The following is a 56,275-nucleotide window of genomic DNA, read 5'->3' on the forward strand; positions in this document are numbered from 1 at the left end:
GGCTGAACCCAGAGCAAAGGTGAAACTGATGGTGCTGTTGACGTTAATCCCCATCAACTGAGCAGCATCGCTGTCAACGGATACCGCACGCATGGCTTTCCCCATTTTTGTTTTTTGAACGATAAACTGAAGAGCCAGCATTAAAGCAAGCGCCACTCCCAAAATCGTCAGCTGAACGTTGGTGACACTGACAGGACCCAAATCATACTTAACAGTTTTCAGAGCCTGCGGAAAAGCTCTAGTATTAGCACCTACCAGCCAGACCATCCCGTATTCTAAGAAGAAGGACACCCCAATCGCCGTGATTAGCACAGCAATCCGAGTCGCGTGCCGTAACGGACGGTAGGCCAGAAATTCGATGACCACCCCAAGAGCTGCTGTCAGAACCATTGACAAAATGAGGGCCACAAAAAAGTTTAATTTGAAATGATTGATTAAATAATAACCAATAAACGCACCCATCATATAGATATCTCCATGGGCAAAGTTAATCAATTTGATAATCCCATATACCATGGTATATCCCAAGGCCAGCAATGCATAAACACTACCTAGAATTAAACCATTGACGAGTTGTTGGAGCATAAATTCACCAAACTTTCTACAAAATAATAATAACTGGGGAGACAAAACTCCCCAGGTTTTCATGTTTAAAAATAATCTTGGATAAATCTACTCAGCTTCTACTGCTGTCGCAGAATCTTCCTTACCGTCTTTAAGACCGATCATAACAGCACTCTTGACAGGATTATGTTTCTTGTCAATCGTCATCTTACCAGTAACACCTTCAAAATCCTTCAATTTTCCAAGGTTGGTCGCAATGTCTTTTGATGTTTTCGCATCTTTCGCAGCATCTGCAATCATGTAGACAGAATCATAGGCAAGGGCTGCAAACATATTTGGTTCTTCACCATATTTTGCCTTGTAAGCTTCCACAAATTTAGAAGCCTTGTCTGTCAAATCAACCTTAGTTGAGTAACCAGAGACATAGTAGACATCATTCGTATTTTCAGCACCAGCACCTTCGATATACTTAACGTCATTGAAGCCGTCAGGTCCTAAGATTGGCTGTGTCAATCCTAGATCGCGAGCCTGTTTTGTAATCAAACCTGTTTCAGTATAGTAACCTGGCATTACAATAGCATCAAAATCTTTGTTTTTGAAAGTTGTCAAAGCGGCTTGGAAATCTTTGTCTTTAGCCTGGAAAGTTTCTTCGGCAACAATATCACCCTTGTAGGCTTTCTTGAAGGCTTCAGCAATCCCCTTAGCATAGTCGCTGGAATTGTCGTAGTAAAGAACAACTTTCTCAGCTTTTAAGGTATCCGTAGCATATTTTGAAATAACTTTTCCTTGGAAGCTGTCTTGGAAAGTAGCCCGATAAACATACTCTTGAACCTTGCCGTTATCATAAGTCAGGCTGTCCTGTGTCCCCGAAGGGGTTACCAGAGGAACACCTGCTGAAGTGGCATTAGGACTTGCTGAACTTACTGCACCTGAGGTCGCAGGACCTAAGATAGCGTTGACCTTGCTTTGGGTAGCCAAGTTGGTAGATACCGTAGCTGCCTCACCGTTGTCAGATTTATTATCTTTTGAAACAACTTCAATCTTCTTGCCGTCAACACCACCTGCCTTATTGATTTCGGCAACAGCCAAATCCGCACCGCGTTTTTCAGCGTTACCATAGGCTGCCACATCACCTGTCAATTCAAGGTTGTAGCCGATTTTAATCTTATCGCCGATGTCATTGCCTGATGTATTTGATGAACCGCCTGGGGCTGCACCACAGGCCGCAAGTACGGCTGTACTAAGAAGAGTCATTGCGGCTAATGCCAATTTTTTCTTCATCATTGTGTCTCCTTAAACATTTCTTAAAATTTGATACGTTAATAAGAATACTGAATTATCTGAAAATTGTCAAGTTTATTTCCTCGCTTTCAGCAAGAAAATTTAAGGGTTCAAACTACCGACAAATTGCTGAGGCATTTCGGATAGGTGAGAAGGACGAACTTGCTTAACAAACTTGAGCTGTTCCAGCTCCTCTATGGTCGGCGAAAGCAGGTCTTCTTCCATATAAATCAACGCGTAGCGCATCCGTCTTGAGTGGTAGATAAGGTCACCATACTTATGTAGTTTTCGGATATCACGATTATAATAGAGGTAAACAATAAGTCCTCGTCTTTTTGTTTGAGTTAGCATGCATTTTCCTTTTCCTTAATATTATTTCCGCGCCCTTTCTGATGAGGCGGTTTATGAGGGGCCAAAGGCAAACCCGTATCTACAAAAATAGCGGCCGATACTGTCTCCGCCAGACGGCTGGAGATCTGAGCCAAGATTTCTTGGACAGCCACCTCTGCCTGACGCAGGGCAAGCACCTTATCATTGAGATCCAAGTGACGCTTTTGGGTCAAGAGCTGACGCCTCTGCGCTTTTATCTCTGGACGAAAGGCTAGGTAGTCTTTTTGACTGTCAAATTCAACCTGTAAAGCCTGAAAAGCAGCAATGTCAGCTTGAAGGGCTTGATCGGTCTCAAAACGCTTTTTGGCCTGACGATAAGCTTCGACTTCTGGCTGTTTCAGAAGTTCCTTAAGAAGACGTTCGGTTGCCGCTTCAATGGCAAAGAATTGGTCATTGATTTCTAACATAGTCTTATTATAACAAAAAATAAAGCACGGTAAACCGTGCTTATAACTTATTTTAAGTCGTTGTTTTCCATAATTTCATCGATGAAGCCATATTTAAGCGTTTCTTTGGCATCCATCCAGTAATCCCGTTCAGCATCTTTATGGATCTGTTTAACCGTTTTACCTGAATTATTGGCAAGAATTTTTTCAAGACGGTTTCGGGTATGCAAGAGCCTTTCGGCAGCAATAGCCATGTCGGTTTGCTGAGTGCCTGCACCAGTTCCTCCCATAGGCTGATGAATAAGGTACTCTGCATTTGGCAGCATAAAGCGTTTGCCTTTGGTACCGCTGGACGCAATAATCGTTCCCATGGACGCAGCAACCCCCATAACGATCGTCTGCACGTCTGATTTGATGAAGTTCATGGTATCAACAATGGCAAGGCCTGCTGAAACCGAACCACCCGGAGTATTGACATAAAGGTAAATGTCTTTAGTGGAATCTTGTGCATCCAAAAAGAGCAATTGGGCAATGATAGAGTTGGCCATATTGTCTTCTACTGGACCTGTCAGCATAATAATCCGGTCTTTTAAGAGGCGGGAGTAAATGTCATAGGAGCGTTCGCCGCGGCTCGTTTGTTCAATAACTACTGGAATCATTCTGTATTCTCCTTTGTATTCAATCTTGAGACTATTATATCCTTTTGGTCAAAAAAGGTCAAAGAAAAAACTCCCTTTTCCTGGGCGTTTTTTCTGTCAGACAGCTTGATTAGAACAGGCTATTTCGTTCCAAAGAGGCGGTCACCAGCATCACCAAGACCTGGGACGATATAGCCATGCTCGTTTAATTTGTCATCAAGGGCAGCGGTATAGATGTCAATATCGGGATGGGCCTCTTGCAGTTTCTTCACTCCTTCTGGAGCCGCAACGAGACAGACAAATTTGATATTGGCAGCTCCACGTTTTTTCAAAGAATCAATGGCTAAGACAGCAGAGCCCCCTGTCGCCAGCATCGGATCTACCACAAAAATCTGCCTTTGATCGATATCCTCTGGCAGTTTAACCAGGTACTCAACCGGCTCTAGGGTTTCTTCATCACGATACATACCAATATGCCCAACCTTGGCAGCCGGAACCAAGCTCAGCAGGCCATCCACCATGCCAATCCCAGCACGAAGGATGGGAACAATCGCCAATTTCTTCCCTGATAGCTGTTTTTGGACGGTTTTTGTAATCGGCGTTTGAATCTCAACATCCTCAAGCGGCAAATCCCGTGAGACTTCATACCCCATCAGCATCGCAATTTCATCGACTAGTTCCCGAAAATGCTTGGTTGAGGTCTCTTCACGACGTAAAATAGACAATTTATGCTGGATAAGAGGGTGCGAAATAACTTGAAATTTTCCCATGAGAATACCGCTTTCTGATTTTTCTTACATTATAGCAAAAATTACCGCTCCTTAAAAGTCAAAAAGCACCAAAATCAGTCTTTTGATGCTTGCAATGACTATTGAAAAGCTTTAACAATTCGCTCGCAGCCTTCTTGAATCACATGGACAGGCGCTGCGACATTAAGCCGGTAATGGTATTTACCTTCTTTACCAAAAGTAAGACCGTCATTTAAGATAACCTTGGCCTGCTCACGGAGTTTGCGGCCGATTTCAAGGTGGTCAAGACCAGTCCCGGAAAAATCCAGCCAAATTAAGTAGGTGCCTTCGGGCTTCATGACCTCTACCTGCGGCAGGTGCTCTTCAAAATAGGACACCACAAAATTAATATTGTCTTCAAGGACAGCTTTCAATTCCTCTAACCAAGCTTGGCCTTCTGTTAAGGCCGCCTCTGTTGCCAGAAGACCCAAGGTGGAAATTTCATGCTGGTTATTTGCCAGCTGTCGGTCTTTAAAGCGTTTACGGAGCTTGGGATTTTCAATCAGAACAAAAGAATTCTTTGTCCCAGCGATATTGAAAGTTTTCGTCGCGCTAGAGAGGATCAGGCTACGCTCTTTAAAGCTGTCAGATACCGTATTGATCGTATGATGCTTATGACCAAAGAGGGCCATGTCTTGGTGAATTTCATCCGAAACAAGAATCACATCATATTTCTGACAGAGCTGCCCCAATTTTAAAAGTTCTTCTTTGGTCCACACACGTCCTCCAGGATTATGGGGGCTGCAGAAAAGATAAAGTTTCACATCATTTTCCACAATATCTTTCTCCAGCTGATCAAAATCGATTTCAAAATGACCGTTTGCCTTGATCAGTGAATTGGTGACCAGCTGCCGATTATTGAGACGAACGGTTCTGGCAAAGGGCGGATAAACCGGTGTGTTAATCAACACGGCATCATTTTCTTGGGTAAAGGCCTGAATCGCAACAGAGATTGCCGGGACAACCCCTTCAATCAAAACAATACTGTCCTTTTCGATAGCATAGCCGTGTTCCCTTTTTTCCCAGTCTTGAATGGCTTGAAAAAGACTAGGACTGACGGATGGGTAACCGTAAACCTGATAAGCACTGAAAGCTTCTAAAGTCTGGTGAATCGCCGGAAAACCAAGAAAGTCCATATCAGCCACCCATAGGGGTAAAAGGTCCTGATCTTCCTGAACTTCTTTCCATTTCATGGAGTTGGTAGCGATTCTATCTGGTAAAGTGGTAAAGTCAAATTGTCCCATAGTTAGGCCTCCAATGCTCTTTGTAAATCCTCTATTAAATCTTGGGCATCTTCAATACCAATTGACAGACGCAGAAGGTCATCGGTCAATCCATAAGAAGTTCTGACATCTGCTGGAATATCCGCGTGGGTTTGAGTACTCGGGTAAGTAATCAGACTTTCCACACCTCCAAGACTTTCAGCGAAGGTAAAGACATCGAGACGGTTAATGATGTCAGGAATTTTATGCTGATCCCTAACCTTAAAGGAAACCATCCCCCCTTTGCCAGTGTAAAAAACATCTGTGACGGCAGGATTGGTATTTAGAAAAGCAACAATTTCCTGAGCATTCTGACTTGATTTCTCCATACGAAGCTTGAGAGTTTTCAGTCCTCTCATCAGCAGGTAAGAATCAAAAGGTGACAGAACAGGGCCTGTGGTATTCAGGTTATAAAAAAATTGTTCATAGAGTTCTTGGTCACTGGTAATGACAGCACCTGCCAAGACATCATTATGGCCAGATAGGTATTTGGTCGCCGAATGGACCACAATATCCGCTCCCAGCTCAATAGGATTTTGGTAAATCGGACTGTAAAAGGTATTGTCAACTATAACTTTCGCACCTTTAGCATGGGCGGCATCGGCGATGGTTTTAATATCAAATTCTACCATTAAAGGATTTGTCGGTGTTTCAATGAAGACGACCGCTGTTGATGCATCAATAGCCGCCAGCATTTCTTGTTCAGTACTTGTATAAGTGAAGACAAAACGCCCTTCTTTTTCTTTTTCATTGAACCAACGGAATGAACCGCCGTATAAATCACGCGCAGCGACAACTTTACTACCAACAGGAAACACTTCTAAGGCTAAAACAATGGCACTCATACCTGAACTTGTTGCCAAAGCGTAGTCTGCCTTCTCAATAGCCGCTAAGGTTTTCTCTAATGTGGCCCGAGTCGGGTTTTTCGTTCTGGTATAGTCATATCCTGTCGATTGACCGAACTCAGGATGCTGATAAGTCGTTGAAAAATGGAGAGGCGCAGCTAAGGCACCAGTTTCTTTATCGGAGTTGATCCCGGCATGGGCCAAGACAGTATCTAACCTGTAATCTCTCGTCATTGTTTTTACCTTTTTCAATAGAATGACACTATTTTACCACTTCTTTCTTGTAAATGCTGGGCCTGCTGCATACTTATTATTGATAGTTAGTTATAAGAAAAAACTATAACAAAAAAACTGCCAATAACTGACAGTTTTTTCTAAGATATACGGAATGTTTTTCTCAAGGCTGCTGCTCTGCTTCCGAGCATCTTGTCTAAAAGACGGGTTTTCAGGGTTAAGTAACCATAAAAGGCAACACCTACCGTTCCGACAAGGAGAATATAAATCATGCTGTTGATTCGACCATCTGGACTTAGGACCAAACCTAATCCCAAAGTCACCAAGGCAACGACCAAGCCCATCAAGAGAGTCAGGATAGCTATTAAAAGATTGCTCCGAAAGACAATGGTTTGACTAAAGGAGGTGACCTTGTGAATTTGCTTATAGCTCAGGACAATCGGGACGAGCAAGCCAACAGCTGTCGCCAAAAGCGGCCCGTAAGCTTGCAGCAGATAGATGCAGGGAATCTGCAGGACGAGTTTGACAATGAGGCCGTAGGCGAAATAAATGAGGGCTTTGCGATTCTCAAATAAAGCTTGCAGCATTGGTGAAAAGAGAGTATAAAAGGCCAAAAAGAGAGTTTGAATCAAAGCGGCAATAAACAAATTGAGGGCAAGCTGATCTGACTGACCATAAAAAATAGTATAAAGTGGTTTCGCTAAAATGACAGAACCCAGAATTGCCGGCAGTAGAAACATCGTCAGCATCTGGATATTATTGATGACCAGATGAGCCGCAGCTTTTTTATCCTTCTTGACAAAGTTTTCCGTCAAAAGAGGAATCCCTGTCCCTGATACCGCTGTCGCTACTGCAATAAGAATCATCGTCAGCTTATTAGGATTGGCGGCAAAATAGGCAAACATAATGTCGAGGCTCGCTTTACTGTAATTGGTAAAGAGGCTCATGGTATTGCTGAACGTCCATTGGTCTATAATTTGAAAAATTTGAACAGCTGATCCTGTTACGACGAAAGGAATGGCCTCTTTAGTCGTCTCGATCACCAAAGACTTGGTATCAACGGTAACATGGTCTGGCTTCTTTGAAAAGACCCTAGACAGCATTTTTTCTTTCCAAAGAAAATAAATCAAAACAGCAATGCTGGCCAGCATCCCGATAAAGGCGGCAAATGTTGACTGCGTCACGGCCTCAACATAGTTCCCTGAACCCAATTTCATGATGTAAAAGGCTGTTAAGAGCATCCAAATCACACGAATCAACTGTTCGGCAATCTGGCTGACCGCATAGGGCTTAAGGTTGTTGAAACCTTGAAAAAAGCCCCGCAAGACACTCATGGCTGGAAAAACGAGAACCGCCAAGGTCAGACTCCGCATGACTCTGACGAGGTCTTCGCCGCCCCCGCTCCAAGCCGCCATTAAGGGTGAAAAGACATACATGGCCAGAGCGAAAATAGCTCCCAAAAGTAACATGAGCTTTAAAAATTCTCGTATGAGGTAAAAGCTGGTATCCTTTTGATTTTTGGTATTGTATTTAGCGACTTGTTTGGCTACCGCAACGGGAATACCAACGGTTGAGACTAATAAAAAGAGGGCATAAATGTTGTATCCCATCCCAAAAAGGGCATTGGCCTGAGCACCAAATCTCCCCATCCAGGCATACCAAGGAATAATATAAATAGCACCTAACAAACGGCTGAGGAAGTTTCCGATCGTCAGCCAGGCCGCACCTCTCACCATCTGTTCCTGTTGGCTTAATTGATTTTGTTTTTCAGTCATGACCATTCTTTCTTCGTTTGATAAATTTATTATAAACTTTTGCCTAGCACTTGTAAAACACCAGCTTTCAGTCTAAAATAAAAGGTATGATTACGATTGAAAAAACGTTAACGATTCTCAAAGAAGATCATAATTTTAGAGAAATTATCTCCGACGGGCACTACCACTACTCTTGGCAGGGCAAAACCTTTAAAGCTATTTCTTATGACAGCCGTCAAGTAACCCCTGATACTCTTTTCTTTGTTAAAGGCGCTGCTTTTAAAAAAGACTATCTGGAAAAGGCCGTCTCTGCTGGACTTTCTTTTTATGTCGCTGAGCAGGATTATGAGGTGGGCATCCCTGTCATCCTAGTCAACGATATTAAGCAAGCCATGAGCCTGCTTGCCATGGCCTTCTATGGTAATCCCCAAGAGAAATTAAAGCTACTGGCTTTCACGGGAACCAAAGGCAAAACAACTGCTGCTTACTTTGCCTACACCATCCTAAAGCAACATCATAGACCTGCCATGCTGTCAACTATGAATACCACACTTGACGGCAAAACTTTCTTTAAATCAACCTTGACCACACCTGAGAGTTTGGACCTCTTCCAAATGATGGCGGAAGCTCTTGCCAATGGTATGACCCACCTAATCATGGAGGTATCCAGTCAGGCTTACCTAACCAAGCGGGTTTATGGACTGCAGTTTGATGTCGGTGTCTTTCTCAATATCAGTCCGGATCACATCGGACCTATTGAACACCCTACTTATGAGGATTATTTTTACCATAAACGGCTCTTGCTGGCTAACAGCCGCTACGCCATTGTCAACAGCCAGATGGACCATTTTGACTTCATCAAGGAAGAGCTTGCTGAAAAAGCCCATAATTTTTACGGGCGCTATTCGGACAATCCTATTTTGGAGAGTAAGGCCTTCTCTTTCCAAGCGGCAGGGCAATTAGCTGGCCATTATGATATTCAGTTAATCGGTGACTTTAATCAAGAAAATGCTCTAGCCGCCGGTCTGGCCTGTCTGAAACTCGGTGCCACCCCTGAAGATATTCGCAAGGGAATTGCCGAAACCTCTGTTCCCGGCCGTATGGAAGTCTTAACCCAGAAAAATGGTGCCAAGGTCTTTGTGGATTATGCTCATAATGGTGACAGTCTCAAAAAATTGCTCCAAGTCGTGAAACAACACCAGTCTGGTCAGCTGATTCTGATTTTAGGAGCGCCAGGCAACAAAGGGGAAAGCCGCAGAAAAGATTTTGGCCAGGTTATCAATAACTATCCCGATTTACAGGTCATTCTGTCAGCAGATGATCCTAATCATGAAGACCCCTTACAGATTTCTCAGGAAATTGCTAGCCATATTAACCGCCCAGTCGAGATTATTGTGGATCGTGAAGAAGCCATCGCTTATGCTATGCAGCTCACAAGCAAGCCAAGTGATGCCATTATCATTGCTGGCAAAGGAGCCGATGCTTTTCAGATTGTGGCAGGAAAACGGGCGGCCTATGCCGGTGATCTCCAAATCGCCAAAAACCATTTATAACAATCATCTCATCATAAGAGCAGCTCTAGGAGCTGTTCTTTTTTAGCTAGAGTAGGGCATCCTCTTTGACAGCACTCTTGCGCCTTCAAGACCTTATTGATAACCATTGTTATTATTCTTTTTAATCATTCTAAATAAATGTCTTTATTTTCCAAAAATTCCAATATTTTTGACAGATTCCTTTGTTTCAGGCTTTTTTTGTGCTATAATTTAAAAACATCTTTAAAGAAAGGAGGCTACTATGTCAGATATTCGTGCTGAATCCATCCAGGTGGCTTATGACCAAAAACGTGTGTTGGACAATTTATCTGTTGCCATTCCGGACCAGAAAATAACGACCATTATCGGGGCAAATGGCTGCGGCAAATCTACTCTGCTCAAAGCTTTGACCCGTATTCAGCCTATTCAAAAAGGGGCTATTTTGCTTGATGGTCAGTCAATCGCCAAGCTTCCAACCAAGGAAGTGGCCAAAAAAATGGCACTTTTGCCCCAAGTTTTAGAAGCCAATCAAGGGATTTCAGTATATGAATTAGTTTCATACGGCCGCTTCCCTCATCAAAAATATTTGGGGAGTCTGTCGCAACAGGATCGCAATGCCATTCATTGGGCTATGGAAGTTACCAAGGTAACCGCATTTGCCGATATGGATGTTGATAGTCTGTCTGGCGGTCAGCGCCAGCGTGTCTGGATTGCTATGGCTTTAGCTCAGGACACCGATACTATCTTTCTGGATGAACCAACAACCTATCTAGACATGAACCATCAGTTAGAAGTTTTGGAACTTTTGCAAAGGCTCAACAAAGAGAGCCATAAAACCATCGTGATGGTGCTGCACGACCTCAACCTCTCAGCTCGCTTTTCAGATTACCTGATTGCCATGAAAGCCGGACAGATCAAATATCAAGGCAAGGCAGAAACACTCATGACAGCGGATATTCTCAGAGATGTCTTTCAGATTGAGGCCCAATTAACAGAAGATCCTATTCACAAAAGACCCATTCTACTGACTTATCAGTTATTATAGATTACTTAGGAGTATTGAAAATGAAAAAATATATAACCGTTATAACGCTTTTTTTGGCCGTTTTAGCGCTGGCAGCTTGCAGCAATACCTCATCTTCTAAGAAGGAGACAAGTTCTGACAGCTCCCAATTATCCTCAAAGCCTAAAATTAAAGGCTTCTCATACTACGGTGATGTTCCCCAAAACCCTAAAAAGGTTGTCAACTTTGCCTACTCTTATACAGGCTACCTCTTAAAATTAGGTATCAAGGTTTCGAGCTACTCACTTGATTTGGAAAAAGACAGTCCTGCTTTTGGTGATCAGCTCAAAAAAGCCAAGCAGCTTACTTCTGATGATACTGAAGCCATCGCAGCACAGGAACCTGACTTAATTATCGCCTTTTCAACAGATAAAAATCTTGATAAATTGAAAAAAATAGCTCCTGTCCTTGTCATCGAATATGCTTCCAGCGATTATCTGGATATGATGACCCACCTAGGGAAAGTCTTTGGCAAAGAAGACCAAGCTCAAAAATGGCTCTCCAGCTGGAAAGCGAAGGTTGCCAAGGCTAAAAAAGACCTCAGCAGCCAGCTATCAGCTCAGACAACATTTACGGTCATGGATTTTTACGACAAAAACATTTTCCTCTACGGGAACAACTGGGGACGCGGTGGTGAACTGATTTATGATTCACTAGGCTACAAGGCTCCTGAAAAAGTCCAAACAGATGTTATTAACAAAGACGGTTGGTTCGGTGTCTCTCAGGAAGTCATCGGAGATTATATCGGAGATTATGCCGTTGTCAATGTGAATCAGTCAACCAAAGAAGCTGCAGCGTCGCTGAAGGAAAGTGATGTTTGGAAAAACATTCCGGCTGTTCAAAAAGGACAGGTACTGGAAGTTGATTATAACCTTTTCTATTTCTCTGACCCCATGTCCCTAGACAAGCAGCTGCCTGCTTTTGTTAAGGCTGTCAAGAAAGCCAATCAATAACAGAAAGAGCATTGTTATGAACACGAAAGCTCGCGTTTTCAGCCAGAAAAATAAGTCAAATCGCCTTTGGCTTGTTTTTTTCATCATGCTGGTCTTATTACTCATTGGCTGGTATCTGAGCCTAAGACTGGGTGCTGTCAATTACAGTCATGATCAGCTTTTAGCTACTCTTAAACACCCTTTTCAGGATTCTAATACTCAAGATGTTATCATTGACCTGCGTCTGCCTCGTATTCTAGCTGCCAGCCTAGTTGGTGCCGCTATGGCCCAGGCTGGTGCTATCATGCAGGGTATTACGCGTAATCCTATCGCAGATCCTGGGCTTCTGGGAATCAATGCCGGGGCTGGTCTGGCACTTATCTTAGCCTATGCCTTTTTTGGCAGTTTGCACTACAGTCTCATTTTGCTCGTTTGTTTAATTGGCTCAACCCTGGCCGCCGTATTGATTTTTGGACTCTCTTATCAGCCGCGTAAGGGCTATCACCAGCTGCGCTTAATTTTAGCAGGTGCCATGATAGCAACCTTATTCTCAGCTCTTGGACAGGCTGTAACACTCTATTTTGATCTTTCCACAACGGTTATCGGCTGGCAAGCCGGCGGACTGGCTCAGCTCAATTGGAACATGCTGGCTGTTATTGCGCCTATTATCCTTATTGGTTTGGCTCTGTCGCAGCTTTTCGCCCACCAGCTAACGATTCTGAGCCTCGATGAAACTGTCGCCAAGGCGTTGGGACAGGCCACTTTGACCATAACGATGCTTTTGTTGGGAATCGTTCTTTTACTCTCCGCCGCATCCGTGGCCCTCATCGGAAGCATTGCTTTTGTGGGACTCATTATTCCCCATTTTATCGGTTTATTTGTTGCCAAAGATTACCGTCTGCTGCTGCCTCTGACAGCTTTTGCTGGGGCGACCTTCATGATCTGGGTTGATTTAATCAGCCGAACCATCAATCCTCCTGCAGAAACACCGATCAATGCTATCATCAGCATTATTGGCCTACCATGCTTCCTCTGGCTAATCAGAAAGGGGAAGAACCTATGAAACATTCTAAAACAGTCAGCAGTTTTGCTCTTTTGCTGTCACTTCTTGCCCTTCTCTTTCTGTTATCCCTATCCGTAGGCTATGCCCAGTCCTCGCTGATCGATATCCTTAACATCCCTTTCGGAAAGGCTAGCTCCGCCATGGTCTTTATCGTCACGCAAATCCGCTTGCCTCGAATTCTGGCCTGTATGCTGGGGGGCGCCGCCCTAGCTGTGTCAGGGATGCTATTACAGACCCTAACCAAGAATCCCCTTGCAGATTCTGGGATCCTTGGTGTCAATACGGGTTCCGGTCTAGTCATTACCATTGCTATTGGCCTCATCGATGTCTCTCAGCCAGCGGGCATTCGGCTTTTGCCACTCTTGGCTATGTTCGGCGGGATAAGCACCATTTTTTTGGTCTACCTTATTTCCCGTAAAACAAATCACAGCATCAGTCCGACGCGCCTGATTATTACAGGGGTAGGTCTGTCATCCATGCTCTCTGGTGTGATGGTTTCAATTATCAGTAAGTTGGATAACAATAAAATGGACTATGTCATCTCTTGGCTGAGCGGTACGGTCAGCGGAGACAATTGGGAAACCTTAGTCCTTTTTACCCCTATACTGCTGGTACTTTTGCTACTAGCTTACAGCCGCAGCCACTCTCTAAACATCATGAACCTTAACGAACATACTGCGCTAGCGTTAGGGCTTCATCTCAAAAAAGAAAGAGGCATTATCCTCATCTTATCAACAGCACTGGCTTCTCTGAGTGTTGTTCTAGTTGGGAATATCACCTTTGTTGGTCTGGTTGCGGGGCACATTACGCGGCAATTTCTGGGCAGTGATCACCGAATCACTCTTCCTGCTACAATGCTAACCGGTATGATCATTCTACTCGCAGCAGATACTATCGGACGGGTGCTTCTTGTTGGGACGGGTATTCCTACTGGTATTATTGTCTCCGTTATTGGTGCTCCTTATTTTCTTTATTTAATGACACGGTTGGAGACATAAAAAATGAGCCAGGCATTGCACTGCCGACTCACTTACGCCATCATTGGTCTGGAATCTTGATTCCAGATTTTTTTATTGCCAAAAGAAGCTGTCAGTTGTCCCTTTTGCAGGATATGCCCCCGCATAGCTCTTAAAAGGTTACTTTTTCGCGTCCAGCGATTCAAACTTAAGGAACAGTCTAAACTGTAAATCGTAAAGCGATATTGATGGTTTTGACCTAGCGGAGGTTTTGGACCGGCATAACGATACCAGCCGTAGGCTATCCCTTGCCTAGCTCCTTGAGGGGTTGCTACTTCAAAACCCTGAGGCAAATTGTCCTTAATGTGACTGGAAGCCGGAAGATTCCAGATAAGCCAATGGGTGAATTCCTTTTTAAGAGGATGGGTCAAATCTTCCAAAGTAATAGCAAGTGTTTGGGCTTGAGGAGAAAGATTCTTGATGTAAAATTCAGGTGACCTGTCTTCTCCCTTTCCTGTATGTTCAAGCGGAAATTCTCCCCCCTCAGGAATAGTTGGACAACTAAAATCTAACCTTTCTATCATGTCAAACACCTCCCTTCTACCCATTTCTAAGAGGAACTAAACACCAAGTTTTGCTTATCAAAGACCATTCGCAACTCGTAGTTATCATCGGTACTTTTCTCAAGATAGCCTAACAATTCTAAAGCCTGAACAAAGATATCCGGACGCTTCTGCTTGACCACATCCTTACGACCAAACTTCAACAAAAAAGTCGTCATATACTTGAGGGCATACTCCTGATTAACATCACCCAAAAGCTGATAGAGCGGCTGTTGGCTATCCGATAGAGGCAAACCTTCTCTTAACTTATAAAAATAATTGGACAAGGTCGGCTCCTCTCTGCTGATCCCTGTCTGCTCAACAATAACAGCTTCGTTAGTCTGGTTACCCAATTCGGTCTGGAACGTTAAAGAGAGAAGTTCCTCATAGACAGAACTGTCCGTATCGACAAAGATCTGCTGATCCAACTGGATATGGTCTGTATCAGTTACCAAGGTAAATTGATTACAGTAACGCTTATCCTTACGCTTGATGTAGCCTGCCTGAACATAGGCCTCTATAGAACGTTCGAGATGACTAACGTGAGAAAAGACCTGTTTAAGCTGACGCAGAGTCACCTCGTCATGAGCTGCCAAATACTGAATCAAGTCATTAAAAAAAGGCTGTCGCGTCAGTTTGGTCGGGTTCAAAATGCTTATCATATGTCAATTATAACATGTTCCGTGCAAAGAAGCTTTCTAAAAGCTGGCATAATACGCCCTTAAAACCATCTTAGAGCCTTCTAAAGTCACCTCAAAAAAAGACAGCAAAAACTGTCTTTTTGGCTCAATGCCAGTCCTTCGAGAGCTCCGGCTCCTCTTCTCTGAGCAAGCCATCTTCAATGATCAATAAGCGATCGCAATAGGCAATCAAACGCCGATCATGTGTCACCATGAGGATAGCCTTATTTTTTTCCTTGGCTTCTTTTGCCAATAGTTGGACAACTTCAAAAGCTCTTTCGGTGTCCAGACTGGCTGTTGGCTCGTCTGCCAAAATAATCGTCGGATCATTATAGAGGGCACGCGCGATAGCAACCCGCTGCCTCTGGCCACCAGATAGTTCTTCGGGATATTTATTGGCTAAATCACTAATTCCCAATTGATCAAATAAAGCATTGGCATCTTCTCGCTGTTTCTCATGATCAATTTGATCCACCAAACGTAACTGATCTTTAATCTTAAGAAAGGGCACAAGATTGGAGTCTTGCAGAATAAAGCCGACCTGATCAAAACGCATTTTGGCCCGCTCTTTTTCTTTTCGTGTGCTAAAAGGCTGATTGTTCAGCCAGACCTGACCTTCTGATGGTTCCTGCAAACCTCCGATAATGGTTAAAAACGTACTTTTGCCTGAGCCAGAAGGTCCTACAACTGCGACAAATTCCCCCTTCTTAATCGTGAGATTTGTCTCTTTTAGCGCCTCAATGGTCTCTTGACCGTCCTTATAATATTTTTTAATCTGCTTTAATTCAATGGCTGTCATAATACCTCCCTTAACCGATAGCCTTCAAAGGATCCACTTTAACAATACTTAAGATGGAAAAAAGAGCTCCTAGCACTGCCATCAGTACCATTAATACGCCAATCCCACTAAAGAAAAGGTAATTGACCTGGAAAGGAACTGCTACCGGTAAAATCAAAGCGGTCAAAAGCGTCAGCCCCATCCCCAAGCCTACCGCTACCAGAGACAGCAAAAAGGTCTGCGCAATCACCGATTTTGCCAAATAAGCACTGGATACCCCTTGAGCCTTTAAGACACCAAAAATGGCTTTTTTCTGCAAGGTCAAGATATAAATAAAGATACCAATGACAAGGGCAGCAATCAAAATGAGGAAGCCGATCATAAAGGAAAAGGTTATATTTTGTGCCCGATAGCCAGGTAATTTTTCAATAAACTGGCTGATGGACAGCTTATCTAAGCCTTTCGGAAGCTGGCTGACTTTGCCACGAACCAGAACGGCACTAATCATTTTCGAACCTGTCTGTCCAGTTGCCTCATAAAACGTATCCTGCGACATATAAAGTACCGGCGACACATTAAAATTCGCCTTTTGCGTAAAGCCGACAATGGTCAATTCCTTCCCATCACTCAGTTTCAGCTGGTCACCGATGTTCAGGCCGTCACTGTCCTTTAGGCTAATATCTGCAACCACCTCTCCCTTTTCAGAAAACATTTTCCCTTCCACAAGATCAGGTCTTAAAAACTGATTTTTGATAATTCCAAAAAAGGTAACATCAATCTTATCTCCCTCATCATTCTTGACGGTCGCAGAAGACTGAATCAATTCGGCTTTCTCAGGCGCCTTAATCTGATCGAATGCTTGCTGAGAAAAGTGTGATACTCTCAGACTGCCATTGGCCTCGTCTGTTAAAACAATCTGATCGGCCTGCCAAGTATCAACGGCCTCTCTGTTCTTTTGTGCCAAGCCGTAGGCCAAGCCCGTCAAAAAGAAAACAAGGTAGGCAATTAGAAACATCAGGCCAATCACTAAACTATAACGTAATTTGGAGTACTTAATCTCTCTCAGGGCTAAAAACATACGGTTCTTCTCCTTTATCTTAAGACCATCTTACTACTTATCCAGGAGAAAGTACATTTATACGACCTAAAAAAGAAGGGCTCTCCCTTCTTCTGTCTTATAAATAAGTGCCTTTCACCACAAAAAAGGTACCTCGAATCTCACCAGCTAATTTTGAGCGCTGACGGGCAAATTTAAACCTGCCTTCAAACTCTTTGGGAATATCAATGCCGTTAGACAGTTTGAAACCAACTGCCCGTTTGCCGCCCTCTTCAAGGGTATAAAGCACATTGACCGACAGGCCATTTTCGTAGTAGACATAGGACCAAAGAACTCCATCAACCTCAAATTGGGCGACGTTCAATGCTTTATAAGGGAAAACCATTTCCCTCTCCGCCAGAACTTTCTCAATGAAAGGCAAAACTTCCAGTTTCTCTTCAGGGGTGTAGACCTGGTAGTCCAGTTTGTATTTGTTCCAAAAATAGCGCGCCTCATTGGCACGAAGGCCTGCTAGGGCATCCGCCACAGGGCTCTCTTCGAGCCCAACGGTTTCGACGTTTTTAAAATTGACAGTATAAACCACAAAATCTCCTTAAGCATTAAAACTTTCTGTCAATTGCGGTACAACTTGTTTCTTACGAGAAACGGCACCTGCCAAGAAAGCATGATTATTTTCTAAGGTAAAATTAAAGGCGGCTTCGATCTTGTCTGTATTTGAGCCTAGCGCTAAAATTTCTGAATTAGAATTGACAATATCCGTAATCATCAAGACGAAGTCTGAATAAGCATTAGCTGCACGTGAAGCCTCAATTGCCGCTTCAATCTCAGCCTGTCTGTCAAGAACCTCAGCAATATCAACCGTATTAACTTGAGCGACACGGACATTATTGCCGTTCAGTTCAAAGGTTTTGGCATCAATATCGATTAACTCTTCTGCTGTTTTGCTGGCTAAATTGGTGCCCGCCTTCAACATAGCCAAGCCATATTCTTCAAGGTTGACACCTGCTAATTCAGCTAATTCCTGAGCTACTTGATGATCTGTTGCATGGGTAGTCGGCGATTTTAGAAGAAGCGTGTCCGAAATCAGACCGGACAGAAGCAGGCCGGCGATTTCTTTCGGCACATCAAGCTGATTTTCTTTGTATAAGCGATAGACAATGGACGAAGCTGACCCAACTGGCTCTAAACGCATGAAGAGGGGGTTAGCAGTTTCAAAATTAGCCACACGGTGGTGATCTACCACACCAAAGACAGTTACATCAGCGATGTCAGCAATAGACTGCTGGAATTCGTTGTGGTCTGTTAGAATAACCGTATCAACACCTTCTGCCTTGGCTGATGCAACAAGGCGCGGTGCTGTTACGCCAAAATAGTCAAGAACAAAGGCTGTTTCTTCGTTTGGTTCACCCAAGGCGACCGCCTCAGCTTCCATGTGATAGGCCTCGCGCGCCAAATGCGCAAAAGCATAAGATGATGCGATCGCATCAGTATCAGGATTTTGGTGACCAAATACAAACACTTTAGACATATTTTTTACCTCTTTACAATTTTTTCTTTTCAATTTTAACAAAAATACCAGTCAAAATCAAAGGAAGCTAAGAAGCTTCCTTACAGCTAAATCCTCTTCGAACCTCGTTAGATGCTTCTTGCCAGACCGAGTCTCTGGTCAATTCCCGATACGCTTCAGATAATCATCATAAGTCTCTGTGTGCATCAGTTCCTTAGCATTTTTAACCCGTTCAGCCGTTGGTGGCTTCACGCCCTCCAAGGGATAGGGGATGCCCAGTTCACGCCATTTAAATTCACCCATTGTATGGTAGGGGAGAATTTCAAAGCGTTCTACATTTTTCAAGGTTTTCACAAATTCACCCAGTTTAACCAGATCCTCATCTCGGTCCGTCAAATCAGGCACCAAGACATGGCGAATCCAGACTGGCTTGCCGATGTCAGACAGGTAGCGGGCACAAGCTAAAATGGTTTTATTACTATGCCCTGTCACCACCTTATGCTGCTCGGGATTGATTTCTTTGATATCCAGAAGCACCAGGTCTGTTACTGCCATGAGCTTGTCGTACTTCTCAAGATAAGCAGGGGTATTTCTAAAGGTCAGTGCACAGGTATCCAAGGTGGTATGAATCCCTTTTTCCTTAGCCAGAGTGAAGAGAGCAATCAAAAAGTCCATCTGCAGGGTCGCTTCCCCGCCTGAAACAGTAATTCCTCCCTTATTACCCCAAAAGCCTCTGTAACGGAGGGCTTCATTGAGGACATCTTCTGCCGTTCTTTCACTGGCCTTGTCATTGGTCAAAGCCCAAGTATCAGGGTTATGACAATACTGGCAGCGCATCATACAGCCCTGCATGAAGACTACAAAGCGTACTCCCGGTCCATCAACTGATCCAAAACTTTCCGTAGAATGTACGAGTCCTGTTACTTTTCTGTAGTCAATTGCTTCTTCTGGCATACGCTCCTCCTGAAAGCCTTTTATTGATTTCATTATAACACTTTTTTCTGAAAAAGGTCCTATACCGCTACCTTTTATCCACAAAGAGCCTGAGAATTACTTCCCAGACTCCTTCTCTTTATCTTCCCTTTGATTAGGTGTTACAATCACTTTTAGTTTGGTCACACGGCCGTCTTTTACCTTGTCATTCACCAAGGACAGATGTTTTTCCTTGCTATCCACGTCAAAGATTTCTTTTTCCTCCTGGGTCGGTATGGTACCGACACCGGTCAGATAAAAGCCGGCAATGGTATCCACGTCGTCGCTTTCCAGCTCTGTTTCAAAATAATCGTTAAAGTCACTCAGATTCATTGTCCCGAGAACAATGTAGGTATTCTCAGCTACTTCACGGACAGAAACGGCCGCTTTATCGGTTTCATCATCGATTTCACCGACAATTTCCTCTAGAAGGTCTTCTAGGGTGACAAGCCCAGCCACTCCGCCATACTCGTCCAAGAGAATGGCCATCTGATTTTGTGTATTTTTCAAAGAGGTCAGCAAATCATCGACAAAAATCGTCTCTGGAACAAAAAGTGGTTCTTGGAGGATGCGCCGGAGATTAATCTGCTCAAAGCCTTGCTTAAAACCAGCATCTAATAACTTTTTCGTATGAATGAGACCAATGATTTTATCCTTATCCCCATCGTAAACGGGAATTCTGGAAAAACTTTCCTTGAGAATGGCTTCAATAATCTCAGTGGTATCATCGTTGATATCAACCATGAAAGCATCGGTCCGAGGAACCATAACTTCACGCGCCATGAGTTCATCCAGTGAAAAGATTCCCTGAAGCATCTCAATTTCGTCAGCGTCAAGTGTCTCCTCGCTATTGGTCAGCATGTACTCAATCTCATCACGCGTCATCTTCTCATCCGCATCATCAAACTGCATCGGCGTCAGACGACTCAAGAGATTGGTCGAAGCTGACAGCAGCCAGACAAAAGGACTGACAATCTTGCCCATGAAAATAACAATAGGAGCTGACATGACCGCTAGGTTTTCTTTTAAATTCATTGCGATACGCTTGGGATAAAGCTCCCCCAAAACGATTGAAATATAGGTCAGAAAGGCTAGGGAAATCAGACTTCCTGCAGTATCCGCAGTTGCCGAATTGCCGAACCAGCCAGCAATGATATCTCCCAGTGAATCGGCCAATCTTGCCCCTGATAAGAGGGTAATCAGCGTAATGCCGACTTGAATGGTTGACAGAAACTGATTGGGATTTTCAAGGACTTTTAACAGACGGATATACTTTTTCTCCCCTTCTTCGGCCTTTTGTTCCACCCGAGAGCGATTCAACGATACAAGAGCCATTTCGGTGGCAGAGAAAAAAGCATTGCAAAGGGTCAAAATGAGTAAGAGTAGAAATTGTAAGAACAAGGACTGACTCCCGGGGTCTTCCATGATTAGATGTCTCCTAAATTAGATATAGTTAGTCTATTATAACACAATTTTATTTTTCTTGTGGTAGTCGTACACGCCAGCAGCAAATTTAACGATTTCTTTGATAATGGCGTAACCAGGCACAGCCACCAGCATTCCAATCAGACCATAGATATTGCCTCCCAAAACAAGGAGTACCATGATGGTCAGGGGATGAATTTTCATAGCACCGCCGACCACACGAGGGTAGATAATATTGCCATCAATTTGCTGAAGAATCATGATATAAATAATTGCAATAATCATCTTTTTGGGGTCTGTAGCTACATAAGCCAAAACGACAGGCACCAACCCCAGGTAAGGACCAATATAAGGAATCACATTGGTCACCGCAGCAACTAAGGCAAAGAGAAAGGCATACTGAACGCCCATGATCTGATAGCCGATAAATGAAAAAACAAAGATAAAGCCAGCATCGATGGCTACCCCGCTAATATAGTGGGATATGGTTTCATTCATCCTGCCCAACAGCTTACTGATGTTCAGCTTATCATCCCGCAGAACTGTCCGTTCCAGCATGGGGAGCAGCCCCTTACCATCCTTTAGAAGATAAAAGAGAATGACCGGCACCATCACCAGCACCATGACAACATTAGTAATGATAGAGATAATATTGGACAGGCTCACCGTCACACTGTTCAGAATATTCTTCAAAATATCGACATAAGATAGATTTAATTGCCTAAACAAATAATCAAAGTTAATATTTTTAAAAGCCGGATTGTCTTTCAGATTAACCAAGAGATCCTGCATATTGAGATAAATCGTCTGGCTGGCAGAAATTAAATCCGTCAGCTGTGTAATCAGATTCGGAATCAAACTGGTAATGGAAAAGATCAATAAGCCAATGAGGAGCAGAAAGACCAGACAGATCCCCCAAATCCGCTTTATCTTGAGCCGCTCCTCCATAAAGCAGACCAAGGGGTTGGTAACATAATAAAGAAAGCCGGCTAAAATAAAAGGGATGAAGAAGGTTCTGGCTACACTGAAAAAAGGGCTCAGAATACCATCCATCTGCCGCCAGATAAAAATAATAAAGGTAACCAACAGAATCTCTGCTGTCCAAAAGAATAACTTATTCGTCTTAAACATAATCTCCCCTTTTAAGCACTATTCTATCATATTTTTGTGCTATAATAAATGACAATCGCATCAAAAGGAGATATCATGGCACTCATTTCAATGACAAATGTTTCGTTAAAAAGACAGGGCAAAGCCCTTCTAAAAGACCTAAACTGGTGTGTTGAGAAAGGTCAGACCTGGGCTATTCTAGGGCTCAATGGTTCTGGCAAGACGACGCTTTTAAAGCTCATTATGGCCGAATATTGGCCTTCTGAGGGGGAAGTTGAAATTCTTGGCACCACATTTGGGCAGGGAGATATTCCTGATATGCGCCAAAAAATCGGAGTTGTCGGCTCTTTTATCGCAGAGCGACTGCCCAAGCAGATGCTGGCTGAGAAAATTGTTCTGACAGGGAAGTACAAGAGCAGCATCCTCTACAAGGCCTACGGCGAAACAGAACTAAATCAGGCGCGGGATATGTTGACAGCCATCGGCGGTCAGCACCTCATCGGCCGAACTTACGCCAGCCTTTCCCAAGGGGAAAAGCAACTCCTGCTCATCGCCCGCAGTCTAATGGAAGCACCTGATATTATCATTTTGGACGAAGCGACCAGCGGACTTGATTTATTCGCCCGTGAAAAACTGCTGCAGCAGGTCGATCACATCACAGAACTGCCCCACGCTCCCCTAGTCATCTATGTGACCCACCATGCCGAAGAAATCACCAAAAAAATGGATCATATCCTCCTCTTGAAAAATGGTGGCATTGCCGCTCAAGGCAAAAAAGAAGACATTATCAGCCAAGAATGCCTATCTGATTTCTATGACCATCAGGTTAATCTTATACCGCTGGGAGAAGGTCGTTTTTTTATAAAACCGGAGTAATATGAGAGCAATATTTGATCCGTCAAAACTTCAAAATCATTGTATAAAGACTAAATACCTCTGACTAGATTTTAACTAGTCAGAGGTATTTGTTTAATGACAGTCTCCTATACTAATTATAAAAATGGCTAGGGTATCGTATACTTCCTAGCCTAATCCTGTCTATAATTATGATGCTACTGTTGTTTTATTGGTTTCAAAAGCAAAGCGTTCTTTTATCAATTGGTTAATTTGAATAGTTGATTTAATGAAGGAGAGCTTCGCTTTAATGGTGTTAAAAGCGAAGTTCTCCAGTAAATTAATAAAAGCTGAATTAACGAAAGAGGTGCTGACATAAGAAATGCCCTCAAAAGAAACTGTCACCTCTTCTTCTGCTCTCAAAGCATCTTCAATAAGAGACAAAATCTTTAATCCAGAAGCATTATCTGAACAGTTGTCTACAACATCTTTAACAATGATTCTTACCATTCAAATTCTTCCTCCTCTTCTAAGTCATACAGAGATTGATTTGAGGTATCAATCTTCAATTCAAAAAAAGTCCCTTGATATGACTCCACAAAAGATCTAGATTCAACAATTTGATTGTCTTCTAGCCTTACTTTACCACAATTTGAAATAATTGTCACTTGACCTATCTTATTTGTAGTTAAAGTTTTCATGATATTGGCTAAACCAGCTCCTCTATTTTGTGGAACTGATTGTGTTGATACACCTTCTTTCAAAGCCTCTTCTATCCACTCATTATCATTTTTTTCTTCATCACACTTCTCTTTCAAAGAGGTTGGAATTCCAATGCCAAAATCTGAAACAGCTATGATAATTTCATTATTTTTAGGATAGTATTGACCAAATATTGAACCAATTTTTTCAGTTGAATGGTCTGAGATATTATTAAAAATCTCATCAATAGCGACACATATAGATGAAAAATCATTTCGTTTTCCCGTCTGTTTCTGTAGCCATCCCATTAAATCAGATTGCTTCCATTGATTCACTTTACTTGTTTCAATTGCTTTCAAGGATAACATAGTTGGACGTAACTTTGGAACTTTAAAAATATCTGCTTGCCCAAAATTGGTAAAAAATCCACAGTCAGAAAGATACTCCATTACTTCCCAATTCCGTCTATTTTCTGTCTCTGTATCAACTACAAAGGACATTTCAATCCCTTTATGTTGCTTTGACCACTGAAAAATATTATTTAGGGCTATGACCCCAGCAGGCTGAATAAATTCAACCTTTGTTAAATCAATGGATACAGACGCGCTATCTGAACTTTTATCAACATAATTTCTAAACTCTATAATATTTTTCCTAATAGAATCTGTAGTAACCTGCTTAGGTAGAGTAATGGTGCGCATGATTTCTCCTTTTATTCTTTCTACCTACTCTATTCGTAAAAATTTTATTTCATCTCCTTAACCTTTTCTTCAATAAAGTCAATCTCATCTTGTGACAAACCATACTTTTTATAAAGCTGCTGATCAATCTCTGAAATAGATTGACTCCAGTCAATATCAGAATTAGGAGTGAAATCTTGGAGTGGGACATTTTTCCAAGTTGATGCAGTTTCATTATGCTGAGTAATCTTCATTGTTCCCAACATTACCCTCGCAAACTTAGTTTTTATGTACTTTAAAAGATATTCTGATTCCCGCTTATTATCAAAAGCTCCAAAAGAAATGAATGTTTGAGTATGCCCGATTAGAGGTTCCCCAATTAAAGGTGTAGAGAGTGCTTCACCAATTGCTCCACTACCATTTGAACCAGGTAAAATTACTTTATATTTATCTAAATTAGCATGATCAATAATATAGTTTCTGTTTATATATTTTAAGCTTCTTTCCGAATTTTCTCTACCAATAATTTGAACATCTTCATCTGACTGTTTAGTGTCAAAAAATATTTCAGGTAATCGTGTGAATATATTTGTCAACATATACATCCTTGTTTGGGGACTTACTACTCTTTCTTCAAAAATAGGATAGTCTTTATAAACTTTCTCTGTTAACTTATAGCTATTAAAACCATACATTATTTTATTTATAGACTCAAAATTTTTAGAAGACACTATTTTACTCACGATATGATTCAATTCCTTATGTACAGTAAAAGTTCTAATAGCTCCAAATACTTTTTGATTATCCCTATATGTTATTGCGATACCTCCCTTAATATCTGTATTAGGAAATATTTTTGAGGAATCTTGTTCATAATAAACAACCTTAAAATGTTCATCATTCAAAACTTTTTTATTCCATGCTTTTGGAGTTTGACCTGCTTCAAATAAAAATCGTGCCGGATGAATCATTATAACCTTATTTGAAAGTTTATTTGATTCATCTAAAAATAAATGATAAATTGGCTCAGGTCTTTTTCCTTGTGCTTCTTCCTGATACGGCGGATTCCCAATAACTACATCAAATTTAAATGGTTCTGTCATTTCTTTTCTCCTCCAAAGGCTTGGGCGACTGCATCCTGCATGGTTCCGTTTTTAGCTGCAGGTACTAAGTCTAGCTGTTTTAGATTGCGGGTGTCAATATGATCAAACTGACCATAGACAAACGTTTTAGCAATATGATAGATAATCTCAGTTGGAGCTGCGCCAAAGACCTGATTTTCTAGGATATGCTTGATACGTTCTTGTCCATTTGGAAAGGCTGCTTTGTGAATCTGACTATGATAAAGTTTTTTGGCTACTTCTGTCAGATAAAGTCCTGACTTCACATAAGGATCAAAAAATGTACGGTTTAAATCTTCAAAGATATCAGGATTCTCATCTTCCAAACTATCTACCATCAGCTTGACATATTTGCGTGGCGTAAACTTCTGATTAGTCTTTTGCAAGGGGATATAGTCAAAGATATCCTCTGTCTGACTGTCATCAAAGTAGTTAGCCAATTTAGACTTTAGACTTAAGAACTCTTGAATGGATTGATTAAAGACAACTTCATCAAAAAGATGTCCCTCATAATGCTTCATTTCTCCTGTTTCTTCGTCCATATAATCACCGCCATCTCTCAGGAAACGGAATTGGTCTTCTGTAATACCTGTCACTTCCTCAAAAACATTATCTGGTGCATACTCATCAAAATTTGCCAAGGTCAGATTTTCATCTCCATATGCCATAATAAAACTAGGAATTGTGCGGGAAAAACCACGTAGGTGGTCACGAACATCTTGTTCTATGCTAGCTTTTTTACGTTCAGTCTGACGAATTTCCTGTTCCTTAACAGCCGCTTCTTGAGCTTCTGCGAGAGTTGTTGAAAGATCAGACATCAGGTCTGTCTGCAGTTCTTGAAAGGCAGTAGATAGGTCTACCTTTTCTGCAAGCAAAATAGCTGTTCTTTCCCGCTCTGTTACGGCTTCATTTAGTTTCTCCTCATAATTTCGCTTGATTTCAGCTTGCTTATGATCGAAAGACAAATATTTTTCTTTTACTTCTTGCTCAACATGATTTTGCATTGTCTTTTGCATGCGATCAATATCCGATTTATGGACATTTTCAAATTGACTTTTGACAGTCTCTAAATCTGGCCGTATCGTCTTAACAGCTGTATCAGCTACCTGATTAATAAACTTTTCTGCGGAATTTATATCCATTTTCCCAATATTGGTACGAAGATCATCCGTCACTTCTACAACTTTTTCATCCCCAAAAATTGCCTCGGTTTTATTGATAACAATTTTATCAGATACTTGAACATTACCATTCTCATCAGTTGCTATGGCACCCGTATCGATTATTTTATTTTTCTTTTTATCTTCCTTGGCCGGCTCAAGCTGGTTTAAGGTCTCTTGCACAATAGGCGGGGCTTGGAAAATAGAGGAAATATTGGTAAAGAGGAAATTACTCATAAAGCCGTGCCTAACCACTTCAGTTGCTTTGAGTTGATGCGGAATGGTCAGGACCTTTTCAGCGTCTAACTCCATCATGCGTCCTTCGCTATCCTCACCAATAACAGGTAGGAAATTAAGGAGATTTTGAATATTGGCCTTACGTTCTTGACTAGTCCCAGCACCATTGACTGTTGATTTCTTGAGATTATTAGCAAATTCATCAAAAAGAATCAAGGTACGTTCTGGTGCAAAATCAAAAACATAAGCATTTTCTTTACGCTTAAGATTTCCTTCTTCATCTTCAAAACTATAAGCATTTTGTGCCCGAAAAGCTGCCTGCATATAAACAGAAGGGGATTTAATATTGGAAAGCATCAGCACTGCTGTCCAAGGCTTAACGGTAACCCCTGTTGTCAGCTGACCAACAGACAAGGTAATGGTTTTATCATTTTCTTCGATAGCTTTCAAAACACGCACAAGGCTCGCTTCATTAGCTTGAATGTCATCTGCTTCATTAGCTCCTTTACCATTTCCAGCAGCAACCACCACTTCATAATCTTTAAAGACCGGGTGCTTTTTGAGCAACTTTTCCAGTGCTTTTGCAGAAGCTACACGGTTAAGCAGCCAAAAAGTGTGTTTAAGTTCATCTCGTAATTCTGATGTTGAAAAAGGATATTTCTCATTATGGGTTAAAGCATCTAAAAATTTAATAACATCCGCTTCATAAATAAATTTACCACCTTCATTGACTGCAAAAAATTCATTGAGGTCAAAATAGTAGGGAATTTCTTCCTCATCAACTTGAGTTCCTTGATTTACTTTATCTGTCATCATGCTAGATAATTGATAAGTAAATAAATTTAGTGTTGGCAAATCTTCGTAAGGATTATTACTATCTTCTGACCAATTTTTCTTAGCTGCCTGTTCATCTTCATAAGACCATGTGTAGACTTGATCTTCTGTAAATTTATCAGAAGCCAGTGCTTTAAAAGGTGTTCCAGAAAGGTGTAACGTCCATTTGCGAGTTAAACGGTTAAAAGCCTTATCTGTTTTGAATGTATCAATTCCCTCGTGAGCTTCATCAATAACTAGCAAATCCCAATTCGTATCTGCTACCCATTTAAGCTTATCATACGGTCCATCACCAAAATACTTAGATCCCTTTAAATCCTGTAACGATATAAAAGCAATCTGATTGTAATCAGAGTGATCCTGTATCATTGATATAAATTCACTGCGACTAAGCGTAGAACGATTTTTTAAGGCATCTGTCTCACTGACAAATAAATAGTTCGTCTGCCAGCCAATAAATTTTTCATAGTCGTCAAACCATGAATTTGCAATAGCTGGACGATTTGTCACAATCAAAACATTTACTGCATCAAGTTTACGTGCTAAATCATAGGTCGCTAGTGTCTTACCAAATCGAGGTTTCGCATTCCAAAGGAATTCTTTACCACCCTTATCAAAGTAAGACTCTGCTTGAAGCATTGCATTAGCTTGTTCATTTCTAAGCTGATACAGGTGACCTTCTCCTGATTTATCTGCAAAATCCTTGGTTACAAAATCTTTATAAAGTTTTAAAGCATTATCAGGAGTTCCATTAAAATAAAACCATTCATTACTGGCATATTTTGTTTCACGCTTAATACCCCGTTTTTGAATAAAACTATGAAAATCATGATCTGTAAAAAATTCACCATCAATATTTCGAGCAGACTTTACCCATAGTTTATAATATTGTCCAAAAACTTTTGGTCCAGGCTGCTCTTGAATGCGTATATCCTCATTTTCCCGTTCTGTATATCCAATCTTGACCCATCCTTGAACATCTTTTGCTTCTAGCGGCAATGTATAAGCATAAATTTTTGGAAAAACTGTTCTGCTAGTTTTAATAGTTGTTCTTCTATTCATTATCCTACTCTATCTCCTCTTTAAACACATGTAAAATATCTACAATCTTATATTTTTTTGCTTCGCCAACATGCTCATCTTCAAATAGATTCAATTGTCCCTCTATTTCAAATAAGTCAGGCTGCCCATCGTCAGACTCTTCCTCAAACAAACTAGAATATGTGAAGGGGACACGTTCAACTTGTGACGGGTAACCTTTTACTCTTTTCCATTCAGAAAACATGATAAGTTTCCCATCAGGTCTTAGTCTCATTAAAGTATTACCCCAAACAATGTTCTTTTGAATGATAAAATGAGCTGCTTTATATAAATTGGTTGATTTACCTATACTGTGGTTATAACTTTCGTGAAAAGTGATGAATGTATTTAGCAGATTTTGTCTCGCATAATAAAGATTGTCTTCTAGTAATTCAATCCCATAAATAGACGCCAAAGCAAATAACGATTTTGTTTTCCAATAACGTCTATCATATTGCTTTGTAACACTCTCCAACTTTCTTTCTAAAATAGCTGTTAAAAAGGCTCCCTCCCCTGCCGCAGGCTCTAGGAAAGTTGCATAAATATCGTCGGTTTGTTTTTTTACTTGATCCAACATTAAGTTGACGATCCAAGGAGGGGTAAAGACTTCCCCATGTTTTTGGACGCGTTCCTTACTTTTTATTAATTTTCCACTCATATTCCACTTTTTCTTTAAAAAGCAAGAGACTATTAGGATTCCTTTGTTATGAATATAACAAAGGAGGCTAGCCTCCTTTGTTATGAATATAACAAAGGAGGCTAGCCTCGCTTTTTATTTTTATTTAAAATGATGGTTTCATTTTACCATATTTGACAGAAGTTAAAAAGATAGATGTGACATCTACCTTTGCCTTTCTCCTATGGTTCTGCAAACAATTCTCTATCCCTTCAATTTCTCAATCATCACCAAAAACGGCGGTGTATTAATCTGATTAAGGGGTTGATAGCACATGGCGGTAAAGGCTTCCTGAGGCAGTTGTTTGACATAGTTCAGAACCGCCTCTTTTTCACTGCTTCCGCCTTCATGTCCGTGGTAGATCATAATAGCCATACGGCCACCAAGCTGAAGGCGCCTAAGTATTTTCTCAATCGCTTCCAGCGTCGTATCAGGCTTGGTAATAATCGTTTTGTCTGCTGACGGCAAATAACCTAGATTGAAAATAGCTGCTCGGATGGGTTCATCCACATATTTATCAATATTTTGGTGCCCGTCTAAAATGAGCTGGACGTTATCAAGACCAAGCTGTTCTAAACGTTCCTCGGTTTTTTGCAGCGCTTGCTCCTGCACATCAAAGGCATAGACAGCCTTAGCTAGTCCTGCCAAAAAGGCCGTATCATTGCCATTGCCCATAGTGGCATCCACCGCAATACTATCCTTGTCTAGAACCTCTGCCAAAAAGTCATGGGAGAGGTGGATAGGACGTTTGATCATAAGTTTTCCTCCAAGCGACAGCCCTGATAAGATCCCCGTCGCTCCATTTCCTTATCAATGGCATTTAGCACTTCCCACTTGTTAAGACTCCACATAGGACCAATCAGCATCTCTCTGGGAGCATCACCAGTAATGCGATGAATGACAATATCCTCAGGGATAATTTCCAGCTGGTCACAGATGATAGAGACATAGTCTTCTTGGCTGAGCAGCTGCAAGCGTCCCTCATGGTAATCTCTCTGCATCCGGGTATTGGTCATAAGGTGAAGGAGGTGGAGCTTAATACCTTGAATATCATTATCCGTCACACAGCGACGAACATTTTCCAGCATCATCTCGTGGGTTTCACCCGGAAGGCCATTGATGAGGTGGGAGACAATCTCGACTTTTGGCGCCTGCTGACGAATGCGTTTGACAGTCTCGACATAGAGTTCATAACTATGCGCTCGATTAATCAACTCGGATGTCGCTTCATAGGTTGTCTGCAAGCCAAGTTCTACGGTAACGTGCATGCGTTGGGACAATTCAGCCAAATAGGCTAAGGTCTCATCTGGCAAACAGTCCGGCCGGGTTCCGATATTGATGCCGACCACACCGGGTTCGTTGATTGCCTGTTCATAACGTTCACGAATCACCTCGACTTTATCGTGTGTATTGGTAAAGTTTTGAAAATAGACCAGATACTTTTTAACCTCTGGCCACTTGCGGTGCATGAAATCAATTTCCTTATAGAATTGTTCCCGAATCGGGGCATCCGGCGCCACGATCGCATCACCAGACCCTGAAACGGTACAAAAGGTACAGCCGCCATGAGCAACCGTTCCATCACGATTCGGACAGTCAAAGCCCGCATCTATTGGGACTTTAAAGGTCTTCTCTCCAAAAAGATTCCGATAATAGTCATTCAAAGTATGGTAACGTTTTTGCATATCCTTATTTTAGCATAAAAAAATAAGTTGCGAAGAACACAACTCATTTTTGTTTGCTTTGAAAACGCCATTGAAAGCGAATCTGATCGTAAAAGGGAAAGAGCGCCTGGTTGATTGCCAGAGCCAACAGCCAGCCTCCCAAAATATCAGTCGGGTAATGAACCCCCAAATAAATCCTTGACAGAGCGACCAAGAAAGCTAAGAGCAAGACTAGCCCCTGAACCAATCGTCTGACGACAAGCGGTTGAAGTCGCTGCTGCATGATGATGAGTAAGGCTAGAGCCACAAGCAAGGTTGAAGCCGTATGCCAGCTTGGAAATGAAGCACCTGCGGGTTTTGCAATGAGATAAAACAAGTCTGGTCTCGGACGATTGTAGAGGTACTTGAAGCCGGTCGACAGCAAACTTAAGGTCAGCAGATTTACCAGAAGAAAGAGGCCTTCTGCCCGCCAGTTCTTCATAAAGTAAAAAACAGCAGCTATTCCAATCGTGTAAGCAAAAATAATAGGGGTATCACCAAGTTTGGTTATTACTTTGAAGAATGCTGTCCAGAAAGCCGGTAGCTCTCCACGAACAGCTGTTTGTACTGTGTCATCAAAGCTTGACAAGACTTCAGGGTAAAACTTGACAAGGTAACCCAGCATAATAAAAAGCAATAAGGCAAAAGAAGCCCGCAATAAATAAGTTTGTTTCGCTTTCATAAAATCCTTAATGACTATTTTTTTGTAAGATTGGTCTAATCGCAGCATAGACAAGGGCAAAGGCTAGGGAAAAAATAACCCCTTCCAAAACATTAAACGGAATCACCATACTGACCAGATATTTGCCGACACCAATAAATTGTTCAATATCAAACTTAGCGAATTTAGCGTAAAGGGGAATCGCATAGACATAGTTCAAAAGAAGCATCAATAAAGTCATCCCGACAGTTCCAGCTATACTGGCCCAAATGTATTGAGAAGTCTTCTTTCTGTCCTTCCAAATCAAGGCAAAGGCTGTCACAAAGACACCGATAGCCAAGATATTCATAGGAAGCCCAACGATGCCTCCCGGCCCACCATTATCAAAGATGAGCTTTAAAACAGAGCGCAGCATCAAAATGGTATAGGCACTCTTTAGGTCAAAAAGAACCAAGCCAATCAGAATTGGAATGATACTAAAATCCAATTTTAGAAAATCAACACCCGGTAAGATCGGGAAGTTGACAAGCATGAGCACAAAGGAAAGTGCTCCCAGTACAGCAATGGTCGTCATTGTCCGTGTTTTGTTCATAAAAAAATTCCTCCAATTTTTACAATTGAAAGAAGTCCCAAAGAGTCTATGATAGCACAAAAAACCCTTCGTCTTCTCCCATCCAGACTATACTGTCGGTTGTGGAATCTCACCACATCAGCTTGCGCTCACGGACTTTTCTCCTGCTTAGCTGACAACCATTTTGCCTAGATGAGACAGCATAAACATACCTAAAGCAGGCAAGCCCAGCTGACAAAGATAGACCAAAAGATTGTCAACGGCAAAAAAATCACCGCCGGTCGGGAATCTCACCCTGCCCTGAAGACACAATAAGCATACCAAAAAACGATGGGAATAACAAGTCTTCTAGCTCCGAAAAATGATTTTTCAGAAATTTAGAAAAAGAGCTGTTGTCCCTGCTCTTTTTTTGCTATAATGAGTCCAGCTTTTGCTAGATTTGCATTTTGGAGGTTGCATAGAATGCAGCAACATCAATCGTCAGCCTTTGATAAGGCCAGTAAGGCCGGCTTTATCATTGCACTCGGCGTGGTTTACGGTGATATTGGAACCAGTCCCTTATACACCATGAAATCCTTGGTAGAAAACCAAGGAGGCATCCACCAGGTTTCCGATGCCTTTATTCTGGGGGCTATTTCGCTTATTTTTTGGACACTGACTATTATAACGACTGTCAAGTATGTGATTATCGCCTTAAAGGCAGACAACCATCACGAGGGTGGTATTTTTTCCCTTTATACCTTGGTCCGAAAGATGGCTCCCTGGCTGATTATTCCAGCCATGATTGGAGGGGCTACTCTTCTGTCTGACGGTGCCCTGACCCCAGCTGTGACAGTCACATCTGCTATTGAAGGCCTTGAAGGTGTCCCCGCACTTAGTCAGCTTTACAGCGATCAAACGCTCGTCGTCATCACAACCATTTTTATCCTGACCCTTCTTTTCTCCATTCAGAGATATGGTACAGGTTTTATCGGCAAAGTTTTTGGACCTGTGATGTTGCTCTGGTTTGCTTTCTTGGGAGTAACCGGTTTGATCAACACCTTCTCTCACTTAGAGGTTCTGAGAGCCTTCAATCCTTACTATGCCATTGAACTCCTTCTCAGCCCTGACAATAAAAAAGGCATTTTTATTCTAGGATCAATCTTTTTGGCAACAACAGGGGCAGAAGCTCTCTATTCTGATTTAGGCCATGTGGGACGCGGTAATATCTATGTCAGTTGGCCCTTTGTCAAAGCCTGTATCATGCTTTCCTACCTTGGACAGGGAGCCTGGATTTTAGACCATCAGTCTGCTAGTGAGGTGCATAACCCCTTCTTCGCTTCCATCCCTTCCTCTTTAAGTATCTTTGCTGTTACCATTGCCACCTTGGCAGCAATCATCGCTTCTCAGGCCCTCATTTCTGGCTCCTTCACTCTGGTCTCAGAAGCCATTCGCCTTAAAATTTTCCCAAGTTTCAAGGTTACCTATCCTGGACAAAATCTAGGCCAGCTCTATATTCCGGTTATCAACTGGTCGCTCTGGCTGGCGACTGTTGCGACTGTCCTTCATTTTCAAACTTCAGCCCATATGGAAGCAGCTTATGGCTTAGCTATTACCATCACCATGTTAATGACAACTATCCTGCTGACCTTCTATCTTATCCGAAGAGGAATTAAAGCCTCCCATGCCCATCTGCTCATGTCCATCTTTGCTCTGATTGAAATCATCTTCTTTATCGCCTCAGCAGTTAAGTTTATGCACGGTGGCTACGTTGTTGTTATCCTAGCGGCCCTCATTTTATCGCTCATGTACATTTGGTATAAGGCCAACCAAATCATTTTTAAATATGTCAAATCCCTTGACTTAAGAGACTTCAAAGACCAACTCGGTCAGCTTCGGAAGGATGAGCATTACGATCTCTTTCAGACCAATGTGGTTTATCTGACCAATCGCATGGATGGCACCATGATTGACCGCTCTATTCTGTATTCCATTTTGGATAAACGTCCTAAAAGAGCTCGCGTGTATTGGTTTGTCAATGTCAAAGTTACTGATGAACCTTATACCGCAGAATACAAAGCAGACATGATGGGGACTGACTGCATTGTCCGTCTGGAGCTTTTCCTTGGCTTCCGGATGCGTCAGGAAGTTCCTCGATACCTCAGAACGATTGTTAATGACCTCATGTCCTCTGGGCGTCTCCCTAAGCAAGACCAAACTTACACCATCACCCCAGGCAGGCAAGTCGGGGATTTCCGCTTCATTATACTTGAAGAACGCCTAGCCAAAGGCGGACAAATGAACCCCTTTGATCGCTTTATTTTACAGACCAAGGCCGCTATTAAGCACTTCACCGCCTCACCAAGCAAATGGTTTGGCCTCCAGTTTTCAGAAGTGACAACCGAAATGGTGCCAATTGTCTTATCGGACGTTAAGAATCTTCAGATTACTGAGGCTAAATCTTCCGAAATCATCGACACCATCTAAAAAGAATCCTAACGGGATTCTTTTTTAATACCCAAAATAATATGTAAAAATTTTATATATAAGGATTGACAAGCCTATCAAAATAGCTTATACTTAATATATAAAATATTTATATATTAAAATTTTACATAAGGAGGTTACTATGTATTTTCCAACATCAGCACTTCTTATTGAATACCTCATTTTAGCCATTGTAGAGCAGCAGGATTCCTACGGTTATGAAATCAGCCAAACCATTAAACTCTTAGCGGATATTAAAGAATCCAGCCTCTACCCTATCTTGAAGCGCTTGGAAAAAGCGGGCTTTCTCAGCACCTACTCCCAGCAATACCAAGGCAGGAAACGCAGGTACTACTCTATTACAGAGTCAGGCATCAGACAATTAACATTCCTCCGCGGAGAATGGTCTGCCTACAAGGCAAAAATTGACGGCATCACGGAAGGGAGCATTCGCCATGACAAGAACTGAATATTTAGCAAAACTGCATAAGTACTTAAAAAAATTGCCAAAACAGGACTATGATGAGGCTATGGACTATTTCACAGAATACTTTGATGAAGCAGGTCCTGAAAACGAAGCTCAAGTCATTGCAGATTTGGGTAATCCCAAGGAAGCAGCCCACGAAATCTTAAGCAATCTTCTCGGAAAAAGAATGGGTGAAGCTGGTAGAAACGCTTCAAAGAATACCCAAAATATCCTTTGGATTGCACTTTTAGCGATTTTAGCGTTACCTGTCGCCCTGCCGCTATTGATTGTTATCTTAGTCTTGCTGCTTACTCTGGTTATTGTGATTTTTGCCTTGCTGCTCACCCTAGCTGCTCTGAGTTTGGCAAGCCTCGTCACAGGTTTTGCCCTTCTTTGGGAAAGCCTGACACAGCTCACCTTTGATTTACCAGCCTTAGCCATCGGTCTGGGGAGCAGTTTTTTGAGTATTGGTCTTGCGATTCTGCTGGCCATATTGACCTATCACTTGGCTAAAGCGTCTCAATTCATCATGATTTCTTTTATTCAGTGGCTTATTAAAGGAGGTAAAAAATCATGAAAAAATCACATCGTATTTTACTCATATCAGCTTTAGGATGCGCACTGATGGGAAGCCTTCTTATTGGCTTCGGTATTTCCGCCGGAGGGGTCAGAGGCATACGGTCTTTAAATGGCAAGGTCGAACGAAAAGAAGTCCCCTTAGACCGTGTCACCTCTTTGACCATTAAAGCAGAAATGAAAGACATTCAGATCAGGAGAACAGCCGATAAACAGGCCAGTCTGATTTACTACAAAAAAGAAAAAGAGAGTTTTTCCCATGACTTATCAGATGGCAAATTGACCATCAATCAGACCAACAACTCTGATGTCATTGGTTTTAAAATAACAACTTTCTTCGGTTGGCTTCAAAATCATGAGGCCGACAAGCTCGTCATCAATCTTCCCAAGGATACATCATTAAAAGACGTCGCCATTGATGCCGATGCAGGAAACCTGACCTTAGAGAATCAGTCCATCTCAACCTTTCATCTAGAACAAGATCTGGGAGACGTAACCATTAAAAACAGCCTACTGTCTAACGCAAACATTAAGGTGGACTCAGGAAATCTCAATTTAGACAATCTACAAATTGATTCGGGCAAGATAGACACTAATTTAGGCGACCTATCGGCCACTAACCTGACCATTAACAAAGCCTTAGCCGTCAATACCGATATGGGGAATACTGCGATTGCGCTTTCTCCAAAGAGTAAGGCCGAAACCAGCGTTACCGCCACCGTCGATTTAGGCGATAAAAAAATCAGCTCAGACCTTATCCAAGGAAAGACTGGTAAAAGTCAGCTGACCATCGAAGGAGATACCGGAGATATTGAGGTCAATTAAAATGAGGAGCAAAGCTCCTCATTTTAATTTATCGTTTTCATAGGTGTGACGCAGTTCCAGCCCTGCAAATTGCTGCTGCCGCAGGGCCTCATAGACAACCATGCAAACGGCGTTTGAGACATTGAGGCTTCTGACATGCTCGTCATTCATGGGAATGCGAATGGCCTGCTCAGGGTATTGCCGCATAAATTCCTCCGGCAGCCCCTTGTCCTCACGGCCAAAGAGAAAATAATGACTGGTATCGTCATTATAAAGACCATCGGAATAGACCTTATCGGCAAATTTCGTCACTAGATGGAGCTGACCCGAACACCGGCTTAGAAAGTCTTCCAAGGAATCGTAAAAGTGAAGATCCAGCTTATCCCAATAATCCAGACCAGCCCGCTTCATTTTTTTATCATCGATGGGAAATCCCATCGGCCGAATGATATGGAGGGGGCTGTTCGTTGCCGCACAAGTTCTGGCAATATTCCCAGTATTGGCAGGAATCTGCGGTTCAAAGAGAACCACATGATTGCGGCCGCTGTCTGGTAAAAAGGTTTCTCTGCTTAATTCGTCCATCGTCATTATTTTCCTCGAATTTATGATAAAAAAAGACCACGCTTCCCGGAGTCAGGCTCAGCAGGTAACGTGGCGTATATCGCATCATTACCTTAAATCATAACAGGTTTGATTTAAAGTAGTGAATAGCTTGTTATTAGTATAACACTTTGCCTTGAGATGTCAAGCTATTGTAACTGAAAATTTACAGTTTTTACCAGAAGATTTCTCAACTCTTTCCGAGGTTTCATTTGAGCATGAGAGAAGCTAATTTTTAGGAAAAACTAGTGCATTTTTCGTCCAAAAAAGGTATGATAGGGATATATATTTGGAGGTAATTCATGAAAATTATTGTCGTCGGTGGCGGTAAGGTCGGAAAAGCACTCTGTCGCTCACTGGTGGAAGAAAAACATGACGTCATTTTAATTGAAGAAAATGAATCTGTCTTAAAGCATGTCACCAAACGCCATGATATTATGGGAATTGTCGGCAATGGCGCTAATTTTAAAATTTTGCAGCAGGCCGATGTTCAAACCTGTGATATTTTTATCGCGATTACAGATAAAGATGAAGTCAATATGGTCGCGGCCGTTCTGGCTAAAAAAATGGGGGCCAAAGAAACCATCGTCCGTGTGCGTAACCCTGAATATTCTAACACCTACTTTAAGGAAAAAAATGTCCTCGGCTTTTCACTCATCATCAATCCCGAACTGCTGACGGCGCGCTATATCGCCAATATGATTGACTTCCCTAATGCACGCTCTGTTGAACATTTTGTCAATGGGCGTGTCATGCTGATGGAATTCAAAATCACTGATGACAGCAAACTCTGTCAGATGACGCTTCTGCAATTCCGAAAGAAATTTGGCAATATTGTGGTCTGTGCCATCGAACGTGATAACCAACTGATTATCCCTGACGGAGATGCGACTATCAAGACGGGAGACAAGATTTTCGTTACCGGCAACCGGGTCGAAATGATTCTCTTCCATAATTTCGTCAAAGCCAAAGTAATCAAGGACATGATGCTCATCGGAGCTGGCAGAATTTCTTACTACCTGCTCAACATCCTGCAAAAGACCAACAATCGCATCCATATCAAAATTTTGGAAATTGACAAAAAACGAGCCGAGTGGTTCAGTCAGGAATTTCCCCACGTCCATGTCGTCCATGGCGATGGGACAGCCAAAGATATTCTGCTTGAAGAAAGCGTTGAAAACTACGATGCCGTAGCCACTCTGACAGGTGTTGACGAGGAAAATATCATTGCATCAATGTTTTTAGAAAGTCTGGGCGTCCACAAAAACATTACCAAAGTCAATCGCACCAGTCTACTCGAAATCATTGATGCCAAAGCGTTTTCAAGTATTGTGACACCAAAAAGTATCGCAGTTGACGCCATGATGCACTTTATTCGAGGCAGGGTTAATGCCCAAGACTCCAATCTCGATGCCATGCACCATATCGCGAATGGCCGAATCGAAACCCTGCAGTTTGAAATTCGGCAGACTAATAAAATGGCAGACAAAAGCCTGTCCAGCCTCAAATTAAAGGACAAGGTTCTGATTGCAGCTATTATTCGCAATGGCAAAACCATTTTCCCAACCGGAGATGATATTTTAAAAGTAGGAGACAAGCTGGTTGTCATCACTTTACTACAGAATATCACTCATATTTACGATTTGTTAAAGAGGTAGGCCATGAATAGAAGTATGATTCGCTTTCTCTTATCAAAACTGCTTTTAATCGAGGCTCTCCTCTTATTAGTACCGCTTCTGGTAGCCTTTATTTATCAAGAAGATCAAACAGTTATTCTGAGTATCCTGCTCACCATGGGAATCCTCTTGGTCTTAGGAGGGTTAGGGGTTTTCTTTAAACCGAAAAATTATCACATTTATACCAAAGACGGTCTGATGATTGTTGCCCTCTGCTGGGTGCTCTGGTCCTTCTTTGGAGCCCTTCCTTTCGTTTTTTCAGGGCAAATTCCCAATCTCATCGATGCTTTCTTTGAAACCAGTTCCGGCTTTACCACAACAGGTGCCACAATATTACCAGACGTCTCTGTACTCAGCCACTCCCTACTCTTCTGGCGCAGCTTCGCCCATTTAATCGGGGGGATGGGGGTATTGGTTTTTGCACTTGCCATTATGGAAAACAGCAAAAACGGGCATTTAGAAGTCATGCGGGCAGAAGTTCCCGGCCCTGTCTTTGGAAAAGTCGTCTCCAAACTGAAGGATACCGCTCAGATTCTCTATGTGATTTACCTAGTCATGTTTGCTGTCTTTACTGCCAGCCTTTGTATCGCCGGTATGCCGGTCTTTGACAGTTTCATCATTGCGATGGGAACAGCAGGAACTGGGGGATTTGCCGTCTATAATGACAGTATTGCGCATTACAACAGCCCGCTCTTGACCTACCTGATTTCCTTTGGAATGCTAGCCTTCGGGGTTAATTTTAATCTCTATTACCTGCTTCTGATTCGCAAAGTCAAAGCCTTTTTCAGTGATGAAGAGTTGAAAACCTATATTGGTATCGTTGTCGCTTCGACCTTAATGATTACCTTTAATATCTTTAACCTTTACGGCTCCATCTCAAAAAGCTTAGAGTATGCTTTCTTTGAAGTGTCAACCATCATGACAACAACTGGTTTTGGTGTCACTGATTTAACAAAATGGCCACTCTTCTCACAATATATCCTCCTCTTGCTGATGTTCATCGGCGGATCTGCTGGCTCAACGGCAGGTGGTTTCAAGGTGATGCGGGCCTTAATCGTTTCAAAGATTACTAAAAATCAGATTTTAAGCAGCCTATACCCGAATCGGATTCTTTCTCTGCATATCAATCACAGTGTCTTAGATAAAGAAACCCAGCACGGTGTCTTAAAATATTTAGGAATCTACCTCATGCTGTTTATCAGTTTGGTCTTCTTTTTGACTTTGGACAATAATGATCTAATGACGGTTATCAGTGCAGCAGCCAGTACCTTTAATAATATCGGACCAATGCTTGGGACCAACGAAACCTTTGCCATCTTCAGTCCTTTTTCAAAATTTCTAATGTCGCTGGCAATGATAGCCGGACGTCTCGAAATATATCCCCTGTTGCTGCTTTTCCTGCCAAAAACCTGGTCCAAGACCTAAAAACCAAAAAACCAAAGGATTTTCAATCCTTTGGTTTTTGTCTTCTCAAACTAAAACGATCAGGTACAGGATCCTCGCCCCCCTGTGCAAAGGGATGACAGCGCAGAATACGCGCTACCCCCATCAAAACTCCTTTAAGACCATGCTTTTCAATAGCCTCTATCATATAGGCTGAACAAGTGGGATGATAAATACAGGATGGCGGCAATAACGGTGAAATGAACCTTTGATAAAGCCGAACAGGAAATATTAACAGTTTTTTCATCAGTTTCCTTGGGTTGCTGCATTGTGAAGTTGGCTGATTTCTTTTTTATTAAGCCGTCTTGATTCTCCAGGACGAAGCCCTGTCAAATCAAGGGTGCCAAAACGAGTTCTGGACAGTTTATCCACCAAAAGGCCGACCGCCTCAAACATTTTCTTCACCTGATGATTGCGCCCTTCATGGATTGTCAACTCGACAAGGGAGCGGTTTTTATCTGGCTCCACTTTTAGGATACGGTAACGAGCCGGCTTTGTTTTTTTACCATCAATCAGAAGCCCACGCGTTAACGGACGTAGATTTTCCTTGTTTGCAATCCCCTTGAGACGGGCAACATAGACCTTATCAATCTCATTACGAGGATGGATCATTTTGTCTGTGAAATCACCGTCATTGGTGAGAATCAGAAGTCCTGTTGTGTCCCAGTCCAAACGGCCTACGGGATAAATGCGCTCTTTAACCTCCGGCAGCAGATCGATGACCGTTTTACGCCCTTTATCGTCTGAAACGCTGGAGATAACACCTCGCGGTTTATTTAAGAGGTAATAGACCTTCTCCTCATTATAGATTGGCTGACCTTCTACCTCCACCACATCTCCAGATTTAACCGTCGTGGCTAATGCCGTCACTTTCTGTCCATTGATGGTCACCAGCCCTTGCATAATCAGTTCTTCTGCCTTGCGGCGGCTGGCTACGCCAGCATGAGCAATGTATTTATTAATCCGCATCTGTTTTTTCTACCTCTTCATCTAATGCTTCTTTTTCTTGAAACAGGGTCATCTCTTCATCTTTCAATTCAATAGACGAAGCATCTGGCAGGTCTTCTAAGCTGTTTATCCCCATAAAATCCAGAAAATAATCTGTCGTTACATAAAGATTTGGTCTGCCCAAGACTTCTTTTTTGCCATCTTCACGAATGAGACCGAAAGCCTGTAACTTAGAGATGGAACCGCTAGAATTCACACCACGGATATCATCCACCTCGATTCGGGTAATCGGCTGCTTATAGGCAATGATGGAGAGGACTTCCAAGCTGGCTCTTGAAAGACTTTGATTGATAGGCGTCCGCGAATACTGACGCAGAAGATCTGCATAAGAATCCTTGGTCACCAGTTTGTAGCGTTTTGATGTCTCTAAGAGACTCAAAGCTGAATCCTGATTGGTCCTGTATTGTTCAGCTAATTTTTCCAATTGCTGCAGCACAGCAGTCGGTGCCATATCACTGAGGCCAGCCAAATCCTGCAGACTAAGACCATCCTCTCCGGCGACAAACAGCAAAGCTTCAAGCCGTGCTAGATTACTCATACATTCTCCTTCGTCAAAATAATGTCACTAAAATTATCCGCCTGATAGACATAAACACGATGTACCTTAATGAGTTCCAAGGTTGCCAAAAAAATGGTAATCAGCTCATTAACCGACGCTGCCCGTTTAAAAAGCTGGCTGAGATTGGTTTGCCCTTTTTTAGCTACCGCCTGTTCGACCGAAGTCATCATATCCTCAATACGGAAGTCATCTCGCTCAATGGTGGTATGACTGTTTTTAATATCTTCCTGCTTTTGCGCCATAACCTTAGAGAAGGCCAAAAAAATATCAATACTGGTTTTATCATGATTCAACTTGACATCATCATAAACCAGTTCTAGCTTAGGTTTTGAGAAATACTGAGCCCTCTTATCATGCTGGAGAGCCAATTCCTGCCCCAGCAATTTATAGGTTCGATATTCCTCAATTTGACTTAAAAGATCCATTTCTGGATCATCTTCTTCTATCGTTTCAACAACCTTGGGCAGTAATTTACGGCTTTTAATCAGCATCAGCTGACTGGCCATGACCATATACTCTCCCGCGATCTCTAATTTCATCGCCTGAAGGGTCGCAATGTAGGCTAAATACTGCTCAATCACCTCAACAAGGGGAACATCATAGATATCCATCTCGTATTTGGAAACAAGGTGGAGAAGCAAATCAAGCGGTCCTTGAAAATCCTTTAGTTTTATATCCATCAATTTCTATAATACTTCTCTAGTGTCATCGGACTTTTTAAGCCTAACTTTTGCGACAAGTCCATCATGCTGACACCTTTCGCCTTTTCTCTCAGAATATACTGTTCTCTTAGCTTCTGTGCGGTTAAATCAGGGTAGCCAATCTCATTCAAGTAAGCGGACAATTTTTTAAAGAGCCACTGCCGTGAATAGCTATGCCCCTTATTGTCAAAAAGATAGGTCTTCCCCTGCCGACTTTTCAATAACTGACAGAGGTGCTCAGGAATCTCCAAAACACGCATGCCTCTATTAGGCGTCTTAAGGGTCATCACCTGAAAATCAAAATCCAAATCAGCCACTTTCAGCTGAATCATATCACTGGGAGTCAGGCCTAATTCTAGAATCAAACAAGCAATGAGCTGTCCCGTCTTCAAATGTGTCTCATCCTCAAGCTTCGACAGATTCATTCGTTCGTAAGAACAGGGTCTTGAAGGCTCCTGCGAGCTGCTCTTTATCTTATAAAAGCGATCAAGCGTCCCTTTTTCATAAAGAAAGAAAAGAAACTGATTGACCGTGGACAATTTACGTTTTTGCGCTGATAATTTCAGCTCTCTCAGAGACTGCTCATAACGTTTCAGGCTGTAGTCGGACACCTGCCCCTGAGTCAAGTCACAAAATTGCTGCAGGTCATAAAGGTATGACTTCTGCGAATTTTGGGATAAAGACTTGGCAGCAATAAAAGTCAACATTTGGTTCTTCATTTTTTCTCAATACTGTAATCATTTGAAAAGTCGTGCAGAAGGCTGTTTAAAGCCTTTAAGATTGACTTGCGGGTGATGATGCCGACAAAAAGGCCGTTTTCTTTAACAACTGGCAAGAAAGAAGCGTCGACAAGTTTATGCATGATTTCTGTGAGATCAGCCTTTTCATCAACTGTCGGAATTCTGTCGCTGGTCATTTCTGAAATGTCTTTCAAGGCCAACTCACGGTCTGACAGCTCATGTTCATGCTGATAGGCAATAATATCAGACATACTGATGGTTCCCACATAAATTTTATCCTTAGTGATAACAGGTACTCTGGATAAACCATTATTTGCCAATAAGAGCATGACATGATCAACATTATGACTGTCAATAAAAATAGCTAATTGCTCAGCAGGAGTCACTTTATGAGCCAGCTGCTCTTCTAAAAAGGCTTCAAATTCTTTTACAATCATCTCTTTATTTCCTGTGATATCGCTAAAAAGGGTTGGTGGTTTCTGGTCAAATAATCAACATAAATGGTGTCGTCTGTCACGCGCACCTTGGCATAGAGGCGTTCATTGATTTCACCTCTAGGCTGCGACACACTGCCAGGATTGATAAAGATGGTTTTACCAAGCTGCCAAGTCGCTGCCCGGTGCAGATGGCCATAGGTGCAAATATCAGCTCCTACCTCCTGAGCCCAAAAATCAAGGCGTTCAAAGCCATAGTTAATGCCATATAAGTGACCATGGGTTTGAGCCAGGGTTATGTCTCCAATATCCAACACACGATTCTCAGGGAAATCCCCAAAATCACAGTTCCCGCCAACAACGGCAATCCCATTCCAAATAGGGTCGTCAACAGGTAATTCCGAATCTCCATTGTGCAAGATAGCATCAACCTGCCCCAAATAGCGCTCTTTAATGTCTTGGACTATTTGACGGTCACCATGTGAGTCGCTCATGATAACTATTGTTCGTTCTGCCATGCTGGAAACACCTCCATCAATTTCTTGACCGCCTGTCCTCTATGAGAGATGGCATTTTTTTCCTCTGCCGATAATTCTGCCGCTGTTCGGCCTGTTTCTCCAACTAAGAAAAGCGGATCATAACCGAAACCAGCTTCCCCCTTCGCTTCTGTCCCAATGTAACCCGACCAATCCGCTTCAACGACAAGACTGTCTCGCTGAGGCGCTGCAACAACCAAAGTCGTATGAAATTGAGCCGAACGTGCCTTGGGATCTAAAACCATAGCCAGTTCATGAAGCAGTTTCGCATTATTGCTCTGATCCGTAGCATCAGGGCCCGAAAAGCGGGCAGACCATACGCCCGGAAGCCCTCCTAGAACATCTACTTTTAATCCCGAATCATCTGCCAAAACCATCTTTCCGGTTAGCTGCGAAATCGTCTCTGCCTTCAGGCGGGCATTTTCTTCAAAGGTCAGCCCTGTCTCTTCAATCTCTGGCAGATCTGGATACTGGTTCAGATTCTCTACAGTCAGCCCCAGCTTGGCAAACATCTGTCGGAACTCCTTGGTCTTTCCCTCGTTTCGAGTAGCAATTAAAATCGTATCCGCTAAAGAGGTTTTCTCTTCTTTTTCAAAAAAATCAGAAACGAGAACCCCTTTTTCTGGTAAATGCACGCTCAATAAACGGTCGCCTTCTGTGATGACAACAGCCCCCTGTTTTTGGCTGACCTTTAGCTGACGCGCCGTTTCGCTCGCAATCATATCAACGATGAATGCAATCAAGCGAAAGTCTGAACGGTTTCTTATCACGGTAACAGAAAAACCTGCTTGCCCGTCTCCGCTCAGATCTGCAGTATTGAGCAAAGCGGCCAATTCTTGACTAAGGGCAAGATAAGCCTTAGCAGACACCTCACCCAATTCCGTGATGGTATTGCTGCCCCGCCATCTACCGATGAACCAATCGTGCTCATCTTTGTATTCATAGATTTTATCACTCATAGCTTCACATGCTCCACTTGAATCGATTGAGACAGCCATTCTTCAGCAATTGCTTTAAAACTGGAGCTGCTGGCTGTGGTATAAAATTGGTACCGCGTGTCAGAAAACTCACGGCTGCGATTGAGTTGGAAATAATTCAGCAGAACCGAAATATCTCGCACACACTCTGCTCCGCTATCAATCAGTTTAACCTTGGGTCCCATGACATTCTGAATAATCTGCCGTAACAGCGGATAGTGTGTACAGCCCAGAACCAAGGTATCCACTTGACCCACGAATGGGGCCAGACTTTCATAGACGGCTTTTTTGGCGACACTAGACAGATGCTGATTTGATTCTACAATAGGAACAAACTTCGGGCAAGCCAGACTTTTTACGCTCATATTAGGTGACAGGGCTAAGATTTTTTCCCGATAAATATCAGAAGCAATCGTCATCGGCGTACCAATAACCCCAATCTGCCCAGAACTGCTGGACTTGATTGCCGCACTAGCACCTGGAAGGATGACCCCTAAAACAGGAATGTCAAGTTTAGCCTTGACTTCTTCCCAGGCAACAGCGGTTGCTGTATTGCACGCAAAAACAATCATTTTAACATCTTTTGTCAAAAGAAAGTTAACCAGCTGCCAAGTATAGTCTTTTATCTGCTCAGCCGGCCGCGGGCCATAAGGGGCACGCGCCGAGTCACCAATATAAACAACTTCCTCATGGGGCAGCTGACGCATCAATTCGCGAACGACGGTCAGGCCGCCGACACCCGAGTCCAAAAAACCAATCGGTCGATTATCCATGTCTATTCTCCCTAAAATAAGACTAGGTGTCCCCAGTCTTATTCAAAGATCTATTTCTTTTTAGCCTTGGCTGCCTTCTGCTGGCGGTTCATCTGACGGACAACCTGCTGAACCTTCGCTTCACTAGGTTTTTGACCCATTTGAGACATCATGGTACGGATCACATCTTCATTAAGAGGCGGGTTTTCTTCGAGATATTTTTCCATTTGCTTACGGGCAATAAAGGCACCTCCCACAAGTCCCCCTATTAGGGCTGCAAAAACAATTAAAATCCATAAAAAGGTATTCATATAAGTGTTAATCTCCTCCATTTTTTACACCCCTTATTATAGCAAAAAACTGCTGTATTGACAAAAACAAAGGAAGAAAAGGCGAAATAAAAGAAAGCCCTCTCAAGGACTTTCACCTATTTTTCAAAATCAAAACCATACAGGGTTGCAAAATAATCTTCTGGCGTCTCTGCTCGTCGGATAAGACGGGCAGTCCCATCTTCTTGATAGAGAATCTCCGCAGACCGTAATTTGGCGTTGTACTGATACCCCATTGAAAACCCATGGGCGCCTGTGTCATGAATGACTAGGGTATCACCAATATCGGTCACAGGCAGTTGACGTTCTTTGGCAAATTTATCATTGTTTTCACAGAGACCGCCGACCACATCAACAATCTCTTTCGGAGCGTTTTCTCCTTTATCCATATTAGTAATATGGTGGTAAGAACCATACATAGCTGGACGCAGCAGATTGACTGCCGAAGCATCAACACCGATATAAGTCCGATAGGTTGTCTTGCGGTGGAGAACTTTGGTGACCAAAAGCCCGTGTGATGCCAACATGAATCGGCCTAATTCCGTAAAAATCTTAATTTGCCCCAGACCTGCGGGTACTAGAATTTCGTCATAGACCGCACGAACACCTTCTCCAATAAGGGCAATATCATTGGCTGTCTCTTCTGGATGATAATTGACACCGATACCACCTGAAAGGTTGATAAAATCTAGCTTGATTCCTGTCTGATCTCGTATCTCTAGGATCAGCTCAAAAAGCTGACGCGCCAGCACAGGATAGTAATCATTGGTAATCGTATTTGATGCCAAAAAGGCATGAAGACCAAATGTTTTGACCCCTTGATCTCTAAGTTCTTGAAATCCCTTAAGCAGCTGCTCCTTGGTCATGCCAAACTTAGATTCTTCTGGATTATCCATAATGTCAGTCCCCAGAGCAAAAACACCGCCAGGATTGTAGCGCAAAGAGACCACCTCAGGCAAGCCGGCTTCTTCTTTCAGAAAGGCAATATCTTCATAAGCGTCCAAGTTAATAATGGCACCAACCTGACGAGCATAACGGTATTCCTTTCCTTCTGTATTATTAGAGGAAAACATAATATCCTTAAAACCAAGTTTATGGGCCATCATCAGCTCAACTTCGGTCGCACAGTCCACACCACAGTTTTCTTCCTGTAATATTTTTAAGATAGCCGGCGTCGGAGTCGCCTTGACTGCAAAATATTCTTTAAAGCCCTTATTCCAAGAAAAAGCATCGTTTAAGGCACGCGCTGTTTCTCGAATTCCTTTTTCATCATAGAGATGGAAAGGGGTTGGGTACTGGGCAGTGATTTTATCTAAGGCTTCTTTGTTAATAAATGGCAATTTCATCGTCGTCTCCAATAAAGATAATGTTCTTATTATACCATAAAAAAATCCCTGCATAGCAGGGATTCTATTAAAACCTAATCATTGCTTCCAAAAATCCGTAAAAGACTAAGGAAGAGGTTGATGAAGTCTAAGTAAAGATTTAGCGCCATTGAAATAGCCCAGCCATCACCGACATTGCCGCCAGTCTGCTCATAAACCCGTTTGATCAACTGATTATCAAAAGCAATCAAACCTGAGAAAATCAAGACTGACACGATACTGATAATGAAACTCATGGTGCCGCTTCCGATAAAAATATTCACGACACTGGCCACGATAATTCCAATCAAAGCCGCCATAAGAAACTTCGCCATTCCAGAAAGATCCTTCTTAATGGTCACACCGATAATAGCCATAATGAAAAAGACGAGAGCCGATGACACAAAGGCCTGCAAGACAGTTGCTTGCGCATAGCTGGCAATAATAAAACTCAAGGTGAAGCCATTAAGGGCCGAATAAATTAGGAAAAGCGGAAGGGCCGTTGGACTATTTTTACGAGCTGCTCCGCTCGCAAAAAGAACCAGCCCCAGCTCAGCAAAGATAGCCACATAATAAATCCAAGGAGCATTGAGCAGGATGGCAATCATGTTGTCCCTGAAGATGTAAAGCATCATATAAGAAACTACTGCCGAAAGGGCCACGCCAATGCCCACCAAGCTGTAAATCTTAGCGAAAAAACGACTGAGACCAGTCTCACTCTGAACATAAATACCATTATGATTTGTCATATCAATCTCCTACTTCTTTTTAATGATTATGGCTACCTAAGAATTTCCGGCGGAAAATCCGACGTTTCTGCCAGCGTTTCCTCAAGGGAGTTGTCGCTTCCTTGATTGCCCAATACTTATCAACCATTGTCACAATATAACCTTCCTTATAGCGGGGAGGGGCGATGGTGGCTCCCCACATATGTTTTAGGATGATGTCTTCTTCTTTTTTATTGAGTTTGGTCAGCTTTCTAGCATTGCGCACAGCGATGCGAGGATGGACCCAAGCATGACCCTTGTTAAACTTTGTATCACGCCAGTCATAATAGAACAAATCGTGTAACAGCGCTCCTCTAGCGGTACTCGGAACATCCCAACCAAACTTTTTAGCGATGCGGTAACTCGTATAGGAAACATTTATCGAGTGTTCTAAGCGTGTGGAGTGATGATGCTGAACAATCCCATCTAATTTCTTAAAACGAGGATTCTGGATTAAATGGCCGACAAGGCTCATGTATTCCTTATCTTGAGTATATTTTTTCATCAATATCACCTCACAGATATTATACCATAAGTTCTTAAAGCAGCCTAAAAATTAATATACCAGCTGCAACCGCAACATTGAGGCTCTCTGCCTGACCCGGCATACTGATATGAACCTGCAGCTGAGCTTTTTCTGCCATAGCTTGACTGATCCCCTGACCCTCATTTCCCATAATCACAGCAAACTGCTGACCCCTGCCCACTTGTTGATAATCAATTGACGCCTGAGACAAAGTAGTTGCGATAGTCAAAAGCCCTAAATCATTAAATTGATCAACTAAATCAAGAAGGGAACAGCGAATAACCGGAAGATGGAAATGGCTTCCTTGCATGGAGCGCAGTGTTTTTTGATTATAAACATCAGCAGATTTTTCTGAAATAAAGACCGCATCCAAACCGGCAGCATCTGCTGTCCGAATCATCGTTCCCAGATTTCCGGGGTCCTGTATATCTTCCAGCAGCAAGTATCTGCCTTGAGCAGATGGAACAAAATCGTTTTTGGGCAAGGCAAGCTCGGCCACAATCCCTTGAGGGGTTTTCGAATCACACAGCTCCCTCAGCACGCTTTCTGTAACCAAATGGGTGTTGGGGTGTTGTTGGATCCTGTCAGCAAACTCCTCTAAAACGAAAACCCTCAAAATGGCAGCCTGATACTTCAGAGCCTCTTCATACAAATGCCATCCTTCTATCAAATAAGAAGTCTGACGGTATTTTTTTTGCTGTAATTTTTTGATTTTTTTGATCAAAGGATTGGCTTTTGAGGTTATAATAGTCATAAGGATATTATAGCAGAAAAGGAGAAAAAAGATGAAAAAAGTCAGATTGATTGTTTCCGGCCGTGTTCAGGGGGTAGGCTTTCGCTACTCAACCTATCAGTTAGCTTTGGACATAGGGGATATTTATGGACGTGTTTGGAATAATGACGATGGAACCGTAGAAATCTTAGCCCAATCGGACAAGCCCGAAAAAATGGCAAAATTTATTCAAGCTATCCGAAAAGGACCCTCACGTTTTGCCAAAATCACCTATGTGGATGTCAAAATGGTCCATTTTGAGGACTATTCCGATTTTCGGATGGCAAATTAAAAATCAGCCTTAAGAACTATTGAGTATTTTCTTAAAAAACAGTAAAATAGATAGGTATTATTAAAAGATGAAGGAAATTTATTGTGAAGAAAACTACTAAACGTCTCCTATTTTCTGGTTTAGCCCTGTCTCTGCTCTTCTTTTTATCTGGCTGCGTCCAGCAAAAGAATGGTGTTCCGACCGGTGAAGGCTGGGTTTATAAATTTTTAGTGGCTCCTATGGGAGGAGCCATTAAATACTTTGCCAACGACTTGGGCCTCGGCTTTGGGATGGCTATCATTACCGTAACCGTCATTGTTCGTCTCTTTATTATCCTGCCACTCAGTATTAGTCAAATTCGCAAGAGCAGCCTGCAAGCCGAAAAGATGGCCTACCTGAAACCCGTTTTTGACCCGATCCAAGAGCGGATGAAAAATGCTAAAACACAGGATGAAAAAATGGCCGCACAGACCGAGTATATGGCCGCACAGCGCCACTACGGTCTCAGCATGCTGGGCGGAATCGGCTGCCTGCCCATTCTCATTCAGATGCCTTTCTTCTCGGCTCTCTTCTATGCCGCTAAATTTACAGAAGGTATCTCAACCAGCACCTTCTTTGGTATTAACCTCGGTCAGACCAGCCTAGTGCTGACTATTATCACCGGTATCCTCTACTTCATCCAGTCTTACCTGTCTATTCAAGGAGTTCCTGAGGCTCAGAAACAGCAGATGAAGACAATGATGTATGTGACGCCGCTCATGATGGTTTTCTTCATGATGAGTTCCCCAGCCGGTGTTGGACTTTACTGGTTCGTCGGCGGTATCTTCACGATTCTTCAACAGTTGTTGACCAACTATTACATTAAACCAAGATTGCGGAAGCAAATTGCGGAAGAATTTGAGAAAAACCCACCAAAACCATTTAAATCCGGGGCTGCACCTAAAGATGTCACCCCTAACCAACAAGAAACAGCCAAACAAAAGGCTATCGCCAATAAGCAAGCAAAAGCAAAGCGTAACGCCGGAAAGCAAAGGAAACGTCACTAAACTAAAGCAAGCCCCTTAGAAAATATCTAAGGGGCTTTTTGACTTCTAAAAAATCTCCTGTTCCCAGGAGATGCTTACTGTGCTCTGCTTTAAAGAGCACGTCTTTATTTGGTTTTGCTAACCTTAACAATCTCAACCTCATAGGCACCTGCCGGAGATTCAATGGTTGTTGTATCCCCTGTTTTTTTACCAATCAGAGCTTGGGCAATCGGACTTTCATTTGAAATTTTCCCTGAAAAAACATCCGCTCCCGCTGCACCTACGATAGAATAGGTATCCTCATCCTTGGTGCCTACCTCACGAACCACAACTGTTTTACCGATTGCTACTTCATTTTTAGCGACAGCATCACTGTCCACAATTTCTGCGTAACGAATTTTAGTTTCAATGCTTGAAATTTGTCCTTCAACAAAAGCTTGTTCATCCTTAGCTGCTTCGTACTCACTATTTTCCGAAAGATCACCGTAGGAACGAGCTATTTTAATACGTTCTACAACTTCTGGACGGCGAACGAGTTTCAATTCTTCTAATTCTTTTTCCAGTTGTTCTTTTTCTGCAAGTGTCATTGAATAGGTTTTTTCTACCATGATAGTTTCTCTTTTCTTTTTAGGATTTCCTGACATTAAAAATTATGCGGATTGACCGCATAATTTTTAATCAGAACTACTTGTTGTTAATTTACTGTTGACATACTTTTCAACATTAGCTTCGTGTTCGTCATAAGTTTTGGCGTAATAGACATTACCAGTGGTAACATCAGCAACAAAATACAGATAGTCGGTTGAATCCGGCTCAATTGTCGCCTTGATGGCCGACAGTCCGGGGTTATCAACAGCACCAGGCATCAGACCAGTATTTTTATAGATATTATAAGGTGAATCAATCGAAGTATCAATTGCTGCATCCTCAGCCAGAGTGGTTTTGGTTCCCAGTTTATCTGTTGCATAAAGAATAGCGATATTAGACTGAAGCGGCATGTCTTGATTCAGCCGATTATAGAAGACACTGGCGATTTTTTTGCGATCATCATCCGTTGCTCCCTCTTTTTCAACCAAAGAGGCCAGAGTCAATACTTCATTGACCGTTAAGTTTTTAGAAGCAATCGTATCATAATAAGCGGATAAGTTATCATCCATCGCCTTAAGCATACTGTCAATCATATCCTCAACACTCGTCTTATCAGAGTAAGTGTAGGTCGCTGGGAAGAGATAGCCTTCCAACTGATACTTCACTTTGGAAGCATCTGGCAGGCTAGCCAAGAGTTTCGGATACTTCTTGACCATTTTTTCAATGAAAGTCTTGTCTTTCACTTTTTCTAAAAATGCTTTTGCTGTAAACGGCGTTTTATCTGTTTTGGATTTGGTATTGGCATTAGACGTAATGGCCTCTGAAATCTGCTTAATGGTATAACCTTCCGGAATGAGCACTTTACCTAAGACAGGATCAGATGGTTGAGCTGTGCCGCCCGCTTGCAAGGTATTCGCAATTTTCTCCAGAGACATACTTTTTTGCAGGTTATAATAACCACTTTGGAAATTGCCGTAGTTCTTAAACTTGGTGTAGTAATTAAAAACTGTTGCACTCTTAATAAGGCCCTTCTTCTCCAAAATCTGCCCAATCAAACGGTTCCCTGATCCTTCAGGAATCTCAACCTGAACATAAGCTGTTGATTTGCTGTCAACCGGCTTAATGGCACTGGTCACATAGGTATAGCCAAAAATACCTAGGGCTAGCATGGCCAGCAGAATAATACTGACTAAATAAAGGGCTATCCTTCTAGCAATCTTATTGGTCTTTCTTCGTTTATGACGACGCTTTTGCTGCATGCTGTCTTCCTCTTGAGATTCTGAAGGCTCTGTTGAACCCTCTTCTTGCTTAGGAGAAGGCAAAACCTTGGCCTTGGTTTCAGACTCATCAGAATCTGATACATGATGTTTCACGGGTTTAGCCTCTTTCACAAAATCAGAAGGCTCCGTTGCTGCTGGCTTTTCTAAAGAGACTTTTTCCCAGGTGGGCTTGGACGTTTTGAGACTCTCAGACACGCCATCATCAGACCAATCAATAACCTGTTTGGGTTCTGGTTTTGACGCTTTTTCAGTTGGCTGAGAGTTTGGAGTTGGGCTGTCTGCATCAGGGTTAAAAACCTGATCCAGATTTGTCAGCACATCATCTACATCCTCTTTGCTAGGATTGTCAGAGACCTGAGAAGCAATCTCTGGGTCTCTCTTAATCTCAATAGGTTCAAAAGTCTTTTTTTCTGACAGATGACGGCGTTCTTCATTGGCTTTTTGAAGAGAAGCTTTTTTGGCCGCTTCTTTAGCAGCTTCTTCCGCCTTTAAAAAGGCTTCATCCCGTTCCTGCCGAACCTGTCTGGCTTTTGCCAGGTCGGCTAAGATTTGTTCCTTGAAACTCTTTGTCTTGGCTTCTTTCTGGTTTTCTTCTTCATTAAAGATATCCGTCAAGGCTTATCCTCCTAATGTCTATCACACGCTATTATAACTTAAAACCGCTTTAAAGGCAATATTAACAATTTTTTATTACAAGAGCGTAACAAAACATTAGAATTCTGGATTTTCCCAAACCATATTGTACCAGGTTGCCCCTCCATGTGCAGACGCTGACAAGCCTTCATTGATAAAGCCATTCATTTCATAATAGCCGATCAGATAATCATGGCAGGTTAGGGTAATGCCTTGTCTTTTTTGAGCAACAGCCAAGTCCTTGAGTGTCCCCACTAACATGGTTCCTATCCCTTGTTTTTTGAATTCATGATCAACCGACAAACTCGTCACCGCAATGAAACCTGACTTTTTAGGGTTGGGGAGAACTTGCTGAAACAGGTCATCCGTCAGATAGCGTTGCTTGATCACTGGACCTTCAATATAACCTGCCAGCCTGCCATCTAACTCAGCAATTAAAAAGGTGTCAGGAATATGAGCGATTCGCTCCTGCATAGCCTCAGGCGATGCCGCTTCGGCTTCTGAAAAATTTTCTTGCTCAATACGAACCACTTCTGCTAAATCGTCTTTTCTGACCTGTCTGATTAACATAATGCTTTTTCCTCTCTGAAGACCGCAAAAATAGGAAAGAGCCTGGAAAACTCCAGACGTCTTTATTGATTACTTTTCGTTAGGTTAGCTAGAAGCTCTTCAAAAGAACGTTCATAAAGCTGAATATCTCCTGCTCCCATAAAAACAAAGACAGCGTCATTATGATCAAGGAGCGGGGACACATTTTCAACGGTCACAACCTTGGCCGGCTTGACTATCTTGGCAGCCAAATCTTCAACTTTGACATCCCCGCGATCGACTTCACGCGCAGAGCCATAAATTTGAGCCAAGTAAACACTGTCTGCTTCATTTAAGGCCTCTGCAAATTCATCTAAGAGGGCAATCGTTCTGGTGAAGGTATGAGGCTGAAAAATCGCTACTATTTCCTTTGAAGGATATTTTTGCCGAGCAGCATCCAAGGTGGCAATGATTTCAGTAGGATGGTGGGCAAAATCGTCAATAATCACCGTTCCATTGATGGCTTTTTCTGAAAAACGCCGTTTGACCCCCCTGAAAGTCTTCAGATGCTGGGCAACAAGGTTCATATCAATGCCCGCAACATATAGGTTAGCAATAACAGCTGTTGCGTTCAAAATATTATGTCTGCCATAGGCCGGAACGTGAAAAGGACCTAAGAGATGGTCACCATGCTTCACCTTGAAATCCGAACCATTCGTTGTCCGTAAAATATCGCAGGCTTGAAAATCATCATTCGCTTCAAACCCATAATAGTAGATTGGGGCAGTTGCCGTAATCTTCCGCAGGTAAGGATCTTCTCCATAAACAAAAAGAGCTTTTTGGACCTGTTTGGCATAATCATTAAAGGCATCAAACACATCGTCAACACTAGTAAAATAATCCGGATGATCAAAGTCAATATTAGTGATGATAGAGTATTCCGGATGATAGGGCATGAAGTGGCGCTCATATTCGTCCGATTCAAAGACAAAATACTGGCTGTTAGCCAGACCGCGGCCACTGCCGTCTCCAATTAAATAGCTGGTATCCGTAATATTTTTCAAAACATGGGCTAAGAGTCCTGTCGTTGAGGTCTTACCATGAGCTCCAGCTACACCTAAACTAGTGAATTGACGCATAAAATCGCCTAAAAATTCATGGTAACGCTTAAAGGGAATCCGTTGCTGAATAGCATAGGCCAGCTCAGCATTGTTATCTTCACGAAAGGCATTTCCTGCAATCAGTTCCAGATCCTCTGAAATATTAGCTGCATCAAACGGCAAAATAGGGATACCGGCTTTTTCGAGACCATGCTGAGTAAAGTAGTATTTGTCAACATCACTCCCTTGTACCTTATAGCCCATTTGATGCAGCATCAAGGCCAAAGCACTCATGCCTGATCCTTTTATTCCAATAAAGTGAAAGGTCTTAACCATCTGTTCTCCTCTAGTTCGCATCATCAAAAGGCGTTAAGTTTAGCTCTTGAGCCACCTGTCGCTCTTTTTGTTCTTGATAATCTTGTCGGTTGTAAATTTGACTCGTTTTTAAAAAGTCATAGCTGTTCTTTTTGGGTTTTTCAATTTGATTTTGTGGTTCTGAGTACACTTGCGGCAACTCAGCCAAAATATAAGAGTCCTGTCTCAACTGAGAAGTAAAACGCGCCAGTTCACTCACAGAGCTCGGCTTAGCTGTTTTAGAAAGTGAGGCTGGTCGTGAAAAGCTAGGCTGGTAACTATGGCTTGATGTTTTGCTAAAGTCACTGCTCGTTACATAAGACTGACGTTTTTTCTTTAAATCGCGCCGAGCTTCTTCTCTGGCCATTTCGGCATAGGTCTTTCCAGCCCGCTGCGTCTTTAATCGCTCTGCTGGAACTTGATCTGAGGCAGGGTTTTCAGGAATAAAGTGATAGTCTTGTGTCACATCGTCATAAACCTTATCTTCATAAGGCCCATGAATATTGGTAATCAAATCTTCGTTCTCGTACAAATGCATCTGTTTAGCCTGTTGAACAACAATATCATTGTCCGCAACCAATGGAAATTTTCTGATACGACTCATGAGACTCTCCTTTCTGAAACATTCCTATTATAAACTAAAATCTGATATTTTGAAAGCTATCTCTCATGAAATCCCTAAAATTTCTTTAATATCTTCCATCGAAAGGCTCGCTCTGCTTTCATCACCATCTAAAACAGTTGTTACTAAGTGTTTTTTGCTTTCTTGAAGTTCTAAGATTTTTTCTTCAATCGTTCCCTTGGTAATCAGACGGTAAACCTCAACATTTTCCTTCTGACCCAAACGGTGAGCTCTGCTGATAGCCTGCATTTCAACAGCCGGATTCCACCAAAGATCAATGAGAATAACCGTATCAGCACC

The 56,275-nt window shown here is 42.4% G+C and carries 62 protein-coding genes and 1 riboswitch (2 of these 63 running past the window's edge); of the genes, 14 read left to right on the top strand and 48 right to left on the bottom strand.

Annotated features, from left to right (window positions below):
* The 9 genes from A3GY_RS0105005 to A3GY_RS0105045 form a co-directional block, all read right to left on the bottom strand.
* Positions 1-585 carry the 5' portion of a branched-chain amino acid ABC transporter permease gene (locus A3GY_RS0105005; RefSeq protein WP_018030317.1) on the bottom strand. 285 nt of this gene lie to the left of the window's left edge, so only the first 585 of its 870 coding nucleotides appear in the window; its start codon is at positions 583-585; its stop codon lies beyond the left edge, outside the window.
* Positions 586-672: 87 nt separating this feature from the next.
* Complete coding sequence (locus tag A3GY_RS0105010; protein ID WP_018030318.1) at positions 673-1,845, bottom strand: ABC transporter substrate-binding protein; 1,173 nt, start codon at positions 1,843-1,845, stop codon at positions 673-675.
* Between the two features lie 102 nt (positions 1,846-1,947).
* The gene (locus tag A3GY_RS0105015) at positions 1,948-2,196 is read right to left on the bottom strand and encodes a DUF2129 domain-containing protein (RefSeq protein WP_018030319.1); all 249 of its coding nucleotides are present in this window, start codon (positions 2,194-2,196) and stop codon (positions 1,948-1,950) included.
* The gene (locus A3GY_RS0105020) at positions 2,190-2,642 is read right to left on the bottom strand and encodes a YlbF/YmcA family competence regulator (protein WP_018030320.1); all 453 of its coding nucleotides are present in this window, start codon (positions 2,640-2,642) and stop codon (positions 2,190-2,192) included. The genes A3GY_RS0105015 and A3GY_RS0105020 overlap by 7 nt, the downstream gene beginning before the upstream one ends.
* A gap of 47 nt (positions 2,643-2,689) precedes the next feature.
* Complete coding sequence (locus A3GY_RS0105025; RefSeq protein WP_018030321.1) at positions 2,690-3,280, bottom strand: ATP-dependent Clp protease proteolytic subunit; 591 nt, start codon at positions 3,278-3,280, stop codon at positions 2,690-2,692.
* Positions 3,281-3,399: 119 nt separating this feature from the next.
* Entirely contained in the window at positions 3,400-4,029 is a 630-nt protein-coding gene (gene upp, locus A3GY_RS0105030; protein ID WP_018030322.1) for a uracil phosphoribosyltransferase, read from the bottom strand.
* A 98-nt stretch (positions 4,030-4,127) separates the two neighbouring features.
* Positions 4,128-5,291, bottom strand: a complete 1,164-nt coding sequence (locus A3GY_RS0105035) for a MalY/PatB family protein (RefSeq protein WP_018030323.1) — start codon at positions 5,289-5,291, stop codon at positions 4,128-4,130.
* 2 nt (positions 5,292-5,293) lie between these two features.
* Complete coding sequence (locus tag A3GY_RS0105040; RefSeq protein ID WP_018030324.1) at positions 5,294-6,388, bottom strand: cystathionine gamma-synthase; 1,095 nt, start codon at positions 6,386-6,388, stop codon at positions 5,294-5,296.
* 140 nt (positions 6,389-6,528) lie between these two features.
* Complete coding sequence (locus A3GY_RS0105045; RefSeq protein ID WP_018030325.1) at positions 6,529-8,163, bottom strand: putative polysaccharide biosynthesis protein; 1,635 nt, start codon at positions 8,161-8,163, stop codon at positions 6,529-6,531.
* Between the two features lie 86 nt (positions 8,164-8,249).
* On the opposite strand from A3GY_RS0105045, the gene A3GY_RS0105050 reads away from it, so the two are divergent.
* The 5 genes from A3GY_RS0105050 to A3GY_RS0105070 all read left to right on the top strand — a co-directional run bounded on the left by A3GY_RS0105050 (position 8,250) and on the right by A3GY_RS0105070 (position 13,730).
* Positions 8,250-9,695: a UDP-N-acetylmuramoyl-L-alanyl-D-glutamate--L-lysine ligase gene (locus A3GY_RS0105050; protein ID WP_018030326.1), complete on the top strand. Its 1,446-nt coding sequence runs from the start codon at positions 8,250-8,252 to the stop codon at positions 9,693-9,695.
* Positions 9,696-9,936: 241 nt separating this feature from the next.
* Positions 9,937-10,719 (top strand): ABC transporter ATP-binding protein, encoded by a 783-nt coding sequence (locus tag A3GY_RS0105055; protein WP_018030327.1) that lies wholly within the window; start codon positions 9,937-9,939, stop codon positions 10,717-10,719.
* 20 nt (positions 10,720-10,739) lie between these two features.
* On the top strand, positions 10,740-11,690 hold the full coding sequence (locus A3GY_RS0105060; protein ID WP_018030328.1) for an ABC transporter substrate-binding protein: 951 nt from the start codon (positions 10,740-10,742) through the stop codon (positions 11,688-11,690).
* A 16-nt stretch (positions 11,691-11,706) separates the two neighbouring features.
* The gene (locus A3GY_RS0105065) at positions 11,707-12,732 is read left to right on the top strand and encodes a FecCD family ABC transporter permease (RefSeq protein ID WP_018030329.1); all 1,026 of its coding nucleotides are present in this window, start codon (positions 11,707-11,709) and stop codon (positions 12,730-12,732) included.
* Positions 12,729-13,730 (top strand): FecCD family ABC transporter permease, encoded by a 1,002-nt coding sequence (locus A3GY_RS0105070; protein WP_018030330.1) that lies wholly within the window; start codon positions 12,729-12,731, stop codon positions 13,728-13,730. The genes A3GY_RS0105065 and A3GY_RS0105070 overlap by 4 nt, the downstream gene beginning before the upstream one ends.
* A 32-nt stretch (positions 13,731-13,762) precedes the next feature.
* Here the strand turns inward: A3GY_RS0105070 and A3GY_RS0105075 are convergent, their stop codons facing one another.
* The 9 genes from A3GY_RS0105075 to A3GY_RS0105115 all read right to left on the bottom strand — a co-directional run bounded on the left by A3GY_RS0105075 (position 13,763) and on the right by A3GY_RS0105115 (position 21,840).
* Positions 13,763-14,272 carry a YbhB/YbcL family Raf kinase inhibitor-like protein gene (locus A3GY_RS0105075; RefSeq protein ID WP_018030331.1) on the bottom strand — a complete coding sequence of 170 codons (510 nt, stop codon included), beginning with the start codon at positions 14,270-14,272 and terminating at the stop codon, positions 13,763-13,765.
* A gap of 26 nt (positions 14,273-14,298) precedes the next feature.
* Positions 14,299-14,952, bottom strand: coding sequence for a DUF1803 domain-containing protein (locus A3GY_RS0105080; protein WP_018030332.1), 654 nt, complete (start codon positions 14,950-14,952; stop codon positions 14,299-14,301).
* 124 nt (positions 14,953-15,076) lie between these two features.
* A complete protein-coding gene (locus A3GY_RS0105085; RefSeq protein ID WP_018030333.1) occupies positions 15,077-15,769 on the bottom strand; it encodes an ABC transporter ATP-binding protein in 693 nt (230 codons plus the stop codon).
* A 10-nt stretch (positions 15,770-15,779) separates the two neighbouring features.
* Positions 15,780-16,826: an ABC transporter permease gene (locus tag A3GY_RS0105090; protein ID WP_018030334.1), complete on the bottom strand. Its 1,047-nt coding sequence runs from the start codon at positions 16,824-16,826 to the stop codon at positions 15,780-15,782.
* 97 nt (positions 16,827-16,923) lie between these two features.
* Complete coding sequence (locus A3GY_RS0105095; protein ID WP_018030335.1) at positions 16,924-17,388, bottom strand: hypothetical protein; 465 nt, start codon at positions 17,386-17,388, stop codon at positions 16,924-16,926.
* A gap of 9 nt (positions 17,389-17,397) precedes the next feature.
* Positions 17,398-18,333 (bottom strand): manganese-dependent inorganic pyrophosphatase, encoded by a 936-nt coding sequence (locus tag A3GY_RS0105100; RefSeq protein ID WP_018030336.1) that lies wholly within the window; start codon positions 18,331-18,333, stop codon positions 17,398-17,400.
* A gap of 138 nt (positions 18,334-18,471) precedes the next feature.
* Complete coding sequence (pflA, locus tag A3GY_RS0105105) at positions 18,472-19,266, bottom strand: pyruvate formate-lyase-activating protein (RefSeq protein WP_018030337.1); 795 nt, start codon at positions 19,264-19,266, stop codon at positions 18,472-18,474.
* A 96-nt stretch (positions 19,267-19,362) separates the two neighbouring features.
* The gene (locus tag A3GY_RS0105110; protein WP_018030338.1) at positions 19,363-20,709 is read right to left on the bottom strand and encodes a hemolysin family protein; all 1,347 of its coding nucleotides are present in this window, start codon (positions 20,707-20,709) and stop codon (positions 19,363-19,365) included.
* A gap of 36 nt (positions 20,710-20,745) precedes the next feature.
* On the bottom strand, positions 20,746-21,840 hold the full coding sequence (locus tag A3GY_RS0105115; protein WP_018030339.1) for an AI-2E family transporter: 1,095 nt from the start codon (positions 21,838-21,840) through the stop codon (positions 20,746-20,748).
* 75 nt (positions 21,841-21,915) lie between these two features.
* Here A3GY_RS0105115 and A3GY_RS0105120 point away from each other — a divergent pair, with 75 nt between their 5' ends.
* Positions 21,916-22,695 (top strand): ABC transporter ATP-binding protein, encoded by a 780-nt coding sequence (locus tag A3GY_RS0105120; RefSeq protein WP_018030340.1) that lies wholly within the window; start codon positions 21,916-21,918, stop codon positions 22,693-22,695.
* A 168-nt stretch (positions 22,696-22,863) separates the two neighbouring features.
* Here A3GY_RS0105120 and A3GY_RS0105125 read toward each other — a convergent pair whose 3' ends face one another.
* The 9 genes from A3GY_RS0105125 to A3GY_RS0105165 all read right to left on the bottom strand — a co-directional run bounded on the left by A3GY_RS0105125 (position 22,864) and on the right by A3GY_RS0105165 (position 32,099).
* Complete coding sequence (locus A3GY_RS0105125; RefSeq protein WP_018030341.1) at positions 22,864-23,163, bottom strand: STAS-like domain-containing protein; 300 nt, start codon at positions 23,161-23,163, stop codon at positions 22,864-22,866.
* Positions 23,157-24,056 carry an ATP-binding protein gene (locus A3GY_RS0105130; RefSeq protein ID WP_018030342.1) on the bottom strand — a complete coding sequence of 300 codons (900 nt, stop codon included), beginning with the start codon at positions 24,054-24,056 and terminating at the stop codon, positions 23,157-23,159. Before A3GY_RS0105130 ends, A3GY_RS0105125 begins: the two co-directional genes overlap by 7 nt.
* Positions 24,057-24,100: 44 nt before the next feature.
* On the bottom strand, positions 24,101-25,138 hold the full coding sequence (locus tag A3GY_RS0105135) for an Eco57I restriction-modification methylase domain-containing protein (protein ID WP_018030343.1): 1,038 nt from the start codon (positions 25,136-25,138) through the stop codon (positions 24,101-24,103).
* Complete coding sequence (locus A3GY_RS0105140) at positions 25,135-28,449, bottom strand: DEAD/DEAH box helicase (RefSeq protein WP_018030344.1); 3,315 nt, start codon at positions 28,447-28,449, stop codon at positions 25,135-25,137. The genes A3GY_RS0105135 and A3GY_RS0105140 overlap by 4 nt, the downstream gene beginning before the upstream one ends.
* A gap of 4 nt (positions 28,450-28,453) precedes the next feature.
* Positions 28,454-29,125: a DNA methyltransferase family protein gene (locus A3GY_RS0105145; protein WP_018030345.1), complete on the bottom strand. Its 672-nt coding sequence runs from the start codon at positions 29,123-29,125 to the stop codon at positions 28,454-28,456.
* Positions 29,126-29,347: 222 nt separating this feature from the next.
* Positions 29,348-29,899 (bottom strand): tRNA 5-(aminomethyl)-2-thiouridylate-methyltransferase MnmM, encoded by a 552-nt coding sequence (gene mnmM, locus A3GY_RS0105150; RefSeq protein WP_018030346.1) that lies wholly within the window; start codon positions 29,897-29,899, stop codon positions 29,348-29,350.
* Entirely contained in the window at positions 29,896-30,828 is a 933-nt protein-coding gene (gene mnmL / locus A3GY_RS0105155; protein ID WP_018030347.1) for a tRNA modification radical SAM protein MnmL/YtqA, read from the bottom strand. The genes mnmM and mnmL overlap by 4 nt, the downstream gene beginning before the upstream one ends.
* A 43-nt stretch (positions 30,829-30,871) precedes the next feature.
* A complete protein-coding gene (locus tag A3GY_RS0105160) occupies positions 30,872-31,528 on the bottom strand; it encodes a phosphatase PAP2 family protein (protein ID WP_026161938.1) in 657 nt (218 codons plus the stop codon).
* Positions 31,529-31,535: 7 nt separating this feature from the next.
* Positions 31,536-32,099, bottom strand: coding sequence for an ECF transporter S component (locus tag A3GY_RS0105165; protein WP_018030349.1), 564 nt, complete (start codon positions 32,097-32,099; stop codon positions 31,536-31,538).
* 66 nt (positions 32,100-32,165) lie between these two features.
* Positions 32,166-32,390: riboswitch (FMN riboswitch) on the bottom strand.
* 150 nt (positions 32,391-32,540) lie between these two features.
* Here A3GY_RS0105165 and A3GY_RS0105175 point away from each other — a divergent pair.
* The 4 genes from A3GY_RS0105175 to A3GY_RS0105190 all read left to right on the top strand — a co-directional run bounded on the left by A3GY_RS0105175 (position 32,541) and on the right by A3GY_RS0105190 (position 36,411).
* Positions 32,541-34,544 (top strand): KUP/HAK/KT family potassium transporter, encoded by a 2,004-nt coding sequence (locus A3GY_RS0105175; RefSeq protein WP_018030351.1) that lies wholly within the window; start codon positions 32,541-32,543, stop codon positions 34,542-34,544.
* Positions 34,545-34,686: 142 nt separating this feature from the next.
* Positions 34,687-35,013, top strand: a complete 327-nt coding sequence (locus A3GY_RS0105180; RefSeq protein WP_018030352.1) for a PadR family transcriptional regulator — start codon at positions 34,687-34,689, stop codon at positions 35,011-35,013.
* Positions 35,000-35,587, top strand: a complete 588-nt coding sequence (locus A3GY_RS0105185) for a DUF1700 domain-containing protein (RefSeq protein ID WP_018030353.1) — start codon at positions 35,000-35,002, stop codon at positions 35,585-35,587. Before A3GY_RS0105180 ends, A3GY_RS0105185 begins: the two co-directional genes overlap by 14 nt.
* Complete coding sequence (locus A3GY_RS0105190; RefSeq protein ID WP_018030354.1) at positions 35,584-36,411, top strand: DUF4097 family beta strand repeat-containing protein; 828 nt, start codon at positions 35,584-35,586, stop codon at positions 36,409-36,411. The genes A3GY_RS0105185 and A3GY_RS0105190 overlap by 4 nt, the downstream gene beginning before the upstream one ends.
* An 18-nt stretch (positions 36,412-36,429) precedes the next feature.
* Here the strand turns inward: A3GY_RS0105190 and A3GY_RS0105195 are convergent, their stop codons facing one another.
* Entirely contained in the window at positions 36,430-36,978 is a 549-nt protein-coding gene (locus A3GY_RS0105195; RefSeq protein ID WP_026161939.1) for a tRNA (cytidine(34)-2'-O)-methyltransferase, read from the bottom strand.
* Positions 36,979-37,292: 314 nt separating this feature from the next.
* Here A3GY_RS0105195 and trkA point away from each other — a divergent pair, with 314 nt between their 5' ends.
* On the top strand, positions 37,293-38,648 hold the full coding sequence (gene trkA / locus A3GY_RS0105200; protein WP_018030356.1) for a Trk system potassium transporter TrkA: 1,356 nt from the start codon (positions 37,293-37,295) through the stop codon (positions 38,646-38,648).
* 3 nt (positions 38,649-38,651) lie between these two features.
* Positions 38,652-40,091, top strand: coding sequence for a TrkH family potassium uptake protein (locus A3GY_RS0105205; protein ID WP_018030357.1), 1,440 nt, complete (start codon positions 38,652-38,654; stop codon positions 40,089-40,091).
* Between the two features lie 22 nt (positions 40,092-40,113).
* On the opposite strand, the gene yidD is transcribed toward A3GY_RS0105205, so the two are convergent.
* From yidD to A3GY_RS0105275, 14 genes are all read right to left on the bottom strand, one after another.
* The gene (yidD, locus tag A3GY_RS0105210) at positions 40,114-40,356 is read right to left on the bottom strand and encodes a membrane protein insertion efficiency factor YidD (RefSeq protein ID WP_018030358.1); all 243 of its coding nucleotides are present in this window, start codon (positions 40,354-40,356) and stop codon (positions 40,114-40,116) included.
* The gene (locus A3GY_RS0105215) at positions 40,356-41,078 is read right to left on the bottom strand and encodes a pseudouridine synthase (protein ID WP_018030359.1); all 723 of its coding nucleotides are present in this window, start codon (positions 41,076-41,078) and stop codon (positions 40,356-40,358) included. Before A3GY_RS0105215 ends, yidD begins: the two co-directional genes overlap by 1 nt.
* A complete protein-coding gene (gene scpB, locus A3GY_RS0105220) occupies positions 41,068-41,655 on the bottom strand; it encodes an SMC-Scp complex subunit ScpB (protein WP_018030360.1) in 588 nt (195 codons plus the stop codon). Before scpB ends, A3GY_RS0105215 begins: the two co-directional genes overlap by 11 nt.
* Positions 41,652-42,356, bottom strand: coding sequence for a segregation/condensation protein A (locus A3GY_RS0105225; RefSeq protein WP_018030361.1), 705 nt, complete (start codon positions 42,354-42,356; stop codon positions 41,652-41,654). Before A3GY_RS0105225 ends, scpB begins: the two co-directional genes overlap by 4 nt.
* Positions 42,356-43,096: a site-specific tyrosine recombinase XerD gene (xerD, locus tag A3GY_RS0105230; RefSeq protein WP_408641226.1), complete on the bottom strand. Its 741-nt coding sequence runs from the start codon at positions 43,094-43,096 to the stop codon at positions 42,356-42,358. Before xerD ends, A3GY_RS0105225 begins: the two co-directional genes overlap by 1 nt.
* Entirely contained in the window at positions 43,093-43,554 is a 462-nt protein-coding gene (gene cbpB / locus A3GY_RS0105235; protein WP_018030363.1) for a cyclic-di-AMP-binding protein CbpB, read from the bottom strand. Before cbpB ends, xerD begins: the two co-directional genes overlap by 4 nt.
* Positions 43,551-44,069 (bottom strand): metallophosphoesterase, encoded by a 519-nt coding sequence (locus A3GY_RS0105240; protein ID WP_018030364.1) that lies wholly within the window; start codon positions 44,067-44,069, stop codon positions 43,551-43,553. The genes cbpB and A3GY_RS0105240 overlap by 4 nt, the downstream gene beginning before the upstream one ends.
* Entirely contained in the window at positions 44,051-45,046 is a 996-nt protein-coding gene (locus A3GY_RS0105245; RefSeq protein WP_018030365.1) for a nucleoside-triphosphate diphosphatase, read from the bottom strand. The genes A3GY_RS0105240 and A3GY_RS0105245 overlap by 19 nt, the downstream gene beginning before the upstream one ends.
* On the bottom strand, positions 45,043-45,837 hold the full coding sequence (racE, locus tag A3GY_RS0105250) for a glutamate racemase (protein WP_018030366.1): 795 nt from the start codon (positions 45,835-45,837) through the stop codon (positions 45,043-45,045). Before racE ends, A3GY_RS0105245 begins: the two co-directional genes overlap by 4 nt.
* Positions 45,838-45,887: 50 nt before the next feature.
* Positions 45,888-46,127 (bottom strand): YneF family protein, encoded by a 240-nt coding sequence (locus A3GY_RS0105255; RefSeq protein ID WP_018030367.1) that lies wholly within the window; start codon positions 46,125-46,127, stop codon positions 45,888-45,890.
* Between the two features lie 116 nt (positions 46,128-46,243).
* Positions 46,244-47,491 (bottom strand): diaminopimelate decarboxylase, encoded by a 1,248-nt coding sequence (locus A3GY_RS0105260; protein ID WP_018030368.1) that lies wholly within the window; start codon positions 47,489-47,491, stop codon positions 46,244-46,246.
* A 74-nt stretch (positions 47,492-47,565) separates the two neighbouring features.
* Positions 47,566-48,258: a Bax inhibitor-1/YccA family protein gene (locus A3GY_RS0105265; RefSeq protein ID WP_018030369.1), complete on the bottom strand. Its 693-nt coding sequence runs from the start codon at positions 48,256-48,258 to the stop codon at positions 47,566-47,568.
* A gap of 19 nt (positions 48,259-48,277) precedes the next feature.
* Positions 48,278-48,781 carry an HD domain-containing protein gene (locus A3GY_RS0105270; protein ID WP_018030370.1) on the bottom strand — a complete coding sequence of 168 codons (504 nt, stop codon included), beginning with the start codon at positions 48,779-48,781 and terminating at the stop codon, positions 48,278-48,280.
* A gap of 34 nt (positions 48,782-48,815) precedes the next feature.
* Positions 48,816-49,556, bottom strand: a complete 741-nt coding sequence (locus A3GY_RS0105275) for a TrmH family RNA methyltransferase (RefSeq protein ID WP_018030371.1) — start codon at positions 49,554-49,556, stop codon at positions 48,816-48,818.
* 31 nt (positions 49,557-49,587) lie between these two features.
* Between A3GY_RS0105275 and A3GY_RS0105280 the strand changes: the two genes are divergently transcribed.
* Together A3GY_RS0105280 and yidC are read left to right on the top strand one after the other, a co-directional pair.
* Positions 49,588-49,866: an acylphosphatase gene (locus tag A3GY_RS0105280; protein ID WP_018030372.1), complete on the top strand. Its 279-nt coding sequence runs from the start codon at positions 49,588-49,590 to the stop codon at positions 49,864-49,866.
* Between the two features lie 83 nt (positions 49,867-49,949).
* Positions 49,950-50,891, top strand: a complete 942-nt coding sequence (gene yidC, locus A3GY_RS0105285; RefSeq protein WP_018030373.1) for a membrane protein insertase YidC — start codon at positions 49,950-49,952, stop codon at positions 50,889-50,891.
* Positions 50,892-50,995: 104 nt separating this feature from the next.
* Here the strand turns inward: yidC and greA are convergent, their stop codons facing one another.
* The 6 genes from greA to A3GY_RS0105315 all read right to left on the bottom strand — a co-directional run.
* Positions 50,996-51,478: a transcription elongation factor GreA gene (greA, locus tag A3GY_RS0105290; protein WP_018030374.1), complete on the bottom strand. Its 483-nt coding sequence runs from the start codon at positions 51,476-51,478 to the stop codon at positions 50,996-50,998.
* Positions 51,479-51,544: 66 nt separating this feature from the next.
* Positions 51,545-53,353, bottom strand: a complete 1,809-nt coding sequence (mltG, locus tag A3GY_RS0105295) for an endolytic transglycosylase MltG (RefSeq protein WP_018030375.1) — start codon at positions 53,351-53,353, stop codon at positions 51,545-51,547.
* A gap of 96 nt (positions 53,354-53,449) precedes the next feature.
* Entirely contained in the window at positions 53,450-53,941 is a 492-nt protein-coding gene (locus tag A3GY_RS0105300) for a GNAT family N-acetyltransferase (protein ID WP_018030376.1), read from the bottom strand.
* A gap of 62 nt (positions 53,942-54,003) precedes the next feature.
* Positions 54,004-55,335, bottom strand: a complete 1,332-nt coding sequence (murC, locus tag A3GY_RS0105305) for a UDP-N-acetylmuramate--L-alanine ligase (protein ID WP_018030377.1) — start codon at positions 55,333-55,335, stop codon at positions 54,004-54,006.
* Positions 55,336-55,345: 10 nt separating this feature from the next.
* Positions 55,346-55,957: a divisome accessory protein ZapJ gene (gene zapJ / locus A3GY_RS0105310; protein WP_018030378.1), complete on the bottom strand. Its 612-nt coding sequence runs from the start codon at positions 55,955-55,957 to the stop codon at positions 55,346-55,348.
* Positions 55,958-56,020: 63 nt separating this feature from the next.
* Positions 56,021-56,275, bottom strand: partial view of a pilus expression-regulating Snf2 family helicase gene (locus tag A3GY_RS0105315; protein ID WP_018030379.1) — the final stretch only. 2,838 nt of this gene lie beyond the right edge of the window; 255 of the gene's 3,093 nt are visible here — the last part of the coding sequence; its start codon lies beyond the right edge, outside the window; its stop codon occupies positions 56,021-56,023.

The sequence above is a fragment of the Streptococcus ferus DSM 20646 genome, assembly GCF_000372425.1.
Lineage (GTDB): Bacteria > Bacillota > Bacilli > Lactobacillales > Streptococcaceae > Streptococcus > Streptococcus ferus.

Excerpts from the sequence above, each read along its gene's own strand:
- A3GY_RS0105010 (WP_018030318.1), bottom strand. The coding sequence starts at position 1,845 with ATGAAGAAAAAATTGGCATTAGCCGCAATGACTCTTCTTAGTACAGCC.
- A3GY_RS0105015 (WP_018030319.1), bottom strand. The coding sequence starts at position 2,196 with ATGCTAACTCAAACAAAAAGACGAGGACTTATTGTTTACCTCTATTAT.
- A3GY_RS0105020 (WP_018030320.1), bottom strand. The coding sequence starts at position 2,642 with ATGTTAGAAATCAATGACCAATTCTTTGCCATTGAAGCGGCAACCGAA.
- A3GY_RS0105025 (WP_018030321.1), bottom strand. The coding sequence starts at position 3,280 with ATGATTCCAGTAGTTATTGAACAAACGAGCCGCGGCGAACGCTCCTAT.
- upp (WP_018030322.1), bottom strand. The coding sequence starts at position 4,029 with ATGGGAAAATTTCAAGTTATTTCGCACCCTCTTATCCAGCATAAATTG.
- A3GY_RS0105035 (WP_018030323.1), bottom strand. The coding sequence starts at position 5,291 with ATGGGACAATTTGACTTTACCACTTTACCAGATAGAATCGCTACCAAC.
- A3GY_RS0105040 (WP_018030324.1), bottom strand. The coding sequence starts at position 6,388 with ATGACGAGAGATTACAGGTTAGATACTGTCTTGGCCCATGCCGGGATC.
- A3GY_RS0105045 (WP_018030325.1), bottom strand. The coding sequence starts at position 8,163 with ATGACTGAAAAACAAAATCAATTAAGCCAACAGGAACAGATGGTGAGA.
- A3GY_RS0105050 (WP_018030326.1), top strand. The coding sequence starts at position 8,250 with ATGATTACGATTGAAAAAACGTTAACGATTCTCAAAGAAGATCATAAT.
- A3GY_RS0105055 (WP_018030327.1), top strand. The coding sequence starts at position 9,937 with ATGTCAGATATTCGTGCTGAATCCATCCAGGTGGCTTATGACCAAAAA.
- A3GY_RS0105060 (WP_018030328.1), top strand. The coding sequence starts at position 10,740 with ATGAAAAAATATATAACCGTTATAACGCTTTTTTTGGCCGTTTTAGCG.
- A3GY_RS0105065 (WP_018030329.1), top strand. The coding sequence starts at position 11,707 with ATGAACACGAAAGCTCGCGTTTTCAGCCAGAAAAATAAGTCAAATCGC.
- A3GY_RS0105070 (WP_018030330.1), top strand. The coding sequence starts at position 12,729 with ATGAAACATTCTAAAACAGTCAGCAGTTTTGCTCTTTTGCTGTCACTT.
- A3GY_RS0105075 (WP_018030331.1), bottom strand. The coding sequence starts at position 14,272 with ATGATAGAAAGGTTAGATTTTAGTTGTCCAACTATTCCTGAGGGGGGA.
- A3GY_RS0105080 (WP_018030332.1), bottom strand. The coding sequence starts at position 14,952 with ATGATAAGCATTTTGAACCCGACCAAACTGACGCGACAGCCTTTTTTT.
- A3GY_RS0105085 (WP_018030333.1), bottom strand. The coding sequence starts at position 15,769 with ATGACAGCCATTGAATTAAAGCAGATTAAAAAATATTATAAGGACGGT.
- A3GY_RS0105090 (WP_018030334.1), bottom strand. The coding sequence starts at position 16,826 with ATGTTTTTAGCCCTGAGAGAGATTAAGTACTCCAAATTACGTTATAGT.
- A3GY_RS0105100 (WP_018030336.1), bottom strand. The coding sequence starts at position 18,333 with ATGTCTAAAGTGTTTGTATTTGGTCACCAAAATCCTGATACTGATGCG.
- pflA (WP_018030337.1), bottom strand. The coding sequence starts at position 19,266 with ATGCCAGAAGAAGCAATTGACTACAGAAAAGTAACAGGACTCGTACAT.
- A3GY_RS0105110 (WP_018030338.1), bottom strand. The coding sequence starts at position 20,709 with ATGGAAGACCCCGGGAGTCAGTCCTTGTTCTTACAATTTCTACTCTTA.
- A3GY_RS0105115 (WP_018030339.1), bottom strand. The coding sequence starts at position 21,840 with ATGTTTAAGACGAATAAGTTATTCTTTTGGACAGCAGAGATTCTGTTG.
- A3GY_RS0105120 (WP_018030340.1), top strand. The coding sequence starts at position 21,916 with ATGGCACTCATTTCAATGACAAATGTTTCGTTAAAAAGACAGGGCAAA.
- A3GY_RS0105125 (WP_018030341.1), bottom strand. The coding sequence starts at position 23,163 with ATGGTAAGAATCATTGTTAAAGATGTTGTAGACAACTGTTCAGATAAT.
- A3GY_RS0105130 (WP_018030342.1), bottom strand. The coding sequence starts at position 24,056 with ATGCGCACCATTACTCTACCTAAGCAGGTTACTACAGATTCTATTAGG.
- A3GY_RS0105135 (WP_018030343.1), bottom strand. The coding sequence starts at position 25,138 with ATGACAGAACCATTTAAATTTGATGTAGTTATTGGGAATCCGCCGTAT.
- A3GY_RS0105140 (WP_018030344.1), bottom strand. The coding sequence starts at position 28,449 with ATGAATAGAAGAACAACTATTAAAACTAGCAGAACAGTTTTTCCAAAA.
- A3GY_RS0105145 (WP_018030345.1), bottom strand. The coding sequence starts at position 29,125 with ATGAGTGGAAAATTAATAAAAAGTAAGGAACGCGTCCAAAAACATGGG.
- mnmM (WP_018030346.1), bottom strand. The coding sequence starts at position 29,899 with ATGATCAAACGTCCTATCCACCTCTCCCATGACTTTTTGGCAGAGGTT.
- mnmL (WP_018030347.1), bottom strand. The coding sequence starts at position 30,828 with ATGCAAAAACGTTACCATACTTTGAATGACTATTATCGGAATCTTTTT.
- A3GY_RS0105160 (WP_026161938.1), bottom strand. The coding sequence starts at position 31,528 with ATGAAAGCGAAACAAACTTATTTATTGCGGGCTTCTTTTGCCTTATTG.
- A3GY_RS0105165 (WP_018030349.1), bottom strand. The coding sequence starts at position 32,099 with ATGAACAAAACACGGACAATGACGACCATTGCTGTACTGGGAGCACTT.
- A3GY_RS0105175 (WP_018030351.1), top strand. The coding sequence starts at position 32,541 with ATGCAGCAACATCAATCGTCAGCCTTTGATAAGGCCAGTAAGGCCGGC.
- A3GY_RS0105180 (WP_018030352.1), top strand. The coding sequence starts at position 34,687 with ATGTATTTTCCAACATCAGCACTTCTTATTGAATACCTCATTTTAGCC.
- A3GY_RS0105185 (WP_018030353.1), top strand. The coding sequence starts at position 35,000 with ATGACAAGAACTGAATATTTAGCAAAACTGCATAAGTACTTAAAAAAA.
- A3GY_RS0105190 (WP_018030354.1), top strand. The coding sequence starts at position 35,584 with ATGAAAAAATCACATCGTATTTTACTCATATCAGCTTTAGGATGCGCA.
- A3GY_RS0105195 (WP_026161939.1), bottom strand. The coding sequence starts at position 36,978 with ATGACGATGGACGAATTAAGCAGAGAAACCTTTTTACCAGACAGCGGC.
- trkA (WP_018030356.1), top strand. The coding sequence starts at position 37,293 with ATGAAAATTATTGTCGTCGGTGGCGGTAAGGTCGGAAAAGCACTCTGT.
- A3GY_RS0105205 (WP_018030357.1), top strand. The coding sequence starts at position 38,652 with ATGAATAGAAGTATGATTCGCTTTCTCTTATCAAAACTGCTTTTAATC.
- yidD (WP_018030358.1), bottom strand. The coding sequence starts at position 40,356 with ATGAAAAAACTGTTAATATTTCCTGTTCGGCTTTATCAAAGGTTCATT.
- A3GY_RS0105215 (WP_018030359.1), bottom strand. The coding sequence starts at position 41,078 with ATGCGGATTAATAAATACATTGCTCATGCTGGCGTAGCCAGCCGCCGC.
- scpB (WP_018030360.1), bottom strand. The coding sequence starts at position 41,655 with ATGAGTAATCTAGCACGGCTTGAAGCTTTGCTGTTTGTCGCCGGAGAG.
- A3GY_RS0105225 (WP_018030361.1), bottom strand. The coding sequence starts at position 42,356 with ATGGATATAAAACTAAAGGATTTTCAAGGACCGCTTGATTTGCTTCTC.
- xerD (WP_408641226.1), bottom strand. The coding sequence starts at position 43,096 with ATGAAGAACCAAATGTTGACTTTTATTGCTGCCAAGTCTTTATCCCAA.
- cbpB (WP_018030363.1), bottom strand. The coding sequence starts at position 43,554 with ATGATTGTAAAAGAATTTGAAGCCTTTTTAGAAGAGCAGCTGGCTCAT.
- A3GY_RS0105240 (WP_018030364.1), bottom strand. The coding sequence starts at position 44,069 with ATGGCAGAACGAACAATAGTTATCATGAGCGACTCACATGGTGACCGT.
- A3GY_RS0105245 (WP_018030365.1), bottom strand. The coding sequence starts at position 45,046 with ATGAGTGATAAAATCTATGAATACAAAGATGAGCACGATTGGTTCATC.
- racE (WP_018030366.1), bottom strand. The coding sequence starts at position 45,837 with ATGGATAATCGACCGATTGGTTTTTTGGACTCGGGTGTCGGCGGCCTG.
- A3GY_RS0105255 (WP_018030367.1), bottom strand. The coding sequence starts at position 46,127 with ATGAATACCTTTTTATGGATTTTAATTGTTTTTGCAGCCCTAATAGGG.
- A3GY_RS0105260 (WP_018030368.1), bottom strand. The coding sequence starts at position 47,491 with ATGAAATTGCCATTTATTAACAAAGAAGCCTTAGATAAAATCACTGCC.
- A3GY_RS0105265 (WP_018030369.1), bottom strand. The coding sequence starts at position 48,258 with ATGACAAATCATAATGGTATTTATGTTCAGAGTGAGACTGGTCTCAGT.
- A3GY_RS0105270 (WP_018030370.1), bottom strand. The coding sequence starts at position 48,781 with ATGAAAAAATATACTCAAGATAAGGAATACATGAGCCTTGTCGGCCAT.
- A3GY_RS0105275 (WP_018030371.1), bottom strand. The coding sequence starts at position 49,556 with ATGACTATTATAACCTCAAAAGCCAATCCTTTGATCAAAAAAATCAAA.
- A3GY_RS0105280 (WP_018030372.1), top strand. The coding sequence starts at position 49,588 with ATGAAAAAAGTCAGATTGATTGTTTCCGGCCGTGTTCAGGGGGTAGGC.
- greA (WP_018030374.1), bottom strand. The coding sequence starts at position 51,478 with ATGGTAGAAAAAACCTATTCAATGACACTTGCAGAAAAAGAACAACTG.
- A3GY_RS0105300 (WP_018030376.1), bottom strand. The coding sequence starts at position 53,941 with ATGTTAATCAGACAGGTCAGAAAAGACGATTTAGCAGAAGTGGTTCGT.
- murC (WP_018030377.1), bottom strand. The coding sequence starts at position 55,335 with ATGGTTAAGACCTTTCACTTTATTGGAATAAAAGGATCAGGCATGAGT.
- zapJ (WP_018030378.1), bottom strand. The coding sequence starts at position 55,957 with ATGAGTCGTATCAGAAAATTTCCATTGGTTGCGGACAATGATATTGTT.